We start from the raw sequence: 57,671 nt of genomic DNA on the forward strand, positions 1-57,671 counted from the left end.
AACAAAGTGTTACATAATTATAAACGCTGGGCCGAACAACAACGATCGCAGAATTTAGCCACCCTTCCTTCTTCTATAGGCCAAGAATTAGCGATTAACCCCTTTCTACGATGCCACAGTGCAGAGCTAGCAGAACAAGTCCAGAAACACAGCGCTAGCCAATTAAATTCGCCACAAGCGGTATTTGCCGCGTTAAGAAGGTGGAAAGATCATTTTTAATCCGTAGAATGAAACAACAAAAAGCTATCCATAAGCTTTCATCCATCACTATTAACTTATAAAAATAATATTTAGGGAAATAATTTGTCTACCCATTCTCTCGCTGTAATTTTACTAGCCAGCTTGCTATCTGCATGCCAGCTAACAGCTAACTCACCTCAAGAGCCAGATAACACCTCCCTGACCAACTAGCCTTAAGTTGTTCAGGATCAGACGAGCACGCCGAACAAGCAATAGATTGTAACGCCGAGACTGAAGGCACCTTCCCTATTTCTCACCCAGTTGAGCCCGTAGAGGTAGCTGTTGTCGTTCCGGAGGAAGTAGTAGAAGCGGCAGCTGAAAAAGAGATAAAAGACTTATGGCAAAGAGTACGCTCGCAGCTTTCTTTCGAGTTTGAAGAAAACAAAAGAATCGCCGCTCAGCGCAATTGGTATTTAAAACACCCAGAATATATGCAACGCGTTGCCAAACGCGCCAAGCCATTTTTGTATTTAATCATTGAGCAGCTAGAGCAGCAAAACATGCCTTTAGAACTGGCACTATTGCCGATAGTAGAAAGTGCGTTTGACCCTTTTGCTTATTCACATGGCCGCGCAGCAGGTATGTGGCAATTTATTCCAGAGTACCGGAAAACGATTCGGCATGAAACAAACACTGGTGGTATGACGGTCGCCGTGATGTCATGGCCTCCACGCAAGGTGCCATTGATTATCTGAACTATTTGTTAAACATGTTTGATGGTAATTGGTATCACGCTTTGGCAGCCTATAACAGTGGTGAGGGGCGTGTTTTAAGGGCTATCAAAAAGAATAAAAAAGCCGGTAAGAAAACCGATTTTTGGTCATTAGACTTACCCCGTGAAACCGAAGCCTATGTACCTAAACTATTGGCCTTAGCTGACATTTTAAGAGAAAGTGATAATTATCAGTTTGATTGGCCGATCATCGATAATGTCCCGTTCACTCAAGTGGTAGAAATAGGCTCTCAAATTGACTTAGCTTTAGCCGCGCAAATGGCTGATTTGGAAGTAAAAGAGCTGCATGCTTTAAACCCTGGTTTCAATCGTTGGGCTACCGATCCTAATGGACCACATCGCCTTTTATTACCTATCGACAAAGCTGAAAAGTTCACCACGGAATTAGCAAAAACCGATAATAAACAACGCCTTAATTGGGTTAGGCATAAAGTAAAAAGTGGTGATAGCTTGCTAAAACTGGCGGCAAAATACCATACTACCGCTGACATTATTGGCAACGTGAACAAAATTAAAGGCAATATGATCCGCATTAATGATTACCTTATCATTCCGGTCGCCCTGAAATCTTTAGATGCCTATACCCTATCTCAAGAACAGCGCTTAGCTAAAGTGCAGTCGAAGAAAAGCGGTTCTACCAAGCTCACTCATACCGTAAAAAGCGGCGATACTTTCTGGGATTTGAGCCGAAAATATAAAGTGAATTTACGTAGCTTAGCCAAATGGAATGGCATGGCACCCACAGATACTCTAAAACCCGGCAAAGAATTAGTGATATGGCGCAAACAAGCCAACGCCCAAACTAATCAAGATTCGGTGATGCGCACGTTAACCTATACCGTTCGCAACGGTGACTCATTGGCCAGAATAGCCAATAAATTTAAGGTGAAAGTCAGTGATTTAGAAAAGTGGAATCAAAGCAAGCTAAAAAAGTACTTGCAGCCCGGTCAAAAATTAAAGGTTTTGGTGGACGTCACTCGAACGTGATCGCAATTAGCTAACGAATACAGGATAAGGATATGGACAAACTAAAACTCAAAGTCCCACCAGTCGCTGTATTTGTTGTATTGGTATCATTAGTTTTTCTACTGAAACACACTGGTATAGCTTTTATTGTGCCAATGAACGACCATTTTACGCCAACCGTTTTAATCGCGGTCGGCTGTGTATTTGGCATATTAGGCGTATGGGAATTTCGTAAACAAAACACGACGGTCAACCCTCATACGCCTAATAAAGCATCGAGCTTAGTGACGTCTGGCATTTATCGAGTCTCGCGCAATCCCATGTATTTTGGCTTGTTATTAATTTTGATTGCCGTAATTTTAAGGCTAGAAAATGTGCTGGGCTTTATCGCCATCCCTTTATTTATCCTTTATATGAACCATTTTCAAATTAAACCAGAAGAACAAATAGTTGAATCTATTTTTAATGATGAATATCGAGAATATAAAAATAAAGTTCGGCGCTGGATTTAAATTGCGGCTGTACACTACATGTCAGTTTATTCGACAAACCAAGCTCAATACCAATCTGAGTTGGCAAAAAACCTGAAGCTCTATTCCGCCAGTGTTTCTGTCACTTCTACTCTTCTAAATGTTATATGCTCTTCACTTATATCAGTTCCAATCAATAACGGTACACTCAGCAAGAATGTATAAGCACATACTCAAGACGCTAGAATAAAGATCTGACAAGCAGTGAATAATTCCTTCAACTGCCGCCATAAATAAGCTCTGGTAACCACATTGAAAGTTGCGGAACAAAAGTGACTAACAACAACACAATCACTAAGGGGATCACAAAGGGGATCGTTGCTTTAGCGCATTCTTCGAACGGCACTTTAGTCACACGAGATAATACGTACAGCACCATACCCACTGGAGGGGTTAACAAACCGATCATTAAGTTCAGTACCATCACCACCCCAAAATGCACCGGATCAATACCTAGACTAACCGCTATGGGCAATAACACTGGCGTAAGTATGGTGATGGCAGCAATAGTTTCCATAAAACAGCCCACTACAAATAAGATGAATGTGATCATCAACAGCAGCATAGTTTTATTATCTGTAACGGTTAACATCCAGCGCGTAAAATCTTCGGTTACATGTTGACTGGTTAACACCCACGAAAATATAGCGGCACCAGCAATGATCATTAAAATGATGCTAGTGGTTTCTATGGTTTCCATACTCACTTTGACAAGTTTCTTAATGCTCAAAGTACGATAAACACCAGCACCTAAAATAAGTGAGTAAACCGCCGCAGCAATGGCCGCTTCTGTGGCGGTAAATACCCCAATTAATATACCGCCAATAATAATAACTGGCGTCAGTAGCGACAAAAACGCCGATTTAAAAGTTCGTCCTAAACGGATTGGGCTAAATCCGGCGTCTTTAGGGTAATTACGTTTTTTAGAATAATACGCCACCATCACCATCAACGACACAGCCATTAATAATCCCGGAATAAATCCCGCAGCAAACAGTTGGCCAATAGAAGCTGAGGCCATTACTCCGTATATAATCATTGGTAAGCTAGGAGGAATAATAGGGCCGATGGTCGACGAAGCGGCCGTTATACCCACGGCAAAGCCTGCATCGTAACCTTTGTTACGCATGGCTTTAACTTCAATCGCTCCTAATCCACCGGCATCGGCGACCGCTGCGCCAGACATACCCGCAAACATGATAGAAGCACTAATGTTTACATGGCCAAGCCCGCCACGCATCCAGCCAACTAAAGCATTAGCAAAGTTGAAAATTCGATTCGTAATCCCCGAGGAATTCATTAACCCACCTGCCAACACAAAAAAAGGAATAGATAATAATGGGAAGCTATCCATACCGCCTACCATACGATGCAGCACGATTAATTCTGGCACCTGCCCATCATATAGAATTGCCAGCAATGCTGAGCCAGCAAGGGCAAATGCCACAGGAAAACCTAGGATGATCATAACGAACAACGACACTAACAATATTGCAATAACCATAAGTCAATTCAACCTAGTCTAAAGAGTTTTGAGTGCTATCGATAATAGCGTTGGAGTCAAGAGTAAACATGCGGATTAAATGTTGTACCGAGCGGAAAATCATTAGTACCAAGCCGCCAAACACCACTGAGTAGAGGACACTGACCGATACATCTAAAGAAGCCATTTTATGAATTTCGAGCAGCGGTATAATTTGCTAAGTCAAAGTAAGCTAAAGCACTTAAAAAAACCAAGTTACATACAGCGATACAACGATAGATAATGACTGACAGGCCCGAAGGCATCCAGCGGTGAAACAAGCTAACAAAGATATGGGTATTTTTTCGTACCCCCATACAGGAGCCGATAAAGCCTAAAGTCACTAATTGATAGCGAGCCAATTCTTCAGTCCAACCCAAGGGAGAAGCAAACACATAACGACTTAAAAATTGTGAGAATAAAGTAATAGCCAAAAGCCAGAATAAGGCAAACGCAAGCCAATCTTCTAGCCTAAAGTCAGCATACGAAAAAGGTTCATCGTCTTCTATATCAAATTCCAGCGCGTCCAATTCTGTTGGCTTATCGGATGTTTTGTAGTCTGTCATAAAAACTGGCTCCTAATCTTTGTTTAGCTTCGACGTGTGTAGGTAACACTTTGTCACGAAAAGCCTGTCTATCTACAGTCAGTACTGTTACGCCTTGCTCTTCAAACCATAGGCAATCAAGTCATGCTCAGCTTGTCGAGTATCAGCCGACACTTTAGCCGCCGCCTCTTTAAACACTTGACCAAAAATAACCGCATCCTCGGCGCTTAACATATTCCATAATCTATCGCTGGCAACCGTGATAACAGTGCCTTGCAGATGACCAGTTAAACTAATGTATTTTTGTACTTCGTAGAATTTTTTAGCTTTAATGGTAGGCAGTGGATTTTCTTGCGCATCGACTACCCCTTGCTGCAAAGCCAAATACACCTCAGAAAATGCAATGGGACTTGGATTCGCGTCTACTGCTAAAGGAAACATTTTAAAAATAGTGGCATTGGGCACACGAAGTTTTAGATTGACCATATCCTCAGGCGAGGTAATAGGCTTATTTGAAGTCACATGCCTCTGCCCATAATAATTATTGCCTACAATACGGTTGCCCCGTGACGCCTTTCTGTAGCCTTCGGCTAATTCAGCAAATACGTCACTGTCATTAAATTTCTGCCAATGTTCGTAATCACGGTAAACATAAGGTAAGTCAGGTAAAGCAATAGGTGGGTAGTTCTGCGCAGCAAAGCTGGTACCAGTATATATAATATCTATGGTGCCTAAACTCAAACTTTGGTTAAGTTCGGCCTCTTTGCCCATAATAGAAACAGGAAATACATCAATGCTATACCGTCCATTTGTGCGCTTAGCAATTTCATCAGCCGCCCATACTGCCCATTTATGTAAAGGCTCTGAGGTTTCGTAAACATGCGCCCAAGTGAGGTGTTTAACTGGTTGACTTACATCTGATTTGCAATAGCCAGACGTACTCAAAAACAGCAAGCAGCCTAACCCAAAGGCGACTGAACGCTTAAGTTTAACGGGATAAATTTGACAACTTTTTAATCGTGAAAGCATAACAATGTTTAGAAATTATTATTTTTATGTGAACAGATCCTGTTATGAATCACTTATTTTGTCAATTGTTTATTGTTATACAATCCAAATTAACCTAGCCATTAGGCTAATATTTGCCTGAGGATGCCAGTGCTATCCGAAAATTTATCTAGTGGTGTGCCCAACTGTTGCAATATGGTCAGCAATAAATTGGTCATCGGCACACTTTCATCAAAATTAATATGCGAACCGTGGGCCAACCCTAAGTTTTTGCCGCCCGCTAACACCAACGGAAAGTTTCGTGGATTATGTACTGTACTCGTACCCGAGCCATATAACACTATGGTGTTATCTAATAATGAGCCCTCAGCGTATGGATCATCAGTTTCCGCCATGAGTTTTAAAAAGCCTGCAAAGCGTTCGGTAAGAAAAGCATCATAAGTTCCCCACCTTTCATAACCCCCTTCCTCATTGAAACCATGAGACATAGCATGATGATGAGGTAAACCTAATGGTTCAGAAAAACGTGCGGCCAATCCGCCGGCAGCCTCTTTGACTTTTTGATAACAAATAGTACGAGTGCTATCGGTTAAAAAAGCGTTATGGATCAATTGATACATGCTATCGATAAAGGCGGTTGGTCCATCTTGGATAGGGTCAATATCTAACTGAAACTGGCTGGCATCTACCTCCGGTTTGGGAATATCTAACCATTGCTGGGCGCGTTGCAAGCGGTTTTCTAACGATCTGACTGACGTTAAGTACTGCTCTAAGCGCGATCTATCTTCACTAGCGATCTTTTGGTGTAACTGCTTCAAATCTGGGGCAACAGCATCTAACACCGAGCGATTGCGAGTAAAATCTTGCTCTAAACTTTGTCTATCCCCTTGGGAATGCCGAACAGTTCTTGGAACACCTGTCGTGGATTTCCTAAAGATGGGATCGGTTGCCCAGCTGCGGTATAAGACATAGTATTTGGCCGGCGAAAATCGCCAATCCCGCCTTCGGAGCCCATAGTAATAAAAGGGTAACGAGTTTCAGAGCCTGCATACATAGCATAAACTTGATCAGCCGACACGGAATTTCCAGCCGGTGTTAGTGGATCCGCTCCACTTAAAAAATAGCCGCCCGTTGAGTGAGAATAAATGCCTCTAGTACGCGGATGAGACAAGCCCGACAAAAAGCTTATTTGCTGTTTAAAAGGCGCCAAGGAATTGTTCGATCGACTGAGGTGGTAATCTGTGCCCTGCTCTTTTGGAAACCAATGCCAATCTTTATATGCAGCATGATCTTCTGGTGGCTGCGACACCCCCATGCCAAAAAGATACAACACAAACGTTTGGGTTGGGATGCACTACTTTTTTGCCCTTGCCCAGCATGAGTTGCTAAAGATGGCAAAGCTGGTAATAGTAACGAAGAGCCTGCCGATTTTAAAAAGGTACGTCGATTAAAATTGATAATATTGTTAGCCAACTTGATTCTCCTCTTCTTTACCACTTTGTGCCGACAATTGCTGCCGATTGGTAAAGCCATCACTATTCACTATCGCCTGCACTAACGCACTCAGTTTATACCCAGACGCACGGAATGTTGAAAAAATAACCTCTGATTCTTGTTCATCTAAAATATCTAGCTCACGACCTAAAGCATACATCATCATATGTTGTACCAGCCCATGCATAAGCTCTTTTTGCTTATGCTTTTGTAAGTAGCTGGTTAGTTCGACCACCGAAGCAATATTACTACCGTCTGGCAACACCGAACTAGCGTCAACATCCATTGTGCTCACGGTTTCCATTATGTGTTTTCTTCGTAGCCTCTTACGCTCTTTTTTATCTAATTCAACTTTTTTATACACACTCACTTGGCTACGCCATTTGCCTGTGGCATCGTAGTTTTCCATCAAAATACCCCAAGGATCGATTTTTTCATGGCAACCCGAACAACCACTTAATTCTCGATGTTGTTCAATTTTTTGTTTCAAACTTAACCCCGCTAATAAAGGATTGTTCGGATCTAAGTCGGGCACTGACGGTGGTGGTGGCGGCGGCGGATCATTCAATAATCGCTCTAATATCCACACCCTCGTTTAATAGGGTGTGAGTCTTCTCCGTCAGAATTCATAGCTAAAACACTAGCTTGTGTCATTAGCCCTATGCGCGGCGGAAAGTCGGGAGTTTTAACTCGAACGAAGTCACCACCTGTCACTGTAGGTACTTGATACAGTTCTGCTAATTGCTGATTCAGCAACATATACTGAGAAAAATACAACTCTCTGGCATCACGATTTTGGTGGAAGTTATCTTGGAACGTTAACACCGATTGACGAGCAGTTAAGGCGCTCAGTTCTGCACCATAAGTAGGATAAAATATCCGCAGATACGGTGACATCTTCTAATTTGGCTAACTGCAACCATTGCCGTGCAAAGGTGTCGGTAAAACGCTTAGCCTTTGGGCTAGCCAGCATACGCTCAACTTGCCCGGCTAATACCGCAGGATCGGTCAGTCGCTGTTGCTTAGCAAGTTGAAGTAAGATTTGGTCTGGCATCGAAGACCATAAGTAGTAAGACAAACGAGAAGCTAAATATTGATTGGCATAGGCTTGATCCGCCCCATCTTGTGCTTGCTGCTGACTATAGCCAATATATAAAAACTCGGGAGAAATTAGCGCAGCTGCCATGGTTTCACGCACTGCTCGCTCAAAACTATCACCTTGCTGCCTAAGCTTTTGGAACAAATTAAGGTAAGTAGTGTAGGTCTCGTCGCTGATATTTGATTTTCGAAAAACCTTAGGTAAGTAATCAGCTAAAACACCTTTTAGTTTATCTTTTTGTTGCTCGATACTAGCATCACGTCCTGGATATTTAACAAACCACGGGCTTTGATGATCGGCATTAGTTGGCATCACTTCAGCTTCAAGGGCATCTAAATACAGCAAAGGTACGCCCTTTTCCTGCCAATGGTCCCAACCCGCTACTTGTTGCGCAATGGCTTTTTTAGTTTGGCCTAATACCGCATCACCTTCCTTTCTATTGACAGACACAGACAAGTCAAGCTGGCCAAATTCTGAGGCCGCCAACAGTCCTTGAGGATGCCGAGCCACATTAGACAATACAAGCAATATCCATCGATGTTGCGAGCCTTTTTCACCTCTGGCGGTAGCCGGCTCAATGACGTCTTCAATGCGAAATGTAAACTCTACTGTTTGTGGCTGTTCTAAAGACTGGGTTATATCGAACTCACCGACATTTTTTACCCGCAAACTTTGTTCATTTCGCCAGCCCGCCTCTAAACGCAAACGAGGTACGCTAGTATCGCCATCTATGCCAGCTGTCATCGCGGCATTCACCTTGACCGTCACTTTGCCTACCGTATTGGAAGTGCGTAGCAACATGAATTGTTCATGTAATCGCGCAAAACCTCGCCCTTCGCCAGCCTTAGACTGACCTTGCGGAATGGTGCCATAGGGTAACGGGCCGTAAAACCTATCGCGGTAAATAACCTTTTTACCTTTACGTTTCGCCTTAATACTTTGCAGTTTTTTGTTGATAAAGGCTTAGCGGCGCGTTCATAGGACAACCCATCACCTTTGCCTCGACCATAATGATAAACATCTTCCATCTCTACAAAGTAACGTTCAACTTGTTGCGGTTGCGGCTTTCCAAATTGCACATAACGTTCAACAGCTTGACGGGCAATACCGTGATAACTATTGATATCTGACATAGACACCATCAATAGCTCAGCATCATTGTCGTAGCCATGGGAAGATTTAGGATCCGCTGGCAGCCGACTGACAAAGTCAGCATCCACGGCAAATAAATCTTGATAGGTATGATTTAATTCTCTTTTATTTAAACGCCGTAAAGGCGCGTTGGCCATTTCGGCTCGACGGGTATAAGCATGTTCTTCAAGCGCGGTTTGGATCCAATTGATAGCACTTAGCCGCTGTTGATCAGAAGGCTGCTTCGCCTCTTCTGGAGGCATGCGGTGTGAGCCCAGCACACCTAAAATTCTGTGCCATTCATCTTGGCTATTAAATTTATTGAAAGATGGGTCTACTTTATCTAAGCGTAAATTGGCTTCTTGCTTACTAGCTCCATGACAACGTAAACAATAGCCACCAAGCATTTGTTCAACATCATTGCCGAATCGAGCATGTGTTGCTTCAGAAATAAAGATTTTGCCATGTTGCAGTTGTGGCTTGTCACTTTCTTCAGCGGTTTCTTCTTCGGGTAAGTGATTAGTCAAAATTGGTACCAAGGCCGCTGGTGAATGCTCAGCTAAATAATTGGGCCCATGGACTAGTGCACCTCCATCGTGCGCAGCAAAACCCATTACACCTATAGCGACCAGTAACGTGCCCCGATATCCCCAGCGTGTCAATGTAGCGGTCGAAAACTGATGAGGCGCTGAAACATATAACGCCCATGTCAAACAAGACAATACGGCTACCGATATGCCTGCCATTCTATGTCGTTCAATCAAAGCCCCTTGATGACCTTCGTTGGCGGCTAATAACATTCCTAAAATTGCAGTAATGACAGCGCTTACAGCTGAAAAAAACAATAATGTGCCCACTGGCCGTCTTAAGAATTCCAACCGAGAGTAGGCACCCAATAACTCAAACAAGCCAGCCAGTACCAAACAGGTAACCGGAAAATGTAAGACTAACGGATGAAATCGACCAAAGAAGCGCAGTAACCCCTGTCCTTCTTGACCATCGAGGGGCTGAGACTGGGCCACAAAAAATACAATTAATATGCCTATACACGCTATCAAGTATGCTAGCACTGTCAAATGTCGCGGTGGTTTATTTGTCAAAACGGCCATCTCCATGCAATGTGGTTTAGCAAATCACATCATCACTACCACAATACAAAAATTATGGATAAAAACCAACTTTGAAATATGACATTAAAATCAACAAAAGCCAAACATGTTGTTAACAATTTGCATAAAATTTACATTACAAAAGATAACAAGGACAGAAGAGTCATGACAAAACGAAAAGAAGATATGTGAATGAAGATAAGTCGAATAAATGACTCAGACTTAGTTTGACGATAAAGGTAACTGAATGCTGAGTCATGATATTGTAGAGCAGAGTACCAACTTAATTTATGAGTTACTTATAAAAAGCTTCTACTTTGCCTTTTAAGGTAATTAACATAGGTTGACCTCTGCGATCCAAGGCTTTTGGTGAAGGTATTTTTACCCAGCCTTCGCTAATACAATACTCTTCAACATTAGTATGCTCTTTGCCATTGAGTCGAATTCCAATGTGGTGTTCGAAGATTTCTTCTATGTGAAATTTACTGCGCGGATTACCAGATAGGCGATCCGGTAAGTCTGGACGAGATGTAGTGTCATTCATGATAACAAGCCTGTTTTAGAAAAAGTGCGCCATTGTAATCCTTAGTGCCTTCAGGCTCAATAACTAACATTTAGTGTCTCAGTTCCCCCACATTTATGTGGGAGCATATTAATCTTTGAAAGTGAAACTCTTTGAAACCCGCGATTTTGTGTACTTAAATTTTGCCGAAATTACTCAATGTGTGAAAATAAACGGACAGGCGATTTGAGTGATGAACGAATGAACCACTGGGTTTATAGGTGATATATATTGATTTTCTAAAGCATTCAACGATATCTATCAACATCTATGCGATGATGCTTATCAGGACACCCATGCTAATTCTAAACCGACAATACAACTCAACCTTGAACTAACATGCTCCGCTGGTTCTGCAGTGGCCGTCGAAGCCCGTCATCCCTGCATGTTGTTAGCAGGGATCCAGCATTTATCCCCCTAAAATACCGAACAAACACTTACCTCATAAGGCGTAACCGCTGGGCTACACAACTGCTTATCTGGACACCCATGCTAATTCTAAACCGACAATACAACTCAACCTTCAACTAACCTCCTCCGCTAATTCTGCGCTTGCCGTCGAAGCCCGTCATCCCTGCATGTTGTTAGCAGGGATCCAGCATTTATCCCCCTAAAATACCGAACAAACACTCACCTCATAGGGCGTAACCGCTTAGCTACATAGCACAAGCCATAAAATTGCAATGAAAATAACTATACCGATTTTCCAAGCTTCCAGACATCTATCGGACCAAGGCTGATTTCATGGGTGTCTCAATAGGAATACTTTAAAAGAATGGATTCCTGCTAACAACATGCAGGAATGACGGGCTTTGAGGTCGGGTGATAACATTGGCTCTAATCTTATTTTTTACTGTTTTTACAACTTACTATTCACTGCTTTTGAACTGCTGTTTCTACTCCGCCTAGTACATTCTGTTTTGTTGCTTTTCTCTGTGCCCTCTGTGGTGAATAACTTTTAGTCTTTTCGGCGCAGCCGCATTTTTAACCTCTGTGTACCTCTGTGGCAATTTTTTGCTTTGACTTTTAGATAATAAAGCTTGATGCCTGCTAACAACATGCGGGAATGACGGACTTTCAATCGATAAGGTCAGAGACATTCATTTCGTCAAAAGTTGAATGGCCTCTTCTGGTACAAACCCGACCAAAACTTAGTGAAGTGGCTGTGCGAGTTTCAAACATTAATTCGATAACCCTTCTTTAGCTTTTAAAAATACTCCATCAATACCTGTTACTCTTTTGGTAAGGGTTTCACCCATTTTACTGCAAATATGATTAGCTTTACTCTATGCACATCGCTCATACTAGGGCTAGATAACAGACAAGCTGTTTTCGGTTAAACCTTAACTCATCACTCAGGAGAATACGATGAAACTACAACACTTAGGTCTTATAGCCGCCGCACTAGTTTTCACCCCACAAAGCCATGCTGAAGGTTGGCTAGATTCGCTAAAAAGTATGTTTGGAATGGAAGTCGAGGCCGAAAAACCAGTCATGCCTAATGTAACGGCTATGATTTCTTCAGTAGGCGAAACACTTGGCGTCAGTGATACCCAAGCGACTGGTGGGCTGGCATCTATCTTTAATTACGCAAAAAGCAATTTGTCTAGTGAACAATTTAGTGGATTAACAGAGTCTATGCCTGGTTTAGATGGACTACTTAGTTCAGTACCTGATATCAGCAATATGGCAAGCGAAGGTCAATTAGGTGGTTTAATGGATAAAGCCGCAAGTTATAGCGATTCTATAGCAGCCATAAATGCAGTGAAAAAACAATTTGAAGCCCTAGGTTTAGAGCCAGAAATGATCATGCAGTATATCAATGCAGCCAAAGCTTATTTAGACACAGAAGAAGGTAAAAAAATTAAAGACACCTTGATGCAAGGTTTAAGCAAGTTAACTGCTTAGTTACAGTCGACTAGTCAATTGAAAGCGTTTTAACACACCCCGTTAAAATTGTTTTTTACGACACAAGCAACTAAAGCCCGCCTTGGCGGGCTTTTTAGTGTTTGAGCTGTTTTAACCTTAGGTTACTAAAGTAAAACACCGCAGCAATCAACCAATAAACAATCCCCCTACTCGCCTATGTCTTCATTCCACAACTTGGGGTTTTCACGAATAAAGCTTTCCATTAGTTGCCTACATTCTGCATTATCCACCACTTGCACCTCTACCCCACGAGAACGAACATATTCTTCTGGACCACAAAACGTGTGGTTTTCACCAACAACAATCTTTGGAATACCATATAAAAGTGCTGTACCGCTACACATATCACAGGGCGACAAGGTTGAGTACAAAGTCGCGCGCCGATAATCCGCGGCCTTTAATCTACCGCTATTTTCAAAACAATCCATTTCAGCATGTAAAACCGTACTGCCCTTTTGTACCCGCTGATTATGGCCACGACCGACAATTTCACCATCAATTACCAACACAGAGCCAATGGGAATACCTCCTTCAGCTAGTCCTTTTTTCGCTTCTTCTATCGCAACTTGTAAAAATTTATCCATCAGTTGATTTCACTTTGAATGCCAATTAAACACATAAAATACATTGTTACCGTGCTCAGCTACAAAATCAATCTAACCAATCCGAAACTTCTCTTAAGGCAATTATAGGGTCATCTGTTTTTGGCCAGTACTCTAATCCTACGTATCCTTTATATGAAGTTTCTTTGATGGCTAAAAATACCTGAGGATAATTAATCTCTCCGAACTGCAATTCATTGCGTCCAGGATTTCCGGCTGCATGGAAATGGCCTATGTAATCAATGTTAGCTAATATATTGCTAATAACATGACCTTCACTAATTTGCTGATGGTAGATATCAAACAACACTTTTATATTTGGACTAGACACTTGCCTTATTATATCGAAAGCCTCGTCACTGTTGACCAGAAAATACCCTTGATGATCAACCAACTCATTAAGAGGTTCGACAACCAACGTAATACCAGAATCTTCCAGTAAAGGAGCTGCTGCCGACAGGCCATCAATCAACGATTGTTTTTGTTGCGCCCTAGGTACCCCTTGAATAAAGTCACCCACCTGAGAAATCAAGGTCTTAACATTTAAACGTTGCGCTATGGCAATAGACTCGGCTAAGCCTTGTAAATATTGCTCCCGCAGTTTGGGGTCAACTAAACTAATAAAGCGTGTGCAGCAACAGGCAATCGATAAGTCGTAGCGACTGACGGCATCTTGCAAAGCTGCTAGGTCTTTGTCCCACCAAGACCAAAATTCTATGCTTGATACATTGGCTTTCACAACTTCTTGGCATGCTGCATCGATGGATAAATTGCCAAAAACGGCATCAATACAAATGGAAGGTAATAATTTACTGCTCATTTTTTCCCTATAGAAATGTTGTTTGTTAAAGCTACTGTATACGAATCTAGCGGAGATTTATTTATAAAAAGTGAATTTATTGGACAATAACGGTAATTAACCTGAGTTCTGGATAAGAAGTATCGTTTGAGCTAAGAATAGTTTAAGCCAATAAAATTCAATATAATTCAATAACTTAAAATATTTGTGTCTACATAACCTCAGCTAAATGTCGCTCGGTAACGAAATTTTTCGTGTATAGCAAGGCGGGGTGTTGTACGTAAAAACGTGCTATTGCTAAACAATCCAACGCCGCTAGATACAAAAAGAGCGTTATCCAGAGGCTCGGCTTATCAAGGATTCAGGATTTAGGTTAATTAGCCTCTCAAACGTCATAATTATTAACCGTACAGACCCACAAGAGATACAGCCAAGGATTGAAAAAGCAAGTGCTACCATACCTATACGCCGTCAATGATTTTGGCTCACCTCGAAAAATCACTTACTTCAAATTGCCAATAAAACTGTATAACGATCATTAAGATAAACGATAAATGCTCGCAAATTAGAGACACTCTACACACTAAATATGTCAACATAATTTACACGAAATTCCACTTAGTGTTTTCAAGTAATTATAAGCAATTGTTTATATTAAAATTACATGTTTTGGTAAGAAATATGCACAAAAAAAAACACTGGCTAAACGTAATTTTTTAGATGCATTTATTTACCATTCCATTCATAGTGTATTTGCATTGAACCTAAAGAGAAAAACAAGTTGTTAAATTAATACCCACATACAAACGTAAATAAAAAAGGAATAATTCATGAAAGTACTGACCCCATTTGTACTCGTTGTTAGTTTAATGTTTGCCAATATTGCAAATGCCAATGTTATTTTATCCCTCGAAACAGCACAAGAATACGACCTACCAGGTAACGTAGTATCCGTCACATTAATGATAGATGAATTAGGGGATTACGTACCACTGTCTTTGTCATCATTTGATATAGATATAACCTTCGATAGCACTGTATTCTCATTCGCTGGATACAGTTTATTTAATGAGTTGGGTAACCTAGATGCAGCAGAAGCACTAGACTTTAGTTGGGAAGAGTATTTACCTGTAGTACTATTAATGTCTCAGAACTTAGCTTACTAAGCAACAATGAGCTTTGGGATTTTCAACCTGCTAGTTTTTCACTCGCCAAATTATTATTTAATGTTAACCCTGGAGTTGGCAATAGAACCACTGATTTCACTTATGCATTTGCAGACTTAGTAGATGTTAATGGCGATGTCGTTAACATAATAGAGGTAAACAATGCCTCTGTTACCGTGCCGGCCCCTTCTTCTATATTGTTAATAGTCATCGGATTATTAGCTACATTCCCTAGAAAACCACGCAATCTATGCACACTTGCAAACCCAATTAACAGTTAAACAATTTCGGATACCCACTTTAGGTTCAATTTAAGTAAAACATTCATTAAAAAATCTGCTATTTGCTGTTCAGATAACTTAAGTATTACAACTTAAAAATAAGGAATTTAGCATGCATCATGTTGGAAAACTTGTAGCAACTATGTGTTTGGCTTTAAACACATCCACCGCCCTCGCCGAAAAACCTAAAGGCGCCGGAAAACTATTAGCTGATACCGCTGGCAACGCCCAGATTAGTGTCAATAAAAATACGGGACATGCTCGTTTTATACGATTGAAACCCACGTCTCAACTTGGCCCCGTAAAATCTAGTGCAAGACGAACAGTTCACAACGCGGCCTACAGTTCAATGACGTTCTTACAAAACTATGGTAGTGCATTTGGCATTGTAGACCTTGACGCTGAGCTAAAGTTTGTGGAAACAAAGCGTGACAAATTGGGCTCTGAGCATAGTATTTTTGAACAATATTATAAGGGGTTACCTGTATTTGCCGGTGACCTAAGAACCCACTTTAATGCGAGTGGCGAAATGATTGCGGTTAATGGTAATTTTCTCACCGATATTAAAGCACCTACTAAAGCCAAATTAACCTTAGCGCAAGCTAAAAAAGTGGCTTTCGAGTTGGTTGACCAAGATCCCACGCAACAACTAACAACTGAAAACATAAAAAATGCCGGCAATAGAGAGCAAAAATAGGTACACCTTTTGCCTTGCGCGCCGCCTCAAGCGAACTCATGATATTTCGAGCGGGCTTATTAAAAGGTGTGCCCAGCAGTGATCATTTAGTATACGAAATAGAAGTTATCAATAATGCTGGCAGTGTACGTGAGTTTGTCTATGTTGACGCTATAAGCGGTAAGGTTGTCGACCAAATAACCGGTATACATGATGCTTTAGATAGAAGAGCATTTGATGCACAAGGTGCAGCTCACCCCGGGCCAAACTATCCAAATAATCCATTTTGGATTGAAGGCGACGCTCTTCCTACCGCAGATATTGAAGCGAATAATATGATTTACGCTTCAGCTGAAACCTATGATTTCTTTGCCAATGCCTTTGGTCGGGATTCGTTTGATGATTCAGGCGCAACCATGGATGCGATATTTAATCGCGGAGATCAGTGTCCCAATGCTTCTTGGAGTGGTACGTACATATCCTTCTGTCCTGGATTAACCAGTGATGATATAACTGCCCATGAATGGAGTCATGCTTACACTCAGTATACCAATAACCTAATTTATCAATGGCAGTCTGGCGCACTGAATGAAGCTTATTCGGATATTTGGGGAGAAACTGTCGACCTAATTAACAACCGCGATGAAATTAGCGCCCCCGTAACTCTTAGAACAAATGGTAGTTGCTCCATTTATGGTTCAGGTAATCCCAGCAACGATGACAGTGTTAGGTGGTTAATGGGTGAAGATTCAACTGGTTTTAATGGCGCCATCCGTGATATGTGGGATCCCACTTGTTATGGTGACCCAGGTAGAAGTCACTGACTCAGAGTACTTCTGTAGCGATGCCGATCAAGGTGGTGTACATTCTAACTCCGGCGTCCCTAACCATGCCTTCGCCCTAATGGTAGATGGTGGCGATTTCAATGGCTATTCTGATACCGGCCTAGGATTAGTCAAAGCAGCTCATATTCACTGGACTGCGCAAAATATGCTAACGTCTTCAAGTAACTTCTCGGACCACGCAGACACCCTTGAAACAGCCTGTAGCGCACTCATAGGAATAGACCTAACTAAACTAGACGAAGCGCTACCGTCAGGAGAAATCATCACGGCAAGTGATTGTCTGCAAGTTGAAGCAATTGTCGCTGCGGTCGAATTACGCACAGAACCAGTGCAATGTGGCTTTACACCATTATTAGCTAAAGATGCTCCGCCACTTTGTGAGAATTTAGGTGCAACCAATACCATTTTTTCTGAAGACTTCGAATCGAATACCTTACCAACAGGTTGGACAGTAAGTTCACATGATGTCGCTGATCCCGCCACCTTTGATAGCCCTGGTTGGTTAGTCATGGGGGATTTACCCTCAGGTGCTAATGGCAGTTTCGCAGCATTTGCACCCGATCTTGTTGTTGGTAATTGTGAGCTAGATACAGAAGCGGGCGTCGTTAATTTAGACAGCCCAATCATCCAGCTTCCTGCAGATGTTATCCCTCATGTCGCTTTCGACCATTGGGTAGCAACAGAAGCGGGCTGGGATGGTGGTAACCTGAAACTAAGCGTTAATGGAGGACCATTTGAGTTGATTCCGGCTTCAGCCTATTCATTTAATCCATACAACAGTGTAATTGGTAAGGGAGATAATCCATTATCAGAGCAACCAGCATTTACTGGTACCGATTTTGGCGGTCTGCAAGGAAGTTGGGGACAATCTCAGATTGAACTATATGGCTACGCTAGTCCTAGCGATCAAGTTCAAATACGTTTTGACTTTGGTACAGACGGTTGTAACGGGGTAACGGGTTGGTATGTAGATAACTTAGAAGTCTATTCTTGTGCTGCCGAATTACCACCAGTATGTGGTGATGGCGTACTTCACATAGGCGAAATGTGTGACGACGGGAATTCAAATGACGGAGACGGTTGTTCTGCTAGCTGTCAGGTAGAAAGTGGGTTCGCTTGTACGCTCCCTAGTACTTCCAGTGACAGTACTAATATTGTCGGAGATTGGAGCTTTGAAGGTGGCGTACCAAACGAAGATTGGCTAGCAAATTCAACCTTTGCCGGTATTAGTGATTTTCCATTGTGTGGACCAGGCAATAGTTGCCCTAGTATACCTACCGGTTCTGGGAGTTGGGCAGTATGGATTGGTGGACTGGCTGACGGTGTTACCAGTAGCGTATCGCAAGATGTTACTATCCCCGCTTCGGCCACTGAACTAACGGTCAAAACTCTTCGGGGCTTGTGTGATGCTCCAAGCGATTTTATCGAAGTAACAATTGACGGAAACCCAATTGGCACAATAACCTGCGATGCGACCGATAGTAATTATGTTGAGCAAGCATTCCCTACCGCCCCATATAATGATGGACAAACACATACGCTTGCAATAGGTGGCACAGTAGGAGGCACTAACGGTAGTCACAGCAACTTCTTTGTTGACGATGTGACTATTGAAGACAATATTGCCAAACCATCAGAGCCTAGCGTATGTACGCCAGTTCAAACTGAATTAGCCTGTAACGCACCATCTGTTGGCTTTGACTTTGGTCCAGCGTCTAGTTGGAATGTAGTTGATAACGCAGGAACCGGCATTGTGTGGTCAGATATTGCTGGTTCTGCAATAGGCGGCAATTTTACTGGCGGAGAGGGCAATGCAGCCTCTGTATCCAGTGATGCCAAACCGGGCGACTTCAACACTGAGTTACATTCTAATTCATTTAGCTTGGCGGATTGGAATGGTGTGACGTTAAACTATCTTGTGGACTATCAAAACTACGCTAACTTAGATTTCTTAAATTTAGATATTAGTATCGACGGTGGCAGTAACTGGACGAATATCCTAAGTTGGAATGAAGATCATCCAGTAGGCGGTTTGCTGAATGACATCGGAGAATCCGTATCCGTTGACTTGTCGCACTTTGCGGGTAATGCTGATGTGAAATTACGTTGGCATTACGTCGACCACAACTCAAACGATTGGGATTGGTATGCACAAATCGATGATGTAGCCTTATCGTGTGACGCAGCCCCACAAGCTCTGAGATGTGATATTAATCAAGATGGTTCTGTTGATCGCTCTGATATCATGTTGATAGCTGCAGCTCGACACCAACCAGCACCTGAAGGGGATCCTCGTGACAACGATGGTGATGGCATTATCAGCTCCTCTGACATGCGTCAGTGTACACAACTATGTACATTACCAAGGTGTGCCTCAACTGCGCCAACGTTACGCTCAAGGTAATATGAGATTGCTATAAATAGAGTAAGCTCGGCATTAGCCGAGCTTCTTTTTTAAAGAGAAAAATAATGTTTAAATTAAGTCTAATTGGTTTCCTCTTTTTGTCTGCTTGTGCCGACGACAAGGTATCCGTCCCTGTTACAGGCAACAAAGCTAGTATTGCGAAAAGTGTGGCGAAAAGTGAAGTAATGCTCCCTCACCTCCCTCGAACTGAAATGAGTGCCGAACTTGAAATGACAATTAACCAAGCAGTGAAGTATCAAGATTTGGTACTCCGTTTAGTTAATATTGAAGACTCACGATGTGCTACTGGTGTGTCTTGTATCTGGGCAGGCCAATTGATCGTGACACTTGATGTTTCCAACAAAAATGGCGACCAACAAGAAGTAAAATTGATCCGTAAACGCCACCCAGAAATCGCTACAGCATTTGGTTTTAATTTATTGCTATTAGATGTATCCCCCCACCCTAAGAAAGGAAAAGTGATCCAACTGAAGGACCAAAAAGTAAGCATACAAATTGTGAAGCAAACAGCAAACTAACATTCGTTATTGTCGGTTAAGCAGGCAGCGATTAAATCTGCATTGGGCAAGTACGCGTGGACAGCCCCTAAGTCAGTTAGCAAAGTTATATTCTCGTGCTTAACTACCTGTATAAGGGTGTAAAGGTGAGACAAGCGAGAGTAACCAACACCTATAATTTCAGCGATTTATATACTGCATCCTCAACCGAGCCATTGTCCAACTTAGACTGACCAGCAACTTTACCTATGAGCTTCAGCTATGGAATTTGCTACGAAAATATGGGCTCAAAGCCGATAAAAAGCATGTTTTGTATTTAATGCTGTACTTTTTTAGGTGAATCACTTTACATTGCACAGTTAACTGGTGAATCGTTATTAAGGAAAAAGATTTGAGCAGCAAAACCTATCTATTTAAACACTCCGTAAATCGCATGCTAACGCTAATTAACGCTCTTCCAGACGAAGAACGACGCATGGCTAACGATATTGAGCTAACGAAATTATTGAGCATCAGTCGTACAACCGTTCGTTCATGTGTTGAGTATTTAGTTGCACAAGGGATTGTTAAGCGAGAAGGTCCAAATAAAATTGTTATTCGCCAAGCAACTGACTCTGACTTTTTTGACATTAAAGACAAGAACTCATCTAAAGATATACAAATTGAGAAATACTTCTTAAACCTGATTAATACAGGGCAGTTATTGCCAGGCGATAGGTTTTCTGAACTTAGTTTGGCGAAAAATTCTGGCTGCACCACCATAACCGTACGTGAATTCTTAATTAAATTCTCTAACAATGGGCTAATTGAAAAAATCCCTCGCGGTCGCTGGAAAATGGTTAAATTTGATGAAGCCTTTGCCAGAGAACTTATATCATTCAGACAAATGGTTGAAATGCATGCGATTACTGAATTATTTAAAAAACCCAAGGATGATTTAGTGTGGCAAGAATTACTAGCGTTATTAGCCAAACATCAAGCAGTCAGTCTAGACATGCAAAACCGCTACATGGAGTTTCCAGATTTAGATCGTGATTTGCATCTTATTATTTTGAAAAGCGCCCATAACCGTTTTACCCAGCAGTTTTTTGATATTGTGTCATTTGTCTGTCATTACCATTATCAGTGGGATAAAACCGGTGAGCTTGAACGGTTTACCGTGGCAATAAATGAACATATTGATTTATTAAACAATTTGATAACCCATAACAATGCAGGTGCAATCATGAGCCTTGAAAGGCATTTGAAGACGGCTGAAATGACTCTCCTCCGCTGTGTGCATGGACTAGAAAAATAGGCCTTTCGGACAATAATAAGTTAATACTGAGCGCCTCAGCTTTCTCGGTTTAGGTATTGCTAACTGACAGATAGATCATCCTTTAGCAGACGCAATCATCCAGTTTACACAACCCAGTATCTTTGCGGCATGCTCAGCAAAGATTTCATTTGTAATCGATTCTCACGTCTATTTTAGTTTTATATATAAATTTTTGTTTGCTTTATAGAATACTGAAAATTAGCAAAGTATACTGACAAATATTATCTACGCCTCAAATACAAGGTCAAAAGTGGAAGAGCAAAATAAAAAGCGAAGCTATTCAGCGCCCGCGTTAGAAAAGGGTTTTGAAATTCTAGAATTATTAGCTGAAGTTCGAGCACCTATGTCTCTGACACAAATTTCCACTACTTTAGAACGCTCAAAAAGCGAAATATATCGCATGGTTGCAGCCCTAGAAACTCGAGGATATATAGCTCGACATGAAGGTGGGGATGTATTCCATATTACCAATAAGTTGTTTGACCTAGGAATGAAAGTCCCGCCTGTCGGCACCTTAGTTGAAGCAGCGTTTCCAATCATGCATAGGTTATCAGCGAAAATTATGCAGTCTTGCCATATTGCCGTTGCGAACCAACAACGTATGGTGGTGATAGCGCGAGTTCAAAGCCCGGCTATTGTTGGTCTATCTGTCAGAGTGGGGCATCACCTAGAATTGTACAAAACCGGTTCTGGGCGAGTGCTATTATCTTATATGCCAGAGAATGTGAGAGAAGCCTCTTTACAGAACTTTGCCCAAACCGATGAAGAGTTTGACCGAGAAAAATGTGAAGCGCTGTTTAGCAGAATATTAAGTAAGGGCCATGCTCGCTCTAAAAGCCCGATTGTAACGGGGTTAACGGATTTGTCTTTCCCTATATTTTTAGGCAATACGAAAGAAGTTATTGCTTGTCTTACCGTACCATTTATTGAAGAAAAAGGGATTTCTCTGACGCTGTCTAAAACCGAGGAATTTGTCAAACAAGCAGCAGCAGAACTTTCAACCATGGCACAAACTTACAGCGGATTTTAAAAATAAAGCCTTCAATCGACAAATATTCAATGGTCAAGCCTAGTAAAAGCTCGGCCATGTATTGCACATTATCCCCCGCCCTAACCCAGTGATACCAATTCATATTGAAAAGTGCTCTCTTTGTATGTATCTAGCATTTTTTAAACAAGGCGTCGGTGTGCAGCAATGGTTGTTCCCTCTCAAATATTGAAAATACATAGCAAAGGCTGCTGGGTATTCCTGCTAGGCGAGATTTAACTACGCTGACTCTATGACGTTCGAACTCGAAAGCGCACTGGTTTGTTATTTAATAACCCGTTATTCGTTCAAAACACGCATGCAAGCGCCTTGATTAAACGCATGTAAACCCGCGCTGAGTGGCCACTTAACCAAAGTTCTGGATAAACCGTGTCCCTTGTGCAAACGCTACCGGTTCTTGCCATGTAGTAACATCGCCCAACCAAATGCATCGAATTGTGCCACTAAACTTCTCTACCATTCTATACACAAACCAACATATTTAAGTTAAACCTATTGCTAATAAATTGTTAATTAAATAACAAGAATTGCCAGGATCCAAAAGAATAATATTGACTTCATCCAGCAGACAAAATACATTTTACATATTAAATAAAATTTAAAATATGAAACAAAAAGATCATGACAACAGTAAAGTCTTCAAAATTTGTGCTAGTAAACAAAGCTGACAACGTTCTAATTTGCTGCCAACCAGTCAAATCAGGTGAATTAGTGGTCATAGACAATCAAGAGTACCGGGTGAATACCGCCATTGATGTAGGTCACAAAATGGCTAGAGTAGCTATTGCTAAGCTTCAGAAAATCATACGATATGGCGTACCAATCGGCTCAGCAACAGCAGATATACAAGCTGGTGAGCATGTCCATATGCACAATATGAAGAGTGACTACATTCCTAGTCACATATAGGCACGCTAAGGCGGGAGAATAATATGCAGGGATATTTAAGAAAAGATGGAAACAAAGGTATTCGAAATACTGTCGTTGTTGCTTATTTAGTAGAGTGTGCCCACCATGTGGCACGTAGTATTGTGTCTAAGATTGACAACCAAGATGTGCAGCTAATAGGCTTTCCTGGCTGTTACCCCAACGAATATTCATTACACATGATGGAACAACTTTGCACTCACCCCAATGTGGGTGGTGTAGTAATTGTATCGCTAGGTTGCGAAGGCTTTAACAGAGAACAACTTGCTTCATCTATAGCGAGTAGTGGCCGCCCGGTAGAAACCTTAGTCATCCAACAATGCGGTGGTACTAAAACAACTATTCAGTTAGGCATAGAAAAGACCAATGCTATTCTTGCAGAAATTCAGTCAACGCCAAAAGTGGAGATGTCGGTAGCAGATCTAGTCATCGGTACTATTTGTGGTGGCTCCGATGGAACCAGTGGCATTAGTGCTAATCCAGCAGTAGGAGTGTGTTTTGACAAACTCATTGCAGCCAATGCCACGTGTATATTTGAAGAAACAGGCGAATTAATTGGCTGCGAACATATTATGGCGAATCGTGCAGAAACCAAAGAAATCGCCGAGCAATTAATAACTTGTGTTGAAAAAGCCGAAAAATACTATACCAAAATGGGTTACGGTAGCTTTGCCCTAGGCAATGCTGAAGGTGGCTTAACGACCCAAGAAGAAAAATCTATGGGCGCCTACGCAAAATCCGGTGCATCGCACATTAATGGCATCATCAAACACAGGTGAGATTCCTCACAAAAAAGGCCTGTTTTTAATGGATGTTGTACCCGATGGTGATCCCAAATTTGGCTTTCCAAATATCGCCGATAATCAAGAGATCGTCGAAATGATTGCCTCCGGCGCCCATGGAATTTTGTTTACAACGGGTCGGGGCTCTGTGGTGGGATCTGCAATTTCTCCTGTGATCAAAATCTGTGCAAACCCAGAAACTTATAGCAAATTAACTGAAGATATGGACGTTAATGCTGGGGCGATTATTGAAGGTAAAGCAACGGTTGAACAAGTTGGCGAAGAAATCTACCAACAAATACTAAACATAGCGAATGGCGGCCAATCCAAATCGGAAGCACTCGGTCACAAAGAGTTTTTGCTCACCTATAAAACATTTGACAATATTGGCCCAGCGTGCCTTCGATAATCTACAGATATAGAAAATCATGAATCAAAAATTTGAAAAACGACAAATTGGTAATACACGATTACAAGTAACAAGCTTAGGGTTTGGAGCAGCCTCCATGGGTAACCTTTATCAGGCCGTAGACGATGGTGAAGCACAAGCGACCTTAGCCACAGCGATAAAATCTGGTATTAATTTATTTGATACCGCTCCTCGCTACGGATTAGGACTAAGTGAACGTCGTGTTGGCGATGCATTGCGAAATATAGCCCCAGAAGACTATGTTTTGTCTACTAAAGTAGGCCGCATTTTAACCGCAGATCGCCAAGCTAAAACTTCAGAACTAAGATACGGCTTCGCTACTCCCATGCCTTTTGACGCACATTACGATTACACCTATGACGGCATAATGCGCTCTTTCGAGGACAGTTTACAACGTTTGGGGTTGGCTAAAATAGACATACTACTGGTACACGACATAGGGCGCGATACGCATGGCGAGAAAAATCCATTTTACTTTAAGCAGCTTGCTTCCAGTGGCTATAGCGCCTTAGATGAACTAAGGGCAGCTGGCTTAATTCAAGCCGTAGGATTGGGCGTAAACGAATCGATTGTTTGTGAACATGCCATGGACATTGGAAAATTCGATTGTTTTTTGTTGGCCGGTCGTTACTCCTTACTTGAACAAGATCCACTACACAACTTATTGCCCAAGTGCATTGCGAATAACGCGTCGATCATTTTGGGAGGCCCTTACAATTCAGGGATTTTAGCCACAGGCGTGAAAGGTAATAACGTACCTTTATTCAACTACGAACCGGCCCCCAAAAGTATCATAAAACAAGTCGCAGAAATAGAAAGTGTCTGTGATGAGTATCAGGTTACATTGGCGGCTGCTGCACTACAATTTCCACTTGGACACCCCGCAGTGTCTTCGGTCATTCCCGGCTTAGGCAGCGAAAAACGGGTTAAAAGCACGCTAGATCTATTTTGTGCGGACATCCCAAGTGAGTTTTGGCAAGCACTGCAAGACAAAGGTTTATTAGACCAAAGTGCTCCGCTACCGAGTTAAATTCAACTTAATATATAGCGAGTTATGTACGCCTAGAAAATCAGGGATTAATTTAATTTTATATTTGGAACAAACATGACAAGTAAACAACAAAAGGTCGCACTAGTAACTGGCGGCGGTAGCGGGATTGGCCAAAGTATATGCTTACGCCTTGCGCTTAAAGGAATTAAAGTCATAGTCGTAGACTTAGATTTAGACGCTGCCAAAGAAACAAGCAAAAAGATCTACGCTCAGCATGGTGTAGCAGACGTGTATCAATTAGATATTTCCAATCACCAAAGTGTTAAGCAAGTATTCGGTACAATCATTGCTCAGCACAACATTGACATATTGGTCAACAATGCTGGGATAGCGCACATCGGCAATATAGAAAATACTAAAGAAGCCGACCTAGACCGCTTATACAATGTCAATGTTAAAGGGGTTTACAATTGTATTTCGGCGTCTATTGAAGCCATGAAGACACAGAAAAGCGGCGTGATTATCAATATGGCATCCATTGCTTCTTCTGTTGGAATTACCGATAGATTCGCCTATTCAATGAGTAAGGGCGCGGTGCTCACTATGACTTATTCGGTAGCCCGAGACTATATCGATCATGGTATACGCTGCAACTGCATTTCTCCTGGTCGAGTTCACACCCCATTTGTGGATAATTTTTTAGATAATAATTATCCACACAATAGAGACGAAATGTTTGAGAAACTATCGAAAAGCCAACCAATTGGGCGTATGGCTCAACCTGAAGAAATAGCAGCCTTAGTAGACTACCTGTGCTCCGATGAAGCTTCTTTTATCACCGGCAGTAACTACCCCATAGACGGCGGTTTTGTCACTATAAATAACTGATAACATTGCCAATACACAACCTAACTTCGAGCAGTGAATGTAAATCATATTAATTGCTCACGACTCAACTTTAAACAATAGGGACCAACAATGAAACTCTTACGATATGGGCCGATTGGCCAAGAAAACCATGGGATAATGGATGAAAATGGCGATATTCGATGCTTATCTAGCATAGTGCCAGACATCAATGGCGACACCTTGTCATCTCAATTAGGAAAAATTCGCGCTACCGACCTTAGTTCGTTACCCGTTGTTAGCAGCGATGTGCGTTACGGCGCATGTGTTGGCAAGGTAGGTAAGTTCTTATGCGTAGGTCTTAACTATGCTGACCATGCGGCTGAATCAGGCATGCCGATCCCAGCTGAGCCGGAAATATTCACCAAGGCAACGAGTGCTATCTGTGGACCCAATGATCATGTTGTACAGCCAAAGAACAGTGACAAACTTGACTGGGAAGTAGAACTAGCAATCGTAATTGGTAAACACAGTTCGTACATCACAGAACAACAAGCAGAAGATCACATTGCTGGTTACTGTGTGTGTAATGATGTATCCGAGCGTACATTTCAGCTTGAAAAAGGCTCGCAATGGGATAAAGGCAAAGGTTGTGATACCTTTGGTCCAATCGGTCCTTGGTTAGTCACAAGTGATGAAGTAAACGATCCAAACAATTTATCAATGTGGTTAGAGGTGAACGGTAAACGATTCCAAAACGGCAATACTAACACTATGGTATTTAAGCCTGCATTTATCGTGAGCTACCTAAGCCAATTTATGAGTTTACAACCCGGTGACATTATTTCAACAGGTACGCCTCCCGGTGTTGGTTTGGGCCAAACCCCACCACTATATTTAAAGCCGGGTGACAAAATGAGCCTAAGCATCGAAGGCCTAGGTGAACAACACCAAACGGTTGTCGAATGCGCTAAATAAGCTGCTATGCCTTAGCAAGGTATACTGTTTCTAATAGCAAAAAAGCCACTATAATTAGTGGCTTTTTTATGCCTAGGGTGTAGGCGAATGAACTTGATGCTAATAGTTATGCATATGAGTGACGCTTTACATCGCACACTTATGCAGATTAATTGCCCCAAGCTTTTATACTACAGACAATAGAGGCTCATTAAACCTCAACCGCTTCTAGATAGTCCTTTAGTGACTTTGCAACAACCAAGATACAAATTGTTTGGCTTCTGAATTATTCGAGAAGGTGCTCAACTGTTGGCCTGATTTATCGGCAAATGCCACTTTATGTTTGTTTACAGAAATTTGATGCACTGGGTGCTTCACACGGATCTGTGTTCCGTTGTATGTATAAGACATAATAAAACTCACTTTTAAACTGACAAGCAAAATAGCTTGCACAAAATTTTCAATAAGCTTCACTACAGTGTTGACGATAATTCCCAATATTTTTTACTGGAGAGACACAGGACAATTCGATTCACTATTCTGGATCGACTGTCACAATGTTTAATACTCACTTTTTTCGCCGTACAATAATTCAGCTTGTTATTTTGTAATCAATCGTATTTACCATTAATTACTTTGTTTGAATGTTGGCTGACTGGATCAAGGAAAGACATAACATTGACGATTTGTTTTGAGAGAGGTTCTACAAATCAGCAGGCACTATAATGTATCTCAAACAGTTTAGCAAGCACTTAGACCAATTGGTCAACAAAATACTTAAGTCTTATAAATTCAACTGTCACTTACTGGTTAACTAAATGATATTATCGAGTTTACTGATACTAGTGAGTAACTTACTTTGCAAAAAATTGCTATCTTTGTAGATGTGCAAAACATCTACTACACCACCCGACAAGCTTACGGTAGACAGTTTAACTACCGTCGATTTTGGCAACATTTACACAATCAAGGGGATATTATTTCAGCCAAAGCCTATGCCATTGATAAAGGCGACCAGCAACAACAAAAATTTCAAAGCGCGCTAAAACACATAGGCTTTGAAGTTAAGCTTAAACCCTATATTCAGCGCAGTGACGGCTCTGCCAAAGGTGATTGGGATGTAGGTATCGCGATAGATGTGTTAGAAGCAGCAGAACAAGCCGACACTATTGTTTTACTTTCCGGTGATGGTGACTTTGATTTATTATTAAAAAAGGTGGCAGAGAAATTTGGTTGTAAGACAGAAGTGTATGGTGTCCCAGAACTGACGGCCAATTCTCTGGTAAACGCTTGCCAAGTATTTCACAAGATAGAAGACAATCTTCTACAATAACTCGGCGGCGTTACCTTTCACCAATCCCTAATGAATAGGGTCTTTTCATGTAATTAAATAACTATGGTGTCAGAACGAACCAGCGTTTTTTGAATAAGGCAACGGTGTACAACAAGGGTTGTTCCCTTTCAAACATCGTTAACCTAATGCAAAATCCGCTGGGACATGCCTGTGAGCGAGTTTTAAAAGTCTATGCTCTACGTGTCAAAAACTATCTTAGCTACACTAAATAAAAGACGCGGCTAAAAAGGCTAAACAATAGGCCAGCATGCCATAACCAATGAATAAGCCCCAAGCAATTTTTCGGCTACCTGTTTCACCTTTTAAAGTAGCCACAGTCGCAACACATTGTAATGCAACTACATAAAACAACATTAAGCCAATACCAGCGCCTAAGGTCAATCCATCCTGCTGAATATTGGCGGCTAAGCCAGCGATATTTTCATCGGCTCCTTCAATACCAAACAAGGTGCCCAATGCGCCAACAAACACCTCGCGGGCTAAGAACGACACCAATATTGCTACACCATAGCGCCAATCCAACCCTAAAGGTTCAAAAATCGGCTCTATCCATTGGCCTAACATCGCCAAGTAAGATGACTGTAGTTCACCGTTTTGTGGAAAATACCCCAAAACCCAGATAACCACCGAGACCATAAAAATAACCGGTCCGGCTCGTCGAATAAATTGCTTGGCACTAGTAAGAATTCTATGCACTAGCGGTTTCCAATGCGGCAAACGATAAGTAGGCAATTCTAAGATAAATGGCATTTCAGCTTTATCCTTGTCGGTGTTGGTTAGTTTACTGAGTAACGTACTGACTAATAAAGCGGTCAATATCCCTATGAAGTACAGGGTGAAAAAGGTGATCCCTTGTAAATTGATTAATCCTCCTAAATATTGAGTGTCAGGAATAAGCACAGCAATAAGTAAAGCGTAAACAGGTAATCGGGCCGAACATGACATCAAAGGTATCGTCATCATAGTGATCAATCTTTTTGCGCGGAGATTCAATTGTGCGCGCCGCCATAATCGCTGGAATAGCACAGGCGTGGCCCGACAGATAAGGTATAAAACTGCGACCTGATAACCCAAAATAGCTTAAAGGCTTGTGACAAATTAATGCCGCTCTAGCTAAATAGCCACTGTCTTCCAATAATCCTATGACAAAAGTCAGTACCATAATTTGCGGCACAAAGACTAAAAACGAACCAACCCCACCAAATATTGCATCGGTAATAAAGTCGTTAAACATACCGTCTGGTAAATTAGCGCTAACCACTCCAGCCGCTTGCGCTAATGCAAGTTCAACTGCATCCATTAACGGACTGGCCCAAGTAAAGATACTCTGAAACAGTAAAAACATGATGGCCAAAAACATTAGCCCACCAAATAAACTATTCAATAAGAAATCATCAATACGATTTTGCCTCTTTAACACCACGTCGGCTTTTATCCCGTATTGGCGTGATAGCCTTCGGCTTATCTCTAAAACAGGTTGCTCATCTTCTGTGTTAATTTTTGGAACAAAATCTTGGGCATGCTCAACCGCATCCAAAATTGCAATTTTAAATTCATGCAAGCCAATAAGTGTCTTAGCAGACAAAGCCAATACTTCGCAACCTAAATCATGACTTAATTGGCTGGTATCAATTTTATGCCCAAAACGCTCCACCTCATCAATCATATTAAGGGCAAAGATTACTCCCTTATTATGCTCTCTAGCTAAATTTCTGACTTGTAAGCCAAACACTAAGCTACTTTCCAAACGGGTCGCATCTAAATTGCACACCACTAACCCAGTGTCGTCGCTATGCATAGCTTGGTGCAATTTTTCAATCGCTAGTTCTTCATCACGAGACAGGCTTTTCAGGGAATAGGTCCTAGGATAATCAACCAACTGATGTCGCTCGAATTTAGCGCTTTTAAGTTCAACTGTTACGCCAGTGAAATTTGCTACTTTTTGGCGCATGCCCGTTAACTGGTTGAAGAGTAAACTTTTACCTGAGTTGGGCTTGCCAACTAAGATGATATTTTTCATTGAATGCCTAGCAAGAAATAATAATTTTATGAGGATTTAACTAGATGAACGCAAATACGTGCGACATAGAGTCACACAAAGGGTACTGACTAATTCACACTAATATTGATACGATCTGCAATGCTTTGCTCTAATGAGTAAACACAATCACCCAGTTGTAAAACAAGCGGTCCCTTCATAGGGCTACGTCGTATACATTGAATGGATTGCCCCGCTGCAAAACCCATTTCACTTAGGCGTTGAACAACGGCTGGTAGTAAGGTGGGGTCAAGGCCATCAACTAAGGCGCTTTGTTTAGATTTAATTTCCCAAAGTGTCACTAAAGTTACTCTACAAGTCAATTACAAATAAAAATCATTATTATTTATAACATTATGAAAGTGGGAGTGCAAACTGTTACACCCCACCCTAATAGATTTTTTAGTTCGCTCTCAGGTTATCTGCCACTATAAACGCCATTTCTAACACTTGGTCTGCATTTAAGCGAGGATCACACTGTGTTTTATAGGCTTCGGCCAAATCCGCATCACCTATTTGATATGCACCGCCGGTACACTCAGTTACATGTTGTCCGGTCATTTCTAAATGAATACCACCAGCATGCGTCCCTTCGGCTTTATGGGCTGCAAAAAACTGCTGTATCTCACGTAAAATAGAATCAAAGTTACGTGTTTTGTAACCACTTTCAGATGTAAAGGTATTACCGTGCATGGGATCAGAACTCCATACTACTTTTCTACCCTCTTGCTTCACTCTGCGTAACAACTTAGGTAAATTTTGCTCCAAGTTATCCGCTCCCATTCTGGTAATAAGGGTCAAACGACCCGCTTCATTTTCTGGGTTAAGTGCATCAATCAGTTGTATTAATTCATCTTCTTGCATGCTCGGACCTACTTTCACTCCAACCGGGTTATGAATACCACGGAAGAACTCCAAATGAGCATGATCAAGCTGACGAGTGCGTTCACCTATCCACAACATATGAGCAGAACAGTTGTACCAATTGCCCGTTAGGGTATCGACACGAGTTAGGGCTTGCTCGTAATTTAACAACAACGCTTCATGAGAGGTATATAAACTGGTTTCACGAAGGGTTGGAGTGTTAGTAGCATTAATGCCCATAACGCTCATTAGTTCTAACGAATCTTGAATACGTTTTGCTAAATCTTGATATCTTTCTTTTAACGGGTTGTTCTCTACAAAGGCCATATTCCAACGGTTGACCTCATGTAAATCCGCTAAACCGCCCTGAGCAAAGGCACGTAATAAATTTAGCGTAGAGGCACTTTTGTTATACGCTTCAACCATTCTATTTGGATCTGGTCGACGCGCTTCTTTAGTAAACTCAAAGCTATTGATAATATCCCCACGATAACTGGGCAATGCGATGCCATTAATGGTTTCAAAATCGCCCGAACGAGGCTTAGCATATTGCCCTGCCATGCGCGCCACTTTTGTTACCGGACATCGGCCTGCAAAGGTTAAGACAATAGCCATTTGTAAAATAACTTTAAAAGTGTCGCGAATTTTAGGCGCATTGAACTCATCAAAAGACTCGGCGCAATCACCACCCTGTAGCAAAAACCCTTTACCTTCGGCGACATCACCTAATTGTCTAAACAATTCGCGGGTCTCAGCTGCAAAAACCAATGGCGGATAACTTTTCAAGGTATCTTCCACTTGACTTAATTCTTGTTTATCGTCGTAGGTAGGTTGTTGTACGATTGGCTTTGCACGCCAACTATCTGGTTGCCACTGGCTCACGATTTTTCCTTGTAAAATTGGTAAAAAAACACTTTAACGTAGTCGGTTTTATATTAACCGATACTATAGGCTGAGAAACTTAGAGGTTATGGGAGTAAATTTCAATCTTTTACCCCATATAATTTTAGAATTCCCCATATTATTATTTACGGGCTTGAATTTCGTTCAACAAACCAGTCGATGCTTGTTCGATTAAATCCATTACATATTCGAAACCCTTCTTGCCACCATAATATGGATCGGGTACTTCATCTTCTTCAGAGGCACAATGGCTCAAAAATAAAGTGACTTTATGCTGATGCTCTGCTGGGCATATCGCGATTAAGTCCTCTAGATTTTGTTTATCCATAGCAATGACATAATCGAATGTTTCAAAATCGCTTTCTTCGACCTTTCGGCATTTCAGGCCTTTAAAACTGTATCCTCGTGCCGTACCTACCTCTTGCGCCCGCTTATCTGGCGCGGCACCTTTGTGATATCCAGCTGTGCCCGCAGAGTCTACTGTTATATCTAAGTCTAATTCAGACACTTTAAATTTAAATACAGCTTCAGCACTGGGTGAACGACAAATATTGCCTAGACACACAAATAATACCGAAATTTTACTATCAGCCATTTTTATCCTGTCGATTAATCAATGAATTTTTCATAGCACAGCATTCTATCTGGCTGAGGTGAGAATTCCCAACAATATTGGCAATTGCTTACATCCAAAAGTGTTAAAAATCTTGATATCATAAAATATGATTGTTGTTGAATAGTGAGGTTAATCAATGCGGGTCCTAATGTTGAGTAGTTCTAGAGTGGGTGATGAGGCCTACTTAGATCACGCTATCCCCATGATTAACCAGCACTTGGCAGGTATTACGGATGTGCTATTCGTGCCCTTTGCAGGGGTAAGTATTAATTGGGATGACTACACAGCTAAAGTGCAAACTGCCCTGCCCCAACTTAAAATTATAGGCTTGCACCAGCAAACTGATGCCAAAAAAGCCATTCAATCAGCACCAGCAATTCTGGTTGGAGGTGGCAATACTTTTAACTTATTACACCAATTATACGAACAAGACTTACTCACTATCATGCAAGATAGTGTCAAGCAAGGTGTGCCGTATATAGGTTGGAGTGCAGGCTCAAATATATGTGGTAACAGTATTCGCACCACTAACGACATGCCGATTATTCAACCTAAAAGTTTTGCCGCATTAAACTTTGTGCCGTTTCAGATCAACCCTCACTACACCGATTACCAACCACCTGTACCACAATGGCGAAACTCGCGCCGAACGCATTCAAGAGTTTTGTGCCTTAAACCCCACCTTATCGGTAATAGGTATTCGTGAAGGCAGCGCACTATTATTACAAAACCACTCGTTAACCTTATTAGGGGATTTACCTGTAGGGTAATATTCGAGGCAAGCCACTTATCAGAAATTAATCCTAAGCAAGACTTAAGCACTTATCTCAAATCGTTACCAACTGCACACTGCCCATAGACCTACATTTAGGGCTGCATGGCCAGCCCTAACCTTCATTTTAAATGATAGAAAGCCATCAAATTCATACATATAGCTTAATTACTCAACAAATAATAACTATCTTTCCAGCATTTTCTATCAATCAATATTTGACAACTCAAAAATTAGTTGTACCATTACTACACATGGAACAACTGGAGCATTGAAAATTATATGCATATTACGATTGATCTTGATGATCCCAAACCGATATTTGCGCAGTTGATTGAACAGATTAAACAAGCAGTAGCAGCGGATAACATTGCCCTTGTGATCCACTGCCGTCAATCCGTCAATTGGCTAATGACTTAGATGTCAACAGCAAAACTATTTCTAAGGCTTACAAATTATTAGAACGAGATGCGGTTATTCAGAGCAAAGGATACAGAGGCACTTTTGTGCATCCAGATGCCAAAGCCAACTGCCAAGTTGATTTATCTGCATGGGTGACAAGCCAATTCGAAGAACTTATAACCCGCATGAAAGAAGCCGGCGTGACCGACTCTGAAATGCGTATTAGCTTCAACAATATATTAACTAATTTATAGAAGACTTAATTACTAAGTCATTGACTCGAGGAGAGCAAAATGTGGATTGAACTACTTTTTTTACCGTATTTTTTTACAGGTAATACTAATTTCTTATTACTTCCCTAGCAAACTTAAGCAAAGAATGAGTTATGTGTTCGAGCAATGCCCGTACGCGACCCATAAAAAAATGTATCCCAAAGGATATGAGAACGCACTAAAAGTAAAGTTTACTTTCTCACTCGTAAGTCATGTTGTTTTACTCATTGGCTTAGTTATTTATGTAGCCCTTGGGATCTTAATATTTACAGAACGAGCAAACCTAGAAAAGTTCAATTTTGTCCCATTGGCCTACGGTATTGCCCAAGGTATTCCATTTTTTCTTATAGAAGTTTCAGGCTTTAAACAATTCAAACAAATGCGTGCATTGAATCAAAGTAACAAACGCACTGCTGATTTAAATCCACGAAGCTTATTTAGCTTTATTAGCCCCTTGCAACTAGCTCTAGCAGTTTTCGCTTGCGTGTTATGTGTATTATTAATACTTGTTTTTAATGATTTTGTATTCAACTCAAAAGTCATCACGTTATTCATTTCTCTTTTGTTATGTAACACACTGTTTTTTGTCTTAGGTTACAAACTAATACACGGTAAAAAGCTGGATCCTCATCAATCAGCAAAAGACCGACATATTGCTACTAAAACGGCACTAAGTTCCTTTATTTCTGTCAGTATATTGGTCAGTGTATTTTTCATTTTTAATCAATCAGTAGACGCTTATTCTTTAGACATATGGGAGCCTTTGTTTAACAGCCTTTATTGGTTACTCGTCATGTTGTTAAGTACAGGGCAAGTGTTGCTCAATGTTAATTTACAAGAAGTAGATTTCGACGTGTATAAAACCGCTAACTGAACTGACGCAAGCCTGACATAAGTCACTATCCGCCGTTCCCCAATATGACGGTAACATGCCAGTTTTCGCTGGCATGTTATTTTTATAGATAGAAAAATGAAGCTTGTTTTAACACCCTCAAACTTGGGCGTAACACTATCAGCATTCACACTATTCACAATTTACTTTATAACCCGCACTGGCACTGCAAAAACAACCGCTGTTGATCTGAATAAACGCTTAGTAATGTTGACCCAAGAATTAGAAAAAGAATATGTAAACTAGCAGAATAATGCCTGTATACAGACGAGCGAATAAACACGCCTCAAGAGCAGTTAATACCTTGAGGTGGACATAGCTCACCTCAAGGTATTGTTTTATATTGATTAGCTTTGAATGGACTGGCGTTTGATCAGCTTGGCTTTAACTGACTAGTGTTAACCGAGCAACCTTGAACCCTGTCAGTTAAATTTCAGCGCTTAAGCCTAACCGCCCTAAGTTTAAGTAATTCCCTGCATGATCGTCGCCACTAAGCTGTGGCACATTACCTAAAAATGGCGCATCAAGTAAGCTTTTTAAACTTTCAATATTTTCGTCCACTAATACCATATCTGGATCAACTTGGTTCGCCACCCATCCGGCTATTTTAAGGCCATCATTGCTAATAGCCTCGGCGGTTAACACGGCGTGATTTAAACAACCTAAGCGCATACCTACTACTAAAATAACCGATAGATTTAGTTCAGAAACAAATTCAGACAAGTACCTAGGTCGCCCCAAGTAGCTGCCCCCTAATGGTAATCGCCACCCTCCTGCACCTTCGACTAAAATTACATTTGGTTCTTTTTGCAATAGATGAACAAAGCCTTCGCGAATTTTATCTACCGGAATAAAGTGTACATCGTCAGACCCCGCCAAAGCTTTCAAAGCCAGATGCGGCGCAATGGCCGCTTCAAATGCAATAGGATTAACTTCATCATATTGCAACTCAATATTCGAATGTCGCTGCAAAATAAGAGCATCTTCGTTACGTAGACCATCTGGAGTATTTTCACAACCGGCTGCGATCGGTTTATAGGCGACTGTCGAATAGCCCATTTTATCCAATGCCAACAATAACCCCTTACTGATACAGGTTTTACCTACTTCGGTATCGGTGCCGGTAACAAAAAATGCGCGGTTGCTTTTGGTTAGATGTCCCATGTTTATCCCGTTCTAAATCTTAGTTTTCTTACAATGTAAATAGCAGACCTGATAGGTCAATGGCAGTAGTTTATCCTTCGCAAAACTTTGTCGATAAACTGCCTCAAGCTGTAGCAATGTTTGTCGGTTAAAGGTATGTCGATTGGTTAATTCAGATTGAGCCTGTTCGGTTGGTAGTACAACATTCGCGCCAATGGATTTAATTGAACTTAGCAACTGACGTAAATTGGCATGCCAAGTCACATACTGCTTAGTACAAACATGCACCTGCAAACCTTGTGCTAGTGCGGCATTTTGCCAACTTCGAACAGTAGCAAAATCGTTCACGTGTTGTCCATTGTCTAGTTGCTGCCAGCTGTGATTTAGCTCGCTAAATGAGCCATCACACATGATCGCTAACACAGCTTCACCGCCTGACGTCATAACCCGATTAACCTCTCCCATCACCTGATTTTGCTGGCGGCACCACTGTAAAACCATAGACGAATAAACACGGTCTACAGACTTATCTTGTACAGGTAAGCTCTCGGCATCACCTTGCAACCACATTACGTTTTGCCGTTCATTTCGCGAAGAACCTTTAGCATAAGACAACATGCCAAACGCTAAATCCAGTCCCAGTAATTGCCGACACCTTTTTCCAAGTTCTGCGCTATTACGCCCTGTACCGCAACCAATATCAAGTAAAGCGTTACCCCGCTCTGGCAAAAATGCCATCGCATCAGTGGCGATATCTAACTGCACCATTGCTGCTGAATCATAGGTACTGGCAGCTCGACTAAATTGTCGAGCAATGCGTGATTTGTCGCTGCCATTAGCGGTGATAGTCTGTTCCTTTAACCCTTTAGTTTCTTTAACGTTATGAGCTGGCGCGTTATCAATTAAGCAACTAGGCACTGTTTCAGCCATATTTTCTGGCATAGTTTTAATCGCCTTTTCTGTACCATATTGCTTAGCTAAAGACATCGCTTATTGCGCCCCTTTGCCAGCAGGAAATAGACAAAGTTGCAAAGCATCTACTAAGGCTTGTATATCTTGTTCTTGATGTCCTGCGGTAATGGTAATCCGTAATCGGTCGGTATTTTTAGGCACAGTAGGATAGCGAATAGCCGATACCCAAATACCGAGTTGCTTTAATTTTTCGCTCGCCTCTAATGCTTGTTCAGCATTACCGATCAAGACCGGTTGAATGGCTGTATCAGACGCTAGCAATTGTATACCCGCTTCTTTTGCCAGTTGTTTAAATTGCGCTATACGTTGCAGCAAGATGTCTTTATTTTGTAGGCGCTTTTTAGATTGTAAACAGGCTAACGTGGCATAAGCTTGAGCAGCAGGCATAGCTGTGCTGTAAATATAGTGGCGAGCAAAATTTACTAAATAATCTATCAATTCAGCACTTCCAGCAATAAATGCCCCTGCGGTACCAATCCCTTTGCCAAAGGTAGCCATCAGCACTGGCAACGCTTGCTGGGACAAATTGTATTGCTCGGTCACACCTAATCCTTTGTCGCCTAGCACCCCAAAACCATGGGCGTCATCGACCATCAACCAAGCTTGGCTTTGCTTAGTAATACTGGCAATTTCGGATAGTGGCGCTTGATCGCCATCCATACTAAACACCCCTTCGGTGGCCACAAGTATGTCATCGGTTGACGTCGTTTTGTTCAACAACATTTGCAGATGAGTTAAGTCGTTATGCCGAAACCGGCTGAGTCTGGCGTCACTTGCTTGCGCACCATCAATAAAAGAGGCATGGATTAATTTGTCGGCTAAAATAACCCCTTGGCTACTATCTTGAATCTTTCCCTGATGCAGATTAGCGGCAAATAAAGCTTGGCAAATCCCTTGGTTGGCGGCGAAGCCTGAATTAAACAATAGTACTTTTTCGCGGCCAAGCTGTTCAGCTAAATACTCCTCAAGGGCTTGATGGACATGTGTGTAACCTGTCACCAAAGGCGATGCACCACTGCCTCCACCAAATTCACTGATCTCCATCAACCCATGCTTGAGCCACCACAGTTGAGCGGCGCATGGCTAAATAATCGTTACTCGAAAAATTAATGTAATGGCGGCCTTCCACCTGTATCAGTGGCCCTTGGGCAGATTCAATCACTTGTCGTTGTCGAAATAAATCGTCACTACGACGCTGTGTTAGCGCCGCAGGTATAAAATCAAAAGGCATAGTTAATCGTTTCTAATGGCTAGTTTTGTACCACTTCGGCAACCGTCTTAGTGCTGGCGTCATAAAACAAATTTTCGTTAGTATCGTCAGTCATTTTGTCTTCGATTTCTTCAAGTAACGCAGCTTCGTGCGCTTCGTCTGAATACTCTCGGGTTTGTTGTGAGTTAATTCCCAACTTTTTGAACAACATCACGTCTTCATGGGTATCTGGATTAGAAGTCGTTAATAACTTACAACCATAGAAAATAGAATTGGCACCGGCCAAGAAACACATAGATTGCATTTGCTCGTTCATGGCTTCGCGGCCAGCAGATAAACGCACAAATGACTTAGGCATCATGATCCTTGCTACCGCTATAGTACGAATAAAGTCAAAGTCATCTAAATCATCGACGTTTTCCATCGGTGTCCCTTTAACTTTCACCAGCATGTTAATGGGCACACTTTCTGGCTGTTGTTCTAAATTCGCTAACTGCATCAACAAGCCACTCCTGTCTGATGCTGTTTCCCCCATTCCTACTATTCCGCCAGAACAAACATTCATACCGGCATCACGTACATTCGACAACGTATCTAGACGATCTTGGTATGTACGGGTTGTGATAATGTCGCCGTAAAATTCCGGCGAGGTATCTAAGTTATGGTTGTAGTAGTCTAACCCAGCTTGTTTTAGTGCTAATGCCTGATCGCGAGTTAGCATGCCCAAAGTCATGCAGGTTTCTAACCCTAGCTTTTTAACTTCTTTTACCATGTCGATCACATAAGGCATATCTCGGTCGCGAGGATTCCGCCAAGCAGCACCCATACAAAACCGTGTTGAACCAGTTTGCTTGGCTTCTTTAGCACGCTGGATCACTTTTTCAATTTCTAGTAAACGTTCTTTTTCAAGACCTGTGTCATAACGCGCACTCTGTGGGCAATATTTACAATCTTCAGGACAAGCCCCGGTTTTAATCGAAAGCAAGGTACTAACTTGTACATAATTGGGATCAAAATGTTGTCTGTGAACACATTGAGCCTGAAACAATAAATCATTAAACGGCAAAGCAAATAGCGCGTTAACTTCTTCTAAACTCCAGTCGTGACGAATTTCGCTTGAATTCGAATTTACTGCTTTAGTTTGTGGTGACATGAATGAACCTTAATTTTTATTAACCTGAGTGCAGGATAAGAAGTATCGTTTAAGCTAAACACTAGTCTAGGCTAAGCAATATCAATATAATTCAATAATTTAATATGTCTTGTCTACATAACCTAAGCTAAATGCTCACTCGGTGACGACATTTTTCGTGTATATAGCGAGGCGGATTGTCGTACGTAATAACGTGTTATTACTAAACAATGCAACGCCGCGAGACACAAAGAGAGCGTTATCGAGAGGTTCGGCTTATCCAGAATTCAGGTTTATTAAACTTTACTTCCAAAACTTGCGAGCTTAGTCTATGTTTCCGGCGCACATTGTCAACTTAAATCGAACAACAAAGCTTACATCTGGATAAATTTTGAACAAAGAACAACTACCAAGCAATCTCCTTTTTGATCAACAGCATATTTGGCACCCATACACGTCTGCCATCAATCCCCTACCTTGCTACGAAGTGGTGAAAGCCGAAGGGGTACATATTCATTTAGCCAGTGGCGAAAAACTCGTAGACGGGGTGTCTTCATGGTGGACAGCCATTCATGGTTATCATCACCCAGCACTTAATAAAGCGCTGCAAGATCAAACCGAAAAATTTGCCCATGTCATGTTTGGTGGTCTAACCCATCAGCCAGCGATTGATCTCTGCCGCACGTTAATAGACATAACGCCACAAGGTTTAGATCGGGTGTTTTTAGCCGACTCAGGCTCTGTCTCGGTAGAAGTCGCGATGAAAATGGCACTGCAATATTGGGCCTGCCAAGGCCATAGCAACAAGCATAAATTTATCACACCTCGTAATGGTTATCATGGAGATACCTTCGCCGCGATGTCGGTTTGCGACCCAATAAACGGTATGCATAGCTTGTTCACCGACGCTCTTAATCAACAAATATTTGCGCCAGCCCCGCAAACTCGTTTTGACAAACAGTGGAACGAAGATGATATCAAACCACTGGAGCAGCTAATTCAGTCCCATCACAATGAACTGGCGGCACTCATCATAGAACCCATAGTGCAAAATGCTGGGGGCATGCGTATTTACCATCCCGAATATTTGAAACGTTGTCGCCAACTTTGTGATGACTACGGGCTATTACTGATATGTGATGAAATCGCTACTGGATTTGGCCGAACGGGCAAGCTGTTTGCCTGTGAACATGCCGATATCAGTCCAGATATTATGTGTATTGGTAAAGCACTTACCGGCGGATACATGACCCTAGCCGCAACCCTTTGTTCAGAAGATGTGGCCCAAGGGGTGTGCCAAGGCGAACACAGGTGTGTTTATGCATGGTCCTACTTTTATGGGCAATGCTTTAGCCTGTGCGGTGGCCAACGCCAGTTTAGCGCTGCTGCAACAAGGTGACTGGCAGTACCAAGTCGCACAGATCGAGCAACAACTCAAAACAGAATTGTTGCCCTGTAGAGCATTAGACGCTGTAGCAGATGTAAGGGTATTGGGCGCAATTGGCGTAGTCGAAACCAAATCGCCGGTTAACGTGGCAGAGCTCCAAAAAGCGTTTATCAAACAAGGGGTTTGGATAAGACCTTTCAACAAATTAGTGTATATCATGCCACCGTATATCATTGCTCCAGAACAGCTGAAACAACTCACTCAGGCGATCTATTTAGCTTTAAAGTAAGCAGACTAGCAATATTTGCGGCGAAACGTACTCTTGCCAGCAAAACCATAGATATATCGATGTACTTTGCTGGCAAGGACGCTGCAAATGCTAGTTTATACAGTACGAAGTACCAATAATAGCAGTGGCAAATAGCCAATACCGACTTTAATTTATCAAAATCCGCAATTAAATATAAATTACCTAGCGCACAACACTACTCTGGCAAAAACAGTGAGCCCAAAAATCCCCTACTTCTTTTTCTCATAATAAAGCCGTCATGCAGCTTTTTCTGCCAAAGATGAGTTTCAATTTATACTGACAAAAATGTAAATTTGTTGACAATAAACTGTAAACGAATTAGCGTTTATTTGCTTTACATATAAATACATCAATTCATTGAGTTTTGATTCACTAGGAATAGCACACTTTACCTTTCATGCTAAGAACCGTTAGTAATGGCGTATGAGGGTAGAGAAAATCTAAGGGTTACACATTATGTCCACTAAAATGATCCACTCTGTTCATCGAATAAGCTTGCTTTCATTGGTATCGCTAGCATTGCTTGCATGTCACCAGTTGCCAACAGCTACGTCAACGGCCAAAAGCCAACCTGCCGCTAAGCATTATAATATTTTGTACGTAATGTCTGACGACCACACTGCTTCAGCCATAGGGGCATACCAATCTAGGTTAGCAAAATTAGATCCCACCCCCAACATTGATAAACTAGCGACCCAAGGCACGTTGTTTAAAAATGTTTTCGCCACTAACTCTATCTGTACACCTAGCCGAGCCTCAGTATTGACGGGGCAATATAGTCAAACCAACGGTGTTCTCGACTTAAATGGCACGATCCCCACTGCGAAACAGCACCTCGCTAGACTAATGGGCCAAGCTGGGTTCGAAACCGCGATGATAGGAAAATGGCATTTGCGAGAAGAGCCAGGGGCATTTGACTACTACAAGGTTCTGCCTGAGCAAGGCCTGTACTTCGATCCAATTTTACGGGACAAAAACAAAGGAAGTTGGCCAAACAACGAGGTCACTATCAAAGGGCACTCTTCTGATGTAGTGACAGATATTTCCATAAACTGGTTAAAAAATCGCAAGTCAGACAAGCCTTTCTTTTTGATGCATCACTTTAAAGCGCCCCACGATATGTTCGAGTACGCACCAAGATACGAAGACTATTTAAAAGGCGTGCATATTCCAGAGCCGTCTAGTATGTATGCGCAACCTGAGTTTGGCTCTATAGCTACACGAGGTGAAGAAGACAGCATGTTATGGGAAATTGGCACCTCAATATCCAAACGTAACCCAAGAAGAAATATGGGAATTCATATGGATATCGATCCTGAATTAAGTGATAAAGCATACACCCATCAAGCTTATCAAGAATATTTGCGTCGCTATTTACGCACGGTAAAAGGAGTAGACGACAACATGGGACGTTTAATCAATTACCTAAAAGAGTCTGGCCAGTATGACAATACCATCATAATTTATACCAGTGACCAAGGTATGATGTTGGGTGAGCATGATTATATCGATAAACGTTGGATGTACGACGAATCAATGCGTATGCCATTTATTGTTCGACACCTAGGTAAAAAAGATGCACCTAAAGTATCAGATGTAGTGGCGAACAATACTGACTTTGCTCCTTTCATGTTAGAGCTTGCTGGTCAAACTGCGCCATCATTTATGCAGGGAAAGAGCTTTGCTGCGGTGCTGGATAATTTGCCGCTAGTCGATTGGCGCAAAGGCACATACTATCGTTACTGGATGCACAGAGCACACCATGACGTACCCGCGCATTTTGGATTACGTACTAAGCGCTACAAGCTTATTTTCTTCTATGGGATTAATTACGATATAAACTTTCAACAAACTGACAAAGTATACTATGGCATGGACTGGAGTAGGAAAGATGGCGTTATTCCTGCTAAAACCCCTACCCCTGTTGCTTGGGAATTGTATGATCTAGAAAAAGATCCTGACGAACTAATCAACCGTTATCACCACCCTGATTATCAAAACATTGTGCAAGAGTTAAAAATTGAATTAGCAAACCAACGTAAAATACTCAATGAGACAGATGAAAATTATCCCCATATTCAACGTGTTATAACTGAGCATTGGCACGACTAAAATATTGTTGACAAACAGAGCAGGACATTTCAGATCCTGCTCTGTTTATACCCACTGCAGTATATATATGTCAAATCAGCAAGTGTACACTTAGCCAGAATTAACACGGCGCTGGATCAAACACCTTAAGTGTTGAAGTGTGATTAACCTGAGTTCTGGATAAGAAGTATCGTTCAAGCTAGACACTAGTTTACGCTAAGCAATATCAATATAATTCAATGACTTAATATATTTTTGTCTGCATAACTTTAGCTAAATGTTACTCGGTAACGACATTTTTCGTGTATCGCTAGGCGGATTGTTGTATCTAATAACGTGTTATTGCTAAACAATCCAACGCCGCTAGACACAAAAAGAGCGTAATCGAGAGGTTTGGCTTATCTAGATTCAGATTGACTACCAAGGGGTTGGGTTTTAACTGTTCATTGCTCGTATCATTGATGTGCCCACCGACATATCTTTGTAAGCCAAATCTATGAAGTCATCTAAACAGATCGCTTTTGAAAACAAATAACCTTGGCCTTTTTGAATGCCAATTTCCCGCAATATATGTAAATGACTTATGTCTTCAATGCCTTCTGCCACCAATCCACACTTTGCAGCTTTGGCAATGAGTAAACTTGCTTCAACTATGGCTTTATTGATGGGACTTTGATTGATTTCCATTATAAAGCTTTTATCTATTTTAATAGTATCAATGTCGATATTACGTAAATACCCTAAATTAGAATATCCCTTGCCGAAATCATCGATGGCCACAGACACACCTAATGACCTTATCTGACTCAACTGTTTTTTGACTAGCAAAGAATTCGATAGTGCCACGTCTTCTGTCAGTTCCAGCTCAAACTGACACATTTTTACCCCATGGCGAACTGACATCTCTCGCAGAGACTTCACAAAATCTAAGTCATACAATTGTGTAGGTGACATGTTGACTGAAATTTTTAACTGCAGACCAACACGGTTAAGTTTAGCGGCATGTTCAAAAGCTGCATTTAGCACCCAATACCCGACTTCATTCATCATATTGTATGATTCGGCGGCCTCTATTAAAGCGCCAGGAAAAAGCACGCCATCCAAAGGGTGATTCCAACGCAACAAACACTCAGCTCCCAGTATCTCTAAACTATTTAGATCAATTACCGGTTGCAGATATATTTCCAATTCATTCTGGGCCAAGGCTCGTGTTAGATCAGCTTTTAAGGTTAATGACCGCCCACCTTCACTATTATTTATTTCATTGGCATACTGAAAATTATCAAACTTGTTCGACTTCGCTTGCCGCAAAGCCATTTCAGCTAACGAAAAAAGTGAGTTAATATTTTTGTTACGCAATGGGTTTGAGGCAACACCCACATTGAAATCCACGATAAACGCATGGTCATCACATTGAATAGGTGTTTTAAAATGTGAAATTAAGTGGCTATAAAACTCGTGAAGCTGTGCTTGATTTTGCGTACCAGATAAAACCAAACCAAAAATATCACCACTTATACGCCCAAAAACGGCTTTATTGTCAGCGATATAAATTATACGGTTGGCAATTTCTAATAGTATTTTATCTCCAAAGTCGTAGCCCAAACTACTACTCACATCAGAAAAGCGCACAACATCAATCAGAAATAAACTTTGATGTGAATCGGCCACCAGTAATTTTTCAATATTATCTAAAAATGCATACCGATTAGGAATGGTTGCTAAAGACTCATGAGTATACTGCATTAAATATTTCAGTCCTGTTTTATCAAAATTAATACGACTAAAAATCCCTTACTCAGCCAATCTTTTTAAAAATAAGTATCGTTTAAAATCAAGTGGTAACTTAAAAATAAGGCCCATTAACAAGAGCCTTATTTGCATTTTTTAATGTTCCAGACTATAGCATTATACTTTAGTCCAACCAATAACAATGGTATTTTTTACTCCACTTTACAGGCGTTCAATTTCCAAATCCTTTTGACATAATCTTGTATTGAACGATCTGATGTAAATTTACCCATTCGAGCGCTATTTAATATAGCCATTTTTGCCCAAGTTGATTGGTCTGCATATGCTTTATCGGCACGAATCTGCGCTTCTGAATAAGAATCGAAATCAGCCAACACTTTATATGGGTCCCCACCTTCCAATAAACTATGCTTAATTGATGCTAGAGCACCCGGTTTACCTGAGTGTGAAGTAGTCTGTTTCTAGCCAATCAAGTACCGCTTTAATTTCACTATTGTTGTAGTAATAATCAAAAGGTTTATAACCCTTCTTGTCTAATTCATGTACTTCATCGACGGTTAAGCCAAAGATGAAAATATTGTCGTCTCCCACCTCTTCTGCGATCTCAATATTCGCACCATCCAAAGTACCAACAGTCAACGCACCGTTTAGTGAAAGTTTCATATTACCCGTACCTGATGCTTCTTTACCTGCTGTGGAAATTTGTTCAGAAATATCTGCTGCAGGGATCATTTTCTCAGCTAAGCTCACCCGATAATTTGGCAAAAATACGACTTTAATCTTATCGTTAACCCTTTTGTCGTTATTAATACGCTGTGCTACTTGGTTAATTGCATAGATAATATCTTTAGCTAACTTATAGCCCGGCGCAGCTTTCGCTCCAAACAGGAAGACTCTGGGCTGCATGTCGTAATTTGGGTTTTCTAACAAACGACGATATAACGCCATGATGTGTAGCAAATTTAAGTGCTGACGTTTGTATTCATGTAGGCGCTTTATTTGCACATCAAAAATAGCCCTTGGATTTATGGTAATACCGGTTAATTCAAGCACTTCTTTGGCTAAACTGACCTTGTTTTCATATTTTATTTTCATGAATTGTTTTTGAAACTTAGCATTATCTGCAAGCTTAGTTAACTCATCTAACCTGTCTAAGTGTAATGGCCAATCCTCGCCAATTTTCTCGCTGATTAACGCAGACAATTTGGGGTTACACGCTTTTAACCAACGTCTAGGCGTTATGCCGTTGGTAACATTAGTTAATTTATCTGGCCACATATGATCAAACTCAGGAAACAAGTTTTTCTTCACTAAAGCAGAATGGATCTCAGCGACACCATTGACCGCAAATGAACCGATAACCGACAGGTTACCCATTCTGACCATTTTCTCATTACCTTCTTCGATAATAGAAAGCTTTTGTTTGACCGAATTATCACTATAGGCCAAATCTTCTCAACTTCAGACATAAACCTATGGTTAATTTCATAGATTATTTCTAAATGTCGAGGAAGTATCTTTTTGATCATACGGGCTGGCCATTTTTCTAACGCCTCAGGCAATAAGGTATGATTAGTATAAGCAAAGGTCTGCGTGGTAATTTCCCAAGCCGCTTCCCATGTTAATTCGGCTCGGTCGAGTAATATGCGCATCAACTCAGGAATAGCTATGGCTGGGTGGGTATCGTTAAGTTGGATCACCACTTGATCAGAGAACAAACTCCAATCATCACCATGAGCACGTTTGTAACGACGAATAATGTCTTTCAATGAGCAAGAGCTAAAAAGTACTGCTGTATTAAGCGTAGCTCTTTACCGGCTTCCGTTTCATCATTAGGGTAAAGCACACGTGAAATGGTTTCTGCCTGCACATTTTCTTTTTGGGCATCGACATATCCCCCAGCATTAAATACATCCCAATTAAAGTAGTTAGAAGCATGACTTTGCCACAACCTTAATACGTTGACGGTTTTACCGCCGTAACCAACCACTGGAATATCCCATGGCAACCCCTTAACAATTACACCTGGGTGCCACTCTTTTTGAATTCTGTCGTTTTCACCATATTTTGTTTCCACATAACCGAAAAGTGAAATATCTTGGATTGACTCAGGGCGACAAATTTCCCATGGATTTCCATAGTCTCGCCAGCTATCGGGGCGTTCAATTTGTTCACCGTTTCGGATCTCTTGGCGGAACAATCCATTTTCATAGTGCAAACCATAGCCTACTGCTGGTAAGTCGAGTGTTGCCAATGAATCAAGGAAGCAAGCGGCCAGACGGCCTAAGCCACCATTACCCAATGCCATATCAGGCTCTTCTTCCATAATGTCGGTCAAGTTTACGCCTAACTCTTTTAATGCTTGATCTGTTTGTTCAAATAATCCTAAGTTGTGCAGATTATTCGACATTAGTCTTCCCATTAAAAACTCTGCGGAAAAATAATGCACCGCCCTTGTATCATTTAAGTAATGGGTTTTCTGAGTTTTTCGCAGTCCTTCAAGTACATGCTCCTGCACTGATGCACACGTGGCTTTCCACCATGCATGATTATTGGCTTTATTTTCATCGGTTCCTAATGAACAATGCAAATGCCGAACAATTGCATCTTTAATGACGTTTTTACTCGTTGCAGAAACGTTTTTTGTACTGTTGGTACTGCCCATAAATGTCCTTGTATTGATCGTATATCCTAGTTTGACTAGTTAGGCTGTCATCGATAATAGCAAACTAAGAAAATTAAAATGCTTTGGTTATTTTTAACATCTTTTCGAACCGCCTTTTGTTAAAAATATGTTAATTCTTGGCAAAAAAAAGCGCAACTTAAAAAAGCCACGCTCATATTTAACAACTTAAACACCGTTTACTTACAAAAACTAAACACCGGCCGTTTTGAATACCCCTTCAACTAATTCTTGTGCTTCACTTATCAATTGCAGTAAGTGCTCTTCTCCATTAAAACTTTCAGCATAAATTTTATATACATCTTCAGTACCGGAGGGACGAGCAGCAAACCAACCATTTTCGGTACTCACTTTCACTCCACCTATAGCGGCATTGTTGCTAAGGAGCATGGGTTTGAATATTCAAAATAGTCTCGCCCGCTAACTGAGTAGACGTAATGACACTTTTGTCCATTTTACTTAAGACTTGCTTTTGCGCATGGTTAGTGGCTACGTCAATGCGTCGGTAAACTGGATTTGAGAATTTTTCAGTTAACGCTTGATAATGTTCACCAGGATCTTTGCCGGTCACCGCTATAATTTCGGCGGCTAACAAACATAATATAATTCCGTCTTTATCAGTCGCCCAAGGCTTACCGTTGCGACGCAAAAAGATACCGCCGGCACTTTCTTCACCAGCAAAACCAATTTCTTCTGCTAATAGTCCATTTACAAACCATTTAAAGCCTACTGGCATTTCCGCTAATTCACGGCCGAGATCTTTTACCACACGATCAATCATGCTACTTGAGACGAGGGTTTTACCTACTTTCAAATTGGATGACCATTCACTGCGATGTTGATACAAGTATTGAATGACCACCGCTAAATAATGATTAGGATTCATTAATCCGCTTTTCTTAGTGACTATGCCATGACGATCGAAGTCAGGGTCGTTACCAAATGCCAAATCAAACTTGTCTCTTAAATCAATTAGTCCCGCCATAGCGTATGGAGAAGAACAATCCATTCGAATTTTACCGTCTTTATCACGGCGCATAAAACCGAACTGTTGATCCACGTCACGATTAACCACTTCAATGTTTAACCCATAACGCTCTGCAATTCGATCCCAATAACCAAGACCCGCTCCGCCAAGAGGGTCGGTGCCTAGCACTAATCCGGCTTTAGCTATCGCTTGCATGTCAATCACTTGGTCTAATTGGGCAATATAGTTCTCAGCGAAATCAATTTCGCTCACTAAATCTGACGCATAAGCCGCAGCCAAATTCATGCGCTTAACGTCCAGCATGTCATGAGCTATTATTTCGTTCGCTCGATTTTGAATAACGTTGGTAACGTCACTATCAGCAGGCCCCCCATGTGGAGGATTATATTTAAAGCCACCATCTTCTGGCGGATTATGAGAAGGCGTAATAACCACACCGTCGGCTTGGTCATCTTGACCACTATTGTTGTATTCTAAGATTGCATGAGAAATAACAGGTGTAGGTGTATACCCACGGTCTTGTTGTACCACCAAATTAACACCGTTGGCGACTAACACCTCGACCGCAGTAGAAAAAGCAGATTCAGACAGCGCATGAGTATCCATGCCCATATACAGCGGGCCACTGATGTTTTGCTTAATTCGATACTCTGCTAACGCTTGGCATATCGCTGCAATATGAGTATCGGTAAACGTATTTAACAACGCACTACCTCGATGCCCAGACGTACCGAATGAAACAGCTTGACTAGCGTCGCCTTTTACCGGCTTATTTGTGTAATAAGCACTTACCAGTTTTGCTACATTTACCAATTGTTGTTTTGATGCTGGTTTTCCAGCCTCTGGATGAAGAGCCATAAATTTCCTTAATTGTTAATTAAACCAGTTCAGGTGCAAAAATTAATACTAAGCGTTCTATTTGTTGTTCAGTAAAACCAACAACCTGCGCAACTTCTTTGAGCATGTTGATTTTTTTCACTGTGTTGTTATTAGTGATAACCCAATAAACAGAGCCAAGGTGACGTTTTTAGGATTTGTACTGCTACCTGTTTCAAATAATTTGTCCTTATTATCAGCAAAGTAAGTACGATTGCGGCCACTCATTCCTAAAACATTAGCAAAGCTATGAGTATGGTGTTTATGCAATACCGATAAAGCTAATAGCCACCTATCTACCATTTTTGGGATAGTCGATAACTCCATACCTTCAAGCTCATCTAATACGGCTTGAGCATGACACGCGCTATCATGGTCAGATCCCACAATAGCTGCTGTAGCAACATAACTTTTCTCTTGGTTTTCTTCAATCTCTACTGTTTTACTTTTATTGGTAACTGAATCAGGCATTACCATACGACGTAATATATCCGAGGCACTCTCACCTATGTGTTGTGTGTTAGCGGCAATAAAATGGTAAAGGTCATCGTCTATTTCTATGCTTTTCATTAAACTACTTTTTCTTGGGGAACATAATAAAAGGTAATTATACGGATAGATTGAATCAATTCATTGATTAATTTAGCCTTATTAACAGATTGTTGAACTTTTCGTCCCACAGCAATAACCTAGCATAGCCATTTGCTTAATTTATATCCATTGCCTATCGACAATATGGCTAAAACGCACTTAGCTAGCCAAGGCTTTTTATGGCATAATCCCGCGCAAATTTTTCATGCTATTTAAAGTTGAGCTACCAACAACTAATTTAATAGCAAAATTCAGCTTACATTGAGGTGCAATCTTGCTTACTACTGCGAATATCACAATACAGTTTGGCGCAAAGCCTTTATTTGAAAATGTGTCAGCCAAATTTGGTAATGGCAACAAATACGGTTTAATCGGAGCCAATGGCTGTGGTAAATCCACCTTTATGAAAATCATAGGTGGCGACTTAGAAGCCACCGCTGGAAACGTTTCGATCGATCCAGGTGAGCGAATTGGTAAATTAAAACAAGACCAATTTGCTTACGAAGAATACAGTGTCATCGATACTGTTGTCATGGGTCACAACGAACTGTGGAAGGTAAAAGAAGAGCGCGACGCGATTTATGCTAACCCTGAAATGACCGAGGAAGATGGCATTCGCGTGGCAGACTTAGAATCTGAGTTTGCCGAAATGGATGGCTACACCGCAGAATCTCGGGCCGGTGAATTATTAATCGGCGTGGGGATCCCAGTCGAACAACATTTTGGCCCTATGAGTGAAATAGCTCCGGGCTGGAAACTACGAGTACTACTCGCGCAAGTACTTTTCGCAGATCCGGATATCATGTTACTAGACGAACCTACCAACAACTTGGATATCAATACCATCCGTTGGCTAGAAACCGTGCTAAACGAACGTAACTGCACCATGATAATCATTTCACACGATAGGCACTTCTTAAATTCAGTGTGTACCCACATGGCGGATATCGACTATGGAGAAATTCGGTTATTCCCTGGTAATTACGATGAATACATGACCGCAGCGACACAGTCGAGAGAACGTTTATTATCTGATAACGCCAAGAAAAAAGCACAAATATCAGAGCTAAAAGCCTTCGTTAGTCGTTTCTCTGCTAATGCATCTAAGTCAAAGCAAGCCACCTCTCGGGCTAAACAAATCGACAAAATTGAAATCCAAGAAGTGAAACCTTCTAGTCGCCAAAATCCTTTTATTCGCTTTGAACAAGAGAAAAAATTACATCGTTTAGCCCTTGAAGTAGAAGGTATGAGCAAAGCCTACGAAGAAGTACTATTCAAAGACGTAGATTTAATGATAGAAGTTGGCGAGCGTGTGGCGGTTATTGGACCAAATGGAGCGGGTAAAACGACTCTACTCAAATGCTTAGTGGGTGACACAGAGCTTACTTCGGGTAGCTTAAAATGGTCTGATAACGCTAATATTGGATACTATGCTCAAGATCACGCCACGGACTTTGAAAAAGACATGACCTTAATGGACTGGATGTATCAATGGGCCCAAGAAGGCGATGACGAGCAAGTGATACGTGGTACGCTGGGCCGCTTGTTGTTTTCTCAAAGCGACATAAGCAAGTCAGTAAACGTCATTTCTGGTGGAGAGCAAGGTCGGATGCTATTTGGAAAGTTAATGCTACAGAAGCCAAATATCTTATTGATGGATGAGCCAACCAACCACTTAGACATGGAATCGATTGAATCATTAAACTTAGCTTTGGAAAACTATCAAGGCACGTTGGTGTTTGTCAGTCATGACCGTGAATTTGTTTCATCATTGGCAACCCGCATTATTGAAATCACCCCTAACGGCATTGTTGACTTTAAAGGCGATTACGAAAGCTACTTAGCCAGCCAAGGCGTATAATTAACCTAGAAAATGCACTAGGCTTGTCTTAGTAATTGGACTGGGAATTGTACCGCCCCTTCACAACTATTCTCTCATCACTTAGCAGTACCTAAGTGATGAGCATAATACCGCAAAATACTATTGACGCTAGATGAACGCCGAGTACAGAAGTGCAGGCCTTTATCACTTTCACTTTTAGCAGAAAAACAAAGTTATCCAGTATTCTCTCGAGCAAAAGCGTACCCACTGCAATAGTAGCAAACCTGAACTTGGGATAAGCCTAGCCTCTCGATCACGATCTTATGACGTCTAGCTACGTTGGATTTTCTAGTCATAGTCCGTTATTACATAGCAAAACCGCCTTACTAAACACGAAAATTCCCTTAGCGAATAAATCTCAACTCCAATATGATTGGGCATATCATTAATTGTTTGAATTGTTCATAAAATTCAATTTGAAACGACACTCACTATCCTCTGTTCAAGTTAACCAGTAAGCAAACTTTCTTTCGGGCATAAAAAAAGCAAACCCAAAGGTTTGCTTTTTTGGCAATAATTTAATTCGTAAGAATTAAAGTACTACGATGTTCTCTGCTTGAGGACCTTTTTGGCCTTGAGTTACAGTGAATTCAACTTTTTGGCCTTCAGCCAAAGTTTTAAAGCCTGTACCAGTGATAGCACGGAAATGAGCGAAAACGTCAGGTCCATTTTCTTGTTGAATGAAACCGAAACCTTTAGATTCGTTAAACCATTTTACTGTACCAGTAGTTGTAGACATAGTATTTCCTATATTTTTCAAGAGTAATTGTGTCTCCGAAGAGACGTTAGTTGTGCTGAAGTGTGTTGCAATTACTTATGAGCTACGAGACCGGGTACTGCAATGGAACGTCGAAACAATGTACATAAATATCAAACTTACTTTCAAGCAGGGCCAGTATAGCTCGCACACCACACAGGTCAACTACTATTATCAATAAAAGTGGTCTAACAAGGCTTTTTGTTTCAATAAGTTAGTCATTAATTTGTCATAAAAGTGTCAAACATCAAAGATAATGACTCTACATATTTTGTTGGCTTTTTACACCGACCTCAACAAAATTAGTAATAAACTATAGATTACATACGCTTAGCAGAAATAAACAGTAACAAAAAAGCGGATAATAGGGCAAATCCAGCAGCGAGTGTAAAAGCGAGTTCAGCGCCAACCCCTTGTTGCCAAATAACGCCAGCACCGTAATTTCCAACGGCACCGCCAATACCAAAAGCAATACTGGCATAAATAGCCTGCCCTTGACCTTGATGCTTCTTATTAAAATAGTGATAAATAAAATGCATGGAAGCGGCGTGGGCCATACCAAAACTAAATGCATGCAAAATCTGACTAAAGATCAACACGGCCAAATGGTCGGCAAGCACAGCTAACAAATACCAGCGTAATGCTGTTAACAACATACTGATAAATAAAATCCACTTAACCCCTACCCTTGCTATCAACTTGCCGGATTGCAAAAATATTAAGACTTCAGCAACCACCCCCAAGGCAATTAACCAGCCGGTCATCTGGCCGCTATAACCTAAATCACGAGTATATAAAGCAAAAAAACCATAGTAAGGACCAAAACTAATCTGCAATAAAATGGCTGATGACAGAAATCCGTAAAAGATAGGACTATGAATTTTCTTCCAAATAGATTCCGTAACCATTTGATGACTAGGATCTGCTGGCGGTTGCCTAACAAAAAGCGTAGCCATAAACAGTGAGAACAACACAAAAGCCCCAATGATAATTGGTGCTTCAGAGTTAAACTCATCAATCATTTTTCCAGTAAATACGGTCAACACAATATAACCAATACTGCCCCACAATCTCACTTTACTGTAACGAGCAGGATTGGCGTGCACGCAATTCAAGGTCAATACTTCAATTTGCGGTAAAATAGCGGTCCAACACATCATCATGAACGCGAAACTAATGGTTAGAGCCCAAAAACCATTTATCACAAATGCACAACAAAACGTAGTAAAAGTAAACAACGCACCAATCTGCAAACACCGTAATGGTTGGCCGGTTTTATCGGCAATGGCCGCTAGTAAATTTGGCCCTAAAATACGAGCAAGAGTTATCAGCGCAAATAACTCGCCAATTTGAGCTGATGAAAACCCTCTACCGTCTAGAAACACCCCCAGATAAGGGATCAATACGCCAAATTGTCCAAAGTAAAAGAAATAAGTTAAGGCAAGTAAAACTAAATTAGCACTAGAAAAAGCAGAGTTTGGCAATGAGGTAAGCTTAATAAGGACGTGACAGGCTATTCAGCCTGTCCCGGGATCACTGGAGTAGTGCGCTGCACATCAGCATTTTGTGCTCGGTTACGTAGTAAATGGTCCATCACCACTAAAGCCATCATGGCTTCGGCAATAGGCACTGCACGAATGCCCACACAGGGATCATGCCTTCCCTTGGTGATCACTTCTGTACTTTGTCCATTTATATCAATGGTCTCTCCATAAGCACACTAATACTCGATGTAGGTTTGAGCGCCATATGTACCACTAAATCTTGGCCACTTGAGATGCCGCCTAACACGCCTCCAGCACGATTTGATGTAAACCCCTCAGGGGTCATTACATCTCTGTGCTCACTACCTTTTTGTTCAACGGTTGCAAAGCCGTCACCAATCTCAACACCTTTAACCGCATTGATGCCCATCATGGCATGAGCTAAATCGGCATCTAGTCGATCAAAGATTGGCTCGCCTAATCCCACAGGCATATTCGTTGCTACCACCGACACCTTCGCGCCAATTGAATCACCCTGCTTTTTCAAATCACGCATGTAAGCGTCAAGTTCGTCTAATTTAGATTCATCCGGACAGAAAAATGCATTGGTATTTGTTACAGCATGATCAACGCTTTCAATTTTAATTGGCCCCAACTGGGACAAGTAACCGTGAATTTCAATACCATGATGTTGTTGCAAATATTTTTTCGCCACCCCACCTGCTGCGACCCTGATAGCAGTTTCACGTGCCGATGAGCGGCCTCCACCTCGATAATCTCGAAGACCATATTTTTGCTGGTAAGTGTAGTCTGCATGACCAGGTCTAAATGTATCTTTTATTTTTGAATAATCATTACTTCTTTGATCATTATTATTAATTAATAAACCAATACTGGTGCCGGTAGTTTTACCTTCAAATACACCAGACAAAATTTTCACTTCATCTTCTTCACGTCTGGCAGTGGTATAACGAGACGTGCCTGGTTTTCTGCGATCTAAGTCAACTTGTAAATCACTTTCAGAGATATCTAACCCTGGAGGACAGCCATCGATAATGCCGCCAATAGCAATACCGTGGCTTTCGCCAAAGGTGGTGACGGTGAATAATTTTCCGAAGGTGTTACCTGCCATAATATTTAAATCCTATTTATCTTGGTACTTTAAGAATGAGCAACTCATGCTAATTTACATAACTGCATCTATTTTAATGGTCTACCGCGCGCCAGTACTCAACTAATTCGTTCTTGCTTATAGCAAATACACCGTGTCCACCATTTTCAAAGGTGATCCATTGAATGGGTAACTCTGGATATCGGCTGTGCATATGTACTTCACTATTGCCAACCTCAACAAATAACCAGCCATGTTCCGTTAAATGATTGGGGGCCTGGCGTAGAATACTCTCCACTAAATCAAGCCCGTCATGGCCAGCCGCTAATGCTAACTCGGGTTCGTGATGAAATTCTTGTGGTAAATCGGCCATATCCTCTTCATCCACATATGGAGGATTACTCACGATCAAATCATACTGCTGTCCTTGCAGTGCAGTCATCAAATCCGATTGAATCGGCAAGACTCTATGGTTTAAACCATGCTCGGTAATATTTAGATCTGCAACGGCCAGCGCATCGGTACTAATATCCACCGCGTCGACTTGAGCATTTTCAAAGGCATAGGCTAAAGCGATGGCGATACAACCGCCACCAGTACATAAATCAAGAATATTGTCTGGTTCATGTTCACCTAACCAACTTGCGAAGTGATCATGGATCAGTTCCGCAAAAGGTGAACGTGGAATGAGCACCCTTTCATCGACATAAAAAGGTAATCCGCAAAACCACGCTTGATTAGTCAAGTAAGGAACAGGAATACGTTCTTGCACACGACGATTAACAAGCTCTACTATCTGCAGCTTCTCGGTTTTAGTCAATCTGCTATGAAACAGCTGATCGCCAGTTTGCTCTGGCAAATTTTGTGGTAAATGCAATAACTGTAAAACCAAACTTACCGCTTCATCCCAAGGATTGTCGGTACCATGACCATAAAATAGTCCAGCTTGATTAAAGCAACTCACCGACCACCTCACCATATCTAGCATGCTGTGTAAATCTTCTACTAACGTTTCGTTTTCTATCGTACTGGTCATATTATCTCGTATGCAGTTAAATCTATTGGCGCTAATTATGTTCTATGTCACCAAACTTGGTATACTTCGACCAAGATGGATATTAATAAAACACTCATAAAACAAACACTATTTTCAGACTCGACTTCAGATGTTGATGATGAACTCAACCTATTCAAAAATGAGTTTAAAGACATCGCGCCATTGAAGCAGGACAAAATACCGCCTCAACGCTTTTCCAGCAAGCAGAATTGGAACCCTAAGCAAAAAAACTTAAGGGAATTAGTCGATTTTAAGCAAGCCTCTGCCGCATTTCAATTTTCAGACGGTTTTGAAGGACATTTCGAAATAGATGCGCCACTTAAATATGTCAGAGACAGCGCACATAGCCACGAAATAAAACGCCTGCGTCGTGGCGACTACCCTCCCGATCTTATCTTAGATTTGCACGGTTATACAAAAGATGACGCCAAGCTTGAAATTGCTGCACTAATACAAGCCGCGCAGAAACAACATATTTACTGCGTACAAATCATGCACGGCAAAGGTACCTATGCGTTAAAAAGTGCGATTCCCAACTGGCTTATTCAACACCCTAGTATTATTGGCTTTCACCAAGCGCCGAAAGAATGGGGTGGACAATCTGCATTATTGGTACTCATCGAGTAATTCATGTCAATTACCCTGCCATTCAATACGAATTTTCACCACCGTTT

General features: G+C 41.4%; 49 protein-coding genes and 8 pseudogenes (1 of these 57 cut by a window edge). 27 read left to right on the forward strand and 30 right to left on the reverse strand.

Annotated elements, in window-relative coordinates:
• From gloB to RS130_RS17180, 3 genes and pseudogenes are all read left to right on the forward strand, one after another.
• Positions 1 to 219 carry the final stretch of a hydroxyacylglutathione hydrolase gene (gene gloB / locus RS130_RS17170; protein ID WP_316026944.1) on the forward strand. The gene continues 552 nt to the left of window position 1, outside the view, so the window shows 219 of its 771 coding nt (coding positions 553-771); the start codon falls outside the window, past its left edge; the stop codon is at positions 217 to 219.
• A gap of 84 nt (positions 220 to 303) precedes the next feature.
• Positions 304 to 1,960 (forward strand): annotated as a pseudogene (locus tag RS130_RS17175) (LysM peptidoglycan-binding domain-containing protein).
• Between the two features lie 32 nt (positions 1,961 to 1,992).
• Entirely contained in the window at positions 1,993 to 2,451 is a 459-nt protein-coding gene (locus RS130_RS17180) for a methyltransferase family protein (RefSeq protein ID WP_316026945.1), read from the forward strand.
• Positions 2,452 to 2,686: 235 nt separating this feature from the next.
• Here RS130_RS17180 and RS130_RS17185 read toward each other — a convergent pair whose 3' ends face one another.
• The 9 genes and pseudogenes from RS130_RS17185 to RS130_RS17230 all read right to left on the reverse strand — a co-directional run bounded on the left by RS130_RS17185 (position 2,687) and on the right by RS130_RS17230 (position 10,921).
• A complete protein-coding gene (locus RS130_RS17185) occupies positions 2,687 to 3,973 on the reverse strand; it encodes a TRAP transporter large permease (RefSeq protein ID WP_316026946.1) in 1,287 nt (428 codons plus the stop codon).
• Between the two features lie 167 nt (positions 3,974 to 4,140).
• Positions 4,141 to 4,557: a TRAP transporter small permease gene (locus tag RS130_RS17190; protein ID WP_316026947.1), complete on the reverse strand. Its 417-nt coding sequence runs from the start codon at positions 4,555 to 4,557 to the stop codon at positions 4,141 to 4,143.
• 87 nt (positions 4,558 to 4,644) lie between these two features.
• Entirely contained in the window at positions 4,645 to 5,481 is an 837-nt protein-coding gene (locus tag RS130_RS17195; protein WP_316026948.1) for a DctP family TRAP transporter solute-binding subunit, read from the reverse strand.
• A 185-nt stretch (positions 5,482 to 5,666) separates the two neighbouring features.
• Positions 5,667 to 6,859, reverse strand: a pseudogene (locus RS130_RS23590) (DUF1552 domain-containing protein).
• A 150-nt stretch (positions 6,860 to 7,009) separates the two neighbouring features.
• The gene (locus RS130_RS17210) at positions 7,010 to 7,606 is read right to left on the reverse strand and encodes a DUF1588 domain-containing protein (RefSeq protein ID WP_316026951.1); all 597 of its coding nucleotides are present in this window, start codon (positions 7,604 to 7,606) and stop codon (positions 7,010 to 7,012) included.
• A gap of 8 nt (positions 7,607 to 7,614) precedes the next feature.
• On the reverse strand, positions 7,615 to 7,863 hold the full coding sequence (locus tag RS130_RS17215; protein ID WP_316026952.1) for a hypothetical protein: 249 nt from the start codon (positions 7,861 to 7,863) through the stop codon (positions 7,615 to 7,617).
• Positions 7,844 to 8,938 carry a DUF1592 domain-containing protein gene (locus tag RS130_RS17220; protein ID WP_316026953.1) on the reverse strand — a complete coding sequence of 365 codons (1,095 nt, stop codon included), beginning with the start codon at positions 8,936 to 8,938 and terminating at the stop codon, positions 7,844 to 7,846. Before RS130_RS17220 ends, RS130_RS17215 begins: the two co-directional genes overlap by 20 nt.
• Positions 8,911 to 10,368: a DUF1587 domain-containing protein gene (locus RS130_RS17225; protein WP_316026954.1), complete on the reverse strand. Its 1,458-nt coding sequence runs from the start codon at positions 10,366 to 10,368 to the stop codon at positions 8,911 to 8,913. The genes RS130_RS17220 and RS130_RS17225 overlap by 28 nt, the downstream gene beginning before the upstream one ends.
• A 304-nt stretch (positions 10,369 to 10,672) precedes the next feature.
• Entirely contained in the window at positions 10,673 to 10,921 is a 249-nt protein-coding gene (locus RS130_RS17230) for a DUF3297 family protein (protein ID WP_316026955.1), read from the reverse strand.
• 1,386 nt (positions 10,922 to 12,307) lie between these two features.
• Here RS130_RS17230 and RS130_RS17235 point away from each other — a divergent pair.
• Entirely contained in the window at positions 12,308 to 12,847 is a 540-nt protein-coding gene (locus tag RS130_RS17235) for a DUF2780 domain-containing protein (RefSeq protein ID WP_316026956.1), read from the forward strand.
• Positions 12,848 to 13,014: 167 nt separating this feature from the next.
• Here RS130_RS17235 and RS130_RS17240 read toward each other — a convergent pair whose 3' ends face one another.
• Together RS130_RS17240 and RS130_RS17245 are read right to left on the reverse strand one after the other, a co-directional pair.
• The gene (locus RS130_RS17240) at positions 13,015 to 13,452 is read right to left on the reverse strand and encodes a nucleoside deaminase (protein ID WP_316026957.1); all 438 of its coding nucleotides are present in this window, start codon (positions 13,450 to 13,452) and stop codon (positions 13,015 to 13,017) included.
• A gap of 67 nt (positions 13,453 to 13,519) precedes the next feature.
• Positions 13,520 to 14,290 carry a hydroxypyruvate isomerase family protein gene (locus RS130_RS17245; protein WP_316026958.1) on the reverse strand — a complete coding sequence of 257 codons (771 nt, stop codon included), beginning with the start codon at positions 14,288 to 14,290 and terminating at the stop codon, positions 13,520 to 13,522.
• An 809-nt stretch (positions 14,291 to 15,099) separates the two neighbouring features.
• On the opposite strand from RS130_RS17245, the gene RS130_RS17250 reads away from it, so the two are divergent.
• Complete coding sequence (locus RS130_RS17250) at positions 15,100 to 15,435, forward strand: hypothetical protein (RefSeq protein WP_316026959.1); 336 nt, start codon at positions 15,100 to 15,102, stop codon at positions 15,433 to 15,435.
• A 100-nt stretch (positions 15,436 to 15,535) separates the two neighbouring features.
• Here the strand turns inward: RS130_RS17250 and RS130_RS17255 are convergent, their stop codons facing one another.
• On the reverse strand, positions 15,536 to 15,691 hold the full coding sequence (locus RS130_RS17255) for a hypothetical protein (protein WP_316026960.1): 156 nt from the start codon (positions 15,689 to 15,691) through the stop codon (positions 15,536 to 15,538).
• A gap of 137 nt (positions 15,692 to 15,828) precedes the next feature.
• Between RS130_RS17255 and RS130_RS17260 the strand changes: the two genes are divergently transcribed.
• The 12 genes from RS130_RS17260 to RS130_RS17315 all read left to right on the forward strand — a co-directional run bounded on the left by RS130_RS17260 (position 15,829) and on the right by RS130_RS17315 (position 27,479).
• Positions 15,829 to 16,413, forward strand: a complete 585-nt coding sequence (locus RS130_RS17260; RefSeq protein WP_316026961.1) for a hypothetical protein — start codon at positions 15,829 to 15,831, stop codon at positions 16,411 to 16,413.
• A gap of 38 nt (positions 16,414 to 16,451) precedes the next feature.
• Entirely contained in the window at positions 16,452 to 17,216 is a 765-nt protein-coding gene (locus RS130_RS17265) for a M4 family metallopeptidase (RefSeq protein WP_316026962.1), read from the forward strand.
• Positions 17,191 to 19,641, forward strand: coding sequence for a M4 family metallopeptidase (locus tag RS130_RS17270; protein ID WP_316026963.1), 2,451 nt, complete (start codon positions 17,191 to 17,193; stop codon positions 19,639 to 19,641). Before RS130_RS17265 ends, RS130_RS17270 begins: the two co-directional genes overlap by 26 nt.
• Positions 19,642 to 19,706: 65 nt before the next feature.
• The gene (locus tag RS130_RS17275; RefSeq protein WP_316026964.1) at positions 19,707 to 20,180 is read left to right on the forward strand and encodes a hypothetical protein; all 474 of its coding nucleotides are present in this window, start codon (positions 19,707 to 19,709) and stop codon (positions 20,178 to 20,180) included.
• Between the two features lie 370 nt (positions 20,181 to 20,550).
• The gene (locus RS130_RS17280) at positions 20,551 to 21,456 is read left to right on the forward strand and encodes a GntR family transcriptional regulator (protein WP_316026965.1); all 906 of its coding nucleotides are present in this window, start codon (positions 20,551 to 20,553) and stop codon (positions 21,454 to 21,456) included.
• Positions 21,457 to 21,727: 271 nt separating this feature from the next.
• Entirely contained in the window at positions 21,728 to 22,507 is a 780-nt protein-coding gene (locus tag RS130_RS17285; RefSeq protein WP_316026966.1) for an IclR family transcriptional regulator, read from the forward strand.
• 639 nt (positions 22,508 to 23,146) lie between these two features.
• Positions 23,147 to 23,434, forward strand: a complete 288-nt coding sequence (locus RS130_RS17290) for a UxaA family hydrolase (RefSeq protein ID WP_316026967.1) — start codon at positions 23,147 to 23,149, stop codon at positions 23,432 to 23,434.
• 23 nt (positions 23,435 to 23,457) lie between these two features.
• A complete protein-coding gene (locus RS130_RS17295) occupies positions 23,458 to 24,231 on the forward strand; it encodes a UxaA family hydrolase (protein ID WP_316026968.1) in 774 nt (257 codons plus the stop codon).
• A complete protein-coding gene (locus RS130_RS17300) occupies positions 24,209 to 24,643 on the forward strand; it encodes a UxaA family hydrolase (RefSeq protein ID WP_316026969.1) in 435 nt (144 codons plus the stop codon). The genes RS130_RS17295 and RS130_RS17300 overlap by 23 nt, the downstream gene beginning before the upstream one ends.
• 19 nt (positions 24,644 to 24,662) lie before the next feature.
• The gene (locus RS130_RS17305; RefSeq protein WP_316026970.1) at positions 24,663 to 25,694 is read left to right on the forward strand and encodes an aldo/keto reductase; all 1,032 of its coding nucleotides are present in this window, start codon (positions 24,663 to 24,665) and stop codon (positions 25,692 to 25,694) included.
• A gap of 75 nt (positions 25,695 to 25,769) precedes the next feature.
• Entirely contained in the window at positions 25,770 to 26,543 is a 774-nt protein-coding gene (locus RS130_RS17310) for an SDR family NAD(P)-dependent oxidoreductase (RefSeq protein ID WP_316026971.1), read from the forward strand.
• 90 nt (positions 26,544 to 26,633) lie between these two features.
• A complete protein-coding gene (locus tag RS130_RS17315; RefSeq protein WP_316026972.1) occupies positions 26,634 to 27,479 on the forward strand; it encodes a fumarylacetoacetate hydrolase family protein in 846 nt (281 codons plus the stop codon).
• A 219-nt stretch (positions 27,480 to 27,698) separates the two neighbouring features.
• Here the strand turns inward: RS130_RS17315 and RS130_RS17320 are convergent, their stop codons facing one another.
• Positions 27,699 to 27,956, reverse strand: coding sequence for a hypothetical protein (locus RS130_RS17320; protein ID WP_316028144.1), 258 nt, complete (start codon positions 27,954 to 27,956; stop codon positions 27,699 to 27,701).
• A 361-nt stretch (positions 27,957 to 28,317) separates the two neighbouring features.
• Between RS130_RS17320 and RS130_RS17325 the strand changes: the two genes are divergently transcribed.
• The gene (locus RS130_RS17325; RefSeq protein WP_316026973.1) at positions 28,318 to 28,791 is read left to right on the forward strand and encodes a LabA-like NYN domain-containing protein; all 474 of its coding nucleotides are present in this window, start codon (positions 28,318 to 28,320) and stop codon (positions 28,789 to 28,791) included.
• A gap of 225 nt (positions 28,792 to 29,016) precedes the next feature.
• Here the strand turns inward: RS130_RS17325 and feoB are convergent.
• From feoB to RS130_RS17345, 4 genes and pseudogenes are all read right to left on the reverse strand, one after another.
• Positions 29,017 to 30,832, reverse strand: a pseudogene (gene feoB / locus RS130_RS17330) (ferrous iron transporter B).
• 89 nt (positions 30,833 to 30,921) lie between these two features.
• On the reverse strand, positions 30,922 to 31,152 hold the full coding sequence (locus RS130_RS17335; protein WP_316026974.1) for a FeoA family protein: 231 nt from the start codon (positions 31,150 to 31,152) through the stop codon (positions 30,922 to 30,924).
• 100 nt (positions 31,153 to 31,252) lie between these two features.
• On the reverse strand, positions 31,253 to 32,596 hold the full coding sequence (locus RS130_RS17340) for a class II 3-deoxy-7-phosphoheptulonate synthase (protein WP_316026975.1): 1,344 nt from the start codon (positions 32,594 to 32,596) through the stop codon (positions 31,253 to 31,255).
• 142 nt (positions 32,597 to 32,738) lie between these two features.
• A complete protein-coding gene (locus RS130_RS17345; protein ID WP_316026976.1) occupies positions 32,739 to 33,212 on the reverse strand; it encodes a low molecular weight protein-tyrosine-phosphatase in 474 nt (157 codons plus the stop codon).
• A gap of 157 nt (positions 33,213 to 33,369) precedes the next feature.
• Here RS130_RS17345 and pepE point away from each other — a divergent pair, with 157 nt between their 5' ends.
• From pepE to RS130_RS17370, 5 genes are all read left to right on the forward strand, one after another.
• A complete protein-coding gene (gene pepE / locus RS130_RS17350) occupies positions 33,370 to 33,939 on the forward strand; it encodes a dipeptidase PepE (protein WP_316026977.1) in 570 nt (189 codons plus the stop codon).
• Positions 33,887 to 34,003 (forward strand): hypothetical protein, encoded by a 117-nt coding sequence (locus tag RS130_RS17355; protein WP_316028090.1) that lies wholly within the window; start codon positions 33,887 to 33,889, stop codon positions 34,001 to 34,003. The genes pepE and RS130_RS17355 overlap by 53 nt, the downstream gene beginning before the upstream one ends.
• A gap of 284 nt (positions 34,004 to 34,287) precedes the next feature.
• Entirely contained in the window at positions 34,288 to 34,425 is a 138-nt protein-coding gene (locus tag RS130_RS17360; protein ID WP_316026978.1) for a GntR family transcriptional regulator, read from the forward strand.
• A complete protein-coding gene (locus RS130_RS17365; protein ID WP_316026979.1) occupies positions 34,410 to 34,661 on the forward strand; it encodes a GntR family transcriptional regulator in 252 nt (83 codons plus the stop codon). Before RS130_RS17360 ends, RS130_RS17365 begins: the two co-directional genes overlap by 16 nt.
• Positions 34,662 to 34,785: 124 nt before the next feature.
• Positions 34,786 to 35,553 carry a hypothetical protein gene (locus RS130_RS17370; RefSeq protein ID WP_316026980.1) on the forward strand — a complete coding sequence of 256 codons (768 nt, stop codon included), beginning with the start codon at positions 34,786 to 34,788 and terminating at the stop codon, positions 35,551 to 35,553.
• A 444-nt stretch (positions 35,554 to 35,997) separates the two neighbouring features.
• Here the strand turns inward: RS130_RS17370 and bioD are convergent, their stop codons facing one another.
• The 4 genes and pseudogenes from bioD to bioB all read right to left on the reverse strand — a co-directional run bounded on the left by bioD (position 35,998) and on the right by bioB (position 40,049).
• Positions 35,998 to 36,735, reverse strand: coding sequence for a dethiobiotin synthase (gene bioD / locus RS130_RS17375; protein ID WP_316026981.1), 738 nt, complete (start codon positions 36,733 to 36,735; stop codon positions 35,998 to 36,000).
• A 12-nt stretch (positions 36,736 to 36,747) separates the two neighbouring features.
• On the reverse strand, positions 36,748 to 37,701 hold the full coding sequence (locus RS130_RS17380; protein WP_316026982.1) for a methyltransferase domain-containing protein: 954 nt from the start codon (positions 37,699 to 37,701) through the stop codon (positions 36,748 to 36,750).
• Positions 37,702 to 37,704: 3 nt separating this feature from the next.
• Positions 37,705 to 38,917 (reverse strand): annotated as a pseudogene (locus tag RS130_RS17385) (aminotransferase class I/II-fold pyridoxal phosphate-dependent enzyme).
• Positions 38,918 to 38,936: 19 nt separating this feature from the next.
• Positions 38,937 to 40,049 (reverse strand): biotin synthase BioB, encoded by a 1,113-nt coding sequence (gene bioB, locus RS130_RS17390; RefSeq protein ID WP_316026983.1) that lies wholly within the window; start codon positions 40,047 to 40,049, stop codon positions 38,937 to 38,939.
• Between the two features lie 370 nt (positions 40,050 to 40,419).
• On the opposite strand from bioB, the pseudogene bioA reads away from it, so the two are divergent.
• Together bioA and RS130_RS17400 are read left to right on the forward strand one after the other, a co-directional pair.
• Positions 40,420 to 41,704: pseudogene (bioA, locus tag RS130_RS17395) on the forward strand (adenosylmethionine--8-amino-7-oxononanoate transaminase).
• Positions 41,705 to 42,181: 477 nt separating this feature from the next.
• Positions 42,182 to 43,837: a sulfatase family protein gene (locus RS130_RS17400; protein ID WP_316026984.1), complete on the forward strand. Its 1,656-nt coding sequence runs from the start codon at positions 42,182 to 42,184 to the stop codon at positions 43,835 to 43,837.
• Positions 43,838 to 44,251: 414 nt separating this feature from the next.
• On the opposite strand, the gene RS130_RS17405 is transcribed toward RS130_RS17400, so the two are convergent.
• From RS130_RS17405 to RS130_RS17420, 5 genes and pseudogenes are all read right to left on the reverse strand, one after another.
• A complete protein-coding gene (locus RS130_RS17405; protein WP_316026985.1) occupies positions 44,252 to 45,562 on the reverse strand; it encodes a putative bifunctional diguanylate cyclase/phosphodiesterase in 1,311 nt (436 codons plus the stop codon).
• A gap of 197 nt (positions 45,563 to 45,759) precedes the next feature.
• Positions 45,760 to 48,233 (reverse strand): annotated as a pseudogene (locus RS130_RS17410) (glycogen/starch/alpha-glucan phosphorylase).
• A gap of 210 nt (positions 48,234 to 48,443) precedes the next feature.
• Positions 48,444 to 50,097 (reverse strand): annotated as a pseudogene (gene pgm, locus RS130_RS17415) (phosphoglucomutase (alpha-D-glucose-1,6-bisphosphate-dependent)).
• Positions 50,098 to 50,116: 19 nt separating this feature from the next.
• A complete protein-coding gene (locus RS130_RS23595) occupies positions 50,117 to 50,203 on the reverse strand; it encodes a hypothetical protein (protein WP_346433345.1) in 87 nt (28 codons plus the stop codon).
• 11 nt (positions 50,204 to 50,214) lie between these two features.
• Positions 50,215 to 50,685, reverse strand: a complete 471-nt coding sequence (locus RS130_RS17420) for a Negative modulator of initiation of replication (protein ID WP_316026986.1) — start codon at positions 50,683 to 50,685, stop codon at positions 50,215 to 50,217.
• Between the two features lie 295 nt (positions 50,686 to 50,980).
• On the opposite strand from RS130_RS17420, the gene RS130_RS17425 reads away from it, so the two are divergent.
• Positions 50,981 to 52,567 (forward strand): ABC-F family ATPase, encoded by a 1,587-nt coding sequence (locus RS130_RS17425; RefSeq protein ID WP_316026987.1) that lies wholly within the window; start codon positions 50,981 to 50,983, stop codon positions 52,565 to 52,567.
• Positions 52,568 to 53,120: 553 nt separating this feature from the next.
• Here the strand turns inward: RS130_RS17425 and cspE are convergent.
• The 4 genes and pseudogenes from cspE to prmB form a co-directional block, all read right to left on the reverse strand.
• Positions 53,121 to 53,327: a transcription antiterminator/RNA stability regulator CspE gene (cspE, locus tag RS130_RS17430; RefSeq protein ID WP_006994582.1), complete on the reverse strand. Its 207-nt coding sequence runs from the start codon at positions 53,325 to 53,327 to the stop codon at positions 53,121 to 53,123.
• A gap of 338 nt (positions 53,328 to 53,665) precedes the next feature.
• The gene (locus RS130_RS17435; RefSeq protein ID WP_316026988.1) at positions 53,666 to 54,829 is read right to left on the reverse strand and encodes an MFS transporter; all 1,164 of its coding nucleotides are present in this window, start codon (positions 54,827 to 54,829) and stop codon (positions 53,666 to 53,668) included.
• A 29-nt stretch (positions 54,830 to 54,858) separates the two neighbouring features.
• Positions 54,859 to 55,961, reverse strand: a pseudogene (gene aroC, locus RS130_RS17440) (chorismate synthase).
• A gap of 73 nt (positions 55,962 to 56,034) precedes the next feature.
• Positions 56,035 to 56,976 carry a 50S ribosomal protein L3 N(5)-glutamine methyltransferase gene (gene prmB, locus RS130_RS17445; RefSeq protein ID WP_316026989.1) on the reverse strand — a complete coding sequence of 314 codons (942 nt, stop codon included), beginning with the start codon at positions 56,974 to 56,976 and terminating at the stop codon, positions 56,035 to 56,037.
• Positions 56,977 to 57,051: 75 nt separating this feature from the next.
• On the opposite strand from prmB, the gene smrB reads away from it, so the two are divergent.
• The gene (smrB, locus tag RS130_RS17450) at positions 57,052 to 57,624 is read left to right on the forward strand and encodes an endonuclease SmrB (RefSeq protein ID WP_316026990.1); all 573 of its coding nucleotides are present in this window, start codon (positions 57,052 to 57,054) and stop codon (positions 57,622 to 57,624) included.
• Positions 57,625 to 57,671 lie beyond the last annotated feature (47 nt).

Source organism: Paraglaciecola aquimarina, assembly GCF_032464635.1.
GTDB classification, from domain to species: Bacteria; Pseudomonadota; Gammaproteobacteria; order Enterobacterales; family Alteromonadaceae; genus Paraglaciecola; species Paraglaciecola aquimarina.

What these genes read in the sequence shown, in the direction of transcription:
- RS130_RS17250 (WP_316026959.1), top strand. Translation starts at nt 15,100, where the DNA reads ATGAAAGTACTGACCCCATTTGTACTCGTTGTTAGTTTAATGTTTGCC.
- RS130_RS17240 (WP_316026957.1), bottom strand. Translation starts at nt 13,452, where the DNA reads ATGGATAAATTTTTACAAGTTGCGATAGAAGAAGCGAAAAAAGGACTA.
- RS130_RS17260 (WP_316026961.1), top strand. Translation starts at nt 15,829, where the DNA reads ATGCATCATGTTGGAAAACTTGTAGCAACTATGTGTTTGGCTTTAAAC.
- RS130_RS17310 (WP_316026971.1), top strand. Translation starts at nt 25,770, where the DNA reads ATGACAAGTAAACAACAAAAGGTCGCACTAGTAACTGGCGGCGGTAGC.
- RS130_RS17270 (WP_316026963.1), top strand. Translation starts at nt 17,191, where the DNA reads ATGGTGACCCAGGTAGAAGTCACTGACTCAGAGTACTTCTGTAGCGAT.
- RS130_RS17265 (WP_316026962.1), top strand. Translation starts at nt 16,452, where the DNA reads ATGATATTTCGAGCGGGCTTATTAAAAGGTGTGCCCAGCAGTGATCAT.
- RS130_RS17345 (WP_316026976.1), bottom strand. Translation starts at nt 33,212, where the DNA reads ATGGCTGATAGTAAAATTTCGGTATTATTTGTGTGTCTAGGCAATATT.
- RS130_RS17315 (WP_316026972.1), top strand. Translation starts at nt 26,634, where the DNA reads ATGAAACTCTTACGATATGGGCCGATTGGCCAAGAAAACCATGGGATA.
- RS130_RS17235 (WP_316026956.1), top strand. Translation starts at nt 12,308, where the DNA reads ATGAAACTACAACACTTAGGTCTTATAGCCGCCGCACTAGTTTTCACC.
- RS130_RS17305 (WP_316026970.1), top strand. Translation starts at nt 24,663, where the DNA reads ATGAATCAAAAATTTGAAAAACGACAAATTGGTAATACACGATTACAA.
- RS130_RS17360 (WP_316026978.1), top strand. Translation starts at nt 34,288, where the DNA reads ATGCATATTACGATTGATCTTGATGATCCCAAACCGATATTTGCGCAG.
- RS130_RS17180 (WP_316026945.1), top strand. Translation starts at nt 1,993, where the DNA reads ATGGACAAACTAAAACTCAAAGTCCCACCAGTCGCTGTATTTGTTGTA.
- smrB (WP_316026990.1), top strand. Translation starts at nt 57,052, where the DNA reads ATGGATATTAATAAAACACTCATAAAACAAACACTATTTTCAGACTCG.
- RS130_RS17275 (WP_316026964.1), top strand. Translation starts at nt 19,707, where the DNA reads ATGTTTAAATTAAGTCTAATTGGTTTCCTCTTTTTGTCTGCTTGTGCC.
- RS130_RS17295 (WP_316026968.1), top strand. Translation starts at nt 23,458, where the DNA reads ATGCAGGGATATTTAAGAAAAGATGGAAACAAAGGTATTCGAAATACT.
- RS130_RS17370 (WP_316026980.1), top strand. Translation starts at nt 34,786, where the DNA reads ATGAGTTATGTGTTCGAGCAATGCCCGTACGCGACCCATAAAAAAATG.
- RS130_RS17405 (WP_316026985.1), bottom strand. Translation starts at nt 45,562, where the DNA reads ATGCAGTATACTCATGAGTCTTTAGCAACCATTCCTAATCGGTATGCA.
- RS130_RS17300 (WP_316026969.1), top strand. Translation starts at nt 24,209, where the DNA reads ATGGCATCATCAAACACAGGTGAGATTCCTCACAAAAAAGGCCTGTTT.
- RS130_RS17230 (WP_316026955.1), bottom strand. Translation starts at nt 10,921, where the DNA reads ATGAATGACACTACATCTCGTCCAGACTTACCGGATCGCCTATCTGGT.
- bioD (WP_316026981.1), bottom strand. Translation starts at nt 36,735, where the DNA reads ATGGGACATCTAACCAAAAGCAACCGCGCATTTTTTGTTACCGGCACC.
- RS130_RS17290 (WP_316026967.1), top strand. Translation starts at nt 23,147, where the DNA reads ATGACAACAGTAAAGTCTTCAAAATTTGTGCTAGTAAACAAAGCTGAC.
- cspE (WP_006994582.1), bottom strand. Translation starts at nt 53,327, where the DNA reads ATGTCTACAACTACTGGTACAGTAAAATGGTTTAACGAATCTAAAGGT.
- bioB (WP_316026983.1), bottom strand. Translation starts at nt 40,049, where the DNA reads ATGTCACCACAAACTAAAGCAGTAAATTCGAATTCAAGCGAAATTCGT.
- prmB (WP_316026989.1), bottom strand. Translation starts at nt 56,976, where the DNA reads ATGACCAGTACGATAGAAAACGAAACGTTAGTAGAAGATTTACACAGC.
- RS130_RS17185 (WP_316026946.1), bottom strand. Translation starts at nt 3,973, where the DNA reads ATGGTTATTGCAATATTGTTAGTGTCGTTGTTCGTTATGATCATCCTA.
- RS130_RS23595 (WP_346433345.1), bottom strand. Translation starts at nt 50,203, where the DNA reads ATGCTCAAAGAAGTTGCGCAGGTTGTTGGTTTTACTGAACAACAAATA.
- RS130_RS17245 (WP_316026958.1), bottom strand. Translation starts at nt 14,290, where the DNA reads ATGAGCAGTAAATTATTACCTTCCATTTGTATTGATGCCGTTTTTGGC.
- RS130_RS17190 (WP_316026947.1), bottom strand. Translation starts at nt 4,557, where the DNA reads ATGACAGACTACAAAACATCCGATAAGCCAACAGAATTGGACGCGCTG.
- pepE (WP_316026977.1), top strand. Translation starts at nt 33,370, where the DNA reads ATGCGGGTCCTAATGTTGAGTAGTTCTAGAGTGGGTGATGAGGCCTAC.
- RS130_RS17420 (WP_316026986.1), bottom strand. Translation starts at nt 50,685, where the DNA reads ATGAAAAGCATAGAAATAGACGATGACCTTTACCATTTTATTGCCGCT.
- RS130_RS17380 (WP_316026982.1), bottom strand. Translation starts at nt 37,701, where the DNA reads ATGTCTTTAGCTAAGCAATATGGTACAGAAAAGGCGATTAAAACTATG.
- RS130_RS17400 (WP_316026984.1), top strand. Translation starts at nt 42,182, where the DNA reads ATGTCCACTAAAATGATCCACTCTGTTCATCGAATAAGCTTGCTTTCA.
- RS130_RS17220 (WP_316026953.1), bottom strand. Translation starts at nt 8,938, where the DNA reads ATGTTGCTACGCACTTCCAATACGGTAGGCAAAGTGACGGTCAAGGTG.